The organism is Actinomyces sp. W5033 (assembly GCF_051303165.1).
This window is the reverse complement of record NZ_JBPPGD010000011.1, coordinates 59,372-112,701: the sequence shown is the minus strand read 5'-3', so window position 1 is coordinate 112,701 and position 53,330 is coordinate 59,372. Positions and strand designations below refer to the sequence as shown.

Annotated in this window: 50 protein-coding genes, 1 tRNA gene and 1 pseudogene (1 of these 52 cut by a window edge); 45 read left to right on the top strand and 7 right to left on the bottom strand. The window is 70.1% G+C overall.

What is annotated here, in order from left to right:
* Nucleotides 1-350 precede the first annotated feature (350 nt).
* Nucleotides 351-656 (bottom strand): hypothetical protein, encoded by a 306-nt coding sequence (locus ACSJJR_RS08880; protein ID WP_435943066.1) that lies wholly within the window; start codon nt 654-656, stop codon nt 351-353.
* A gap of 607 nt (nt 657-1,263) precedes the next feature.
* On the opposite strand from ACSJJR_RS08880, the gene ACSJJR_RS08875 reads away from it, so the two are divergent.
* The 8 genes and pseudogenes from ACSJJR_RS08875 (at nt 1,264) to ACSJJR_RS08840 (ending at nt 11,665) form a co-directional block, all read left to right on the top strand.
* Nucleotides 1,264-2,094, top strand: a complete 831-nt coding sequence (locus ACSJJR_RS08875; RefSeq protein WP_435943065.1) for an L-arabinose isomerase family protein — start codon at nt 1,264-1,266, stop codon at nt 2,092-2,094.
* Nucleotides 2,095-2,272: 178 nt separating this feature from the next.
* Entirely contained in the window at nt 2,273-3,226 is a 954-nt protein-coding gene (locus tag ACSJJR_RS08870; RefSeq protein ID WP_435943063.1) for an aldose 1-epimerase family protein, read from the top strand.
* 30 nt (nt 3,227-3,256) lie between these two features.
* Entirely contained in the window at nt 3,257-4,282 is a 1,026-nt protein-coding gene (locus tag ACSJJR_RS08865) for a LacI family DNA-binding transcriptional regulator (protein WP_435943062.1), read from the top strand.
* 232 nt (nt 4,283-4,514) lie between these two features.
* Nucleotides 4,515-5,660: a multiple monosaccharide ABC transporter substrate-binding protein gene (chvE, locus tag ACSJJR_RS08860; RefSeq protein WP_435943061.1), complete on the top strand. Its 1,146-nt coding sequence runs from the start codon at nt 4,515-4,517 to the stop codon at nt 5,658-5,660.
* Nucleotides 5,661-5,703: 43 nt separating this feature from the next.
* Nucleotides 5,704-6,225: pseudogene (locus tag ACSJJR_RS08855) on the top strand (ATP-binding cassette domain-containing protein); the annotation flags it as partial.
* Nucleotides 6,226-6,276: 51 nt separating this feature from the next.
* Nucleotides 6,277-7,257, top strand: coding sequence for an ATP-binding cassette domain-containing protein (locus ACSJJR_RS08850; protein WP_435943064.1), 981 nt, complete (start codon nt 6,277-6,279; stop codon nt 7,255-7,257).
* The gene (mmsB, locus tag ACSJJR_RS08845; RefSeq protein ID WP_435943060.1) at nt 7,257-8,441 is read left to right on the top strand and encodes a multiple monosaccharide ABC transporter permease; all 1,185 of its coding nucleotides are present in this window, start codon (nt 7,257-7,259) and stop codon (nt 8,439-8,441) included. The genes ACSJJR_RS08850 and mmsB overlap by 1 nt, the downstream gene beginning before the upstream one ends.
* Before the next feature lie 158 nt (nt 8,442-8,599).
* A complete protein-coding gene (locus ACSJJR_RS08840; RefSeq protein WP_435943059.1) occupies nt 8,600-11,665 on the top strand; it encodes a glycoside hydrolase family 2 TIM barrel-domain containing protein in 3,066 nt (1,021 codons plus the stop codon).
* A 99-nt stretch (nt 11,666-11,764) separates the two neighbouring features.
* Here ACSJJR_RS08840 and ACSJJR_RS08835 read toward each other — a convergent pair whose 3' ends face one another.
* Both ACSJJR_RS08835 and ACSJJR_RS08830 read right to left on the bottom strand, forming a co-directional pair.
* Entirely contained in the window at nt 11,765-12,430 is a 666-nt protein-coding gene (locus tag ACSJJR_RS08835; protein ID WP_435943058.1) for a potassium channel family protein, read from the bottom strand.
* A 103-nt stretch (nt 12,431-12,533) separates the two neighbouring features.
* Nucleotides 12,534-14,018 (bottom strand): TrkH family potassium uptake protein, encoded by a 1,485-nt coding sequence (locus ACSJJR_RS08830; protein WP_435943057.1) that lies wholly within the window; start codon nt 14,016-14,018, stop codon nt 12,534-12,536.
* A 246-nt stretch (nt 14,019-14,264) separates the two neighbouring features.
* Between ACSJJR_RS08830 and ACSJJR_RS08825 the strand changes: the two genes are divergently transcribed.
* The 3 genes from ACSJJR_RS08825 (at nt 14,265) to ACSJJR_RS08815 (ending at nt 16,149) form a co-directional block, all read left to right on the top strand.
* Entirely contained in the window at nt 14,265-14,507 is a 243-nt protein-coding gene (locus ACSJJR_RS08825) for a helix-turn-helix domain-containing protein (RefSeq protein ID WP_435943056.1), read from the top strand.
* Between the two features lie 147 nt (nt 14,508-14,654).
* The gene (locus ACSJJR_RS08820; RefSeq protein WP_005504750.1) at nt 14,655-14,753 is read left to right on the top strand and encodes a 30S ribosomal protein bS22; all 99 of its coding nucleotides are present in this window, start codon (nt 14,655-14,657) and stop codon (nt 14,751-14,753) included.
* A 121-nt stretch (nt 14,754-14,874) separates the two neighbouring features.
* Entirely contained in the window at nt 14,875-16,149 is a 1,275-nt protein-coding gene (locus ACSJJR_RS08815) for a UDP-N-acetylmuramate dehydrogenase (protein WP_435943055.1), read from the top strand.
* Between the two features lie 48 nt (nt 16,150-16,197).
* Here ACSJJR_RS08815 and ACSJJR_RS08810 read toward each other — a convergent pair whose 3' ends face one another.
* Entirely contained in the window at nt 16,198-17,238 is a 1,041-nt protein-coding gene (locus ACSJJR_RS08810) for an adenosine deaminase (protein WP_435943054.1), read from the bottom strand.
* Between the two features lie 108 nt (nt 17,239-17,346).
* On the opposite strand from ACSJJR_RS08810, the gene ACSJJR_RS08805 reads away from it, so the two are divergent.
* Nucleotides 17,347-18,588, top strand: coding sequence for a phosphotransferase (locus ACSJJR_RS08805; protein WP_435943053.1), 1,242 nt, complete (start codon nt 17,347-17,349; stop codon nt 18,586-18,588).
* A 100-nt stretch (nt 18,589-18,688) separates the two neighbouring features.
* On the opposite strand, the gene ACSJJR_RS08800 is transcribed toward ACSJJR_RS08805, so the two are convergent.
* Nucleotides 18,689-19,903, bottom strand: a complete 1,215-nt coding sequence (locus tag ACSJJR_RS08800; RefSeq protein ID WP_435943052.1) for a pyridoxal phosphate-dependent aminotransferase — start codon at nt 19,901-19,903, stop codon at nt 18,689-18,691.
* 198 nt (nt 19,904-20,101) lie between these two features.
* Nucleotides 20,102-21,049 (bottom strand): DUF4862 family protein, encoded by a 948-nt coding sequence (locus ACSJJR_RS08795; RefSeq protein ID WP_435943051.1) that lies wholly within the window; start codon nt 21,047-21,049, stop codon nt 20,102-20,104.
* A 184-nt stretch (nt 21,050-21,233) separates the two neighbouring features.
* Here ACSJJR_RS08795 and ACSJJR_RS08790 point away from each other — a divergent pair.
* The 5 genes from ACSJJR_RS08790 (at nt 21,234) to rplA (ending at nt 23,896) form a co-directional block, all read left to right on the top strand.
* Nucleotides 21,234-21,306 (top strand) — tRNA-Trp (locus ACSJJR_RS08790).
* Nucleotides 21,307-21,406: 100 nt separating this feature from the next.
* Nucleotides 21,407-21,643 (top strand): preprotein translocase subunit SecE, encoded by a 237-nt coding sequence (gene secE, locus ACSJJR_RS08785; protein WP_435943050.1) that lies wholly within the window; start codon nt 21,407-21,409, stop codon nt 21,641-21,643.
* A gap of 39 nt (nt 21,644-21,682) precedes the next feature.
* The gene (gene nusG, locus ACSJJR_RS08780; protein ID WP_435943049.1) at nt 21,683-22,480 is read left to right on the top strand and encodes a transcription termination/antitermination protein NusG; all 798 of its coding nucleotides are present in this window, start codon (nt 21,683-21,685) and stop codon (nt 22,478-22,480) included.
* A 221-nt stretch (nt 22,481-22,701) separates the two neighbouring features.
* The gene (rplK, locus tag ACSJJR_RS08775; RefSeq protein WP_435943048.1) at nt 22,702-23,130 is read left to right on the top strand and encodes a 50S ribosomal protein L11; all 429 of its coding nucleotides are present in this window, start codon (nt 22,702-22,704) and stop codon (nt 23,128-23,130) included.
* Between the two features lie 76 nt (nt 23,131-23,206).
* Nucleotides 23,207-23,896, top strand: a complete 690-nt coding sequence (gene rplA, locus ACSJJR_RS08770) for a 50S ribosomal protein L1 (RefSeq protein WP_435943047.1) — start codon at nt 23,207-23,209, stop codon at nt 23,894-23,896.
* Between the two features lie 121 nt (nt 23,897-24,017).
* Here rplA and ACSJJR_RS08765 read toward each other — a convergent pair whose 3' ends face one another.
* Nucleotides 24,018-24,761, bottom strand: a complete 744-nt coding sequence (locus tag ACSJJR_RS08765) for a prepilin peptidase (protein WP_435943046.1) — start codon at nt 24,759-24,761, stop codon at nt 24,018-24,020.
* A 444-nt stretch (nt 24,762-25,205) separates the two neighbouring features.
* Between ACSJJR_RS08765 and rplJ the strand changes: the two genes are divergently transcribed.
* From rplJ to rplF, 28 genes are all read left to right on the top strand, one after another.
* Nucleotides 25,206-25,727 carry a 50S ribosomal protein L10 gene (rplJ, locus tag ACSJJR_RS08760; RefSeq protein WP_435943045.1) on the top strand — a complete coding sequence of 174 codons (522 nt, stop codon included), beginning with the start codon at nt 25,206-25,208 and terminating at the stop codon, nt 25,725-25,727.
* Nucleotides 25,728-25,811: 84 nt separating this feature from the next.
* Nucleotides 25,812-26,201: a 50S ribosomal protein L7/L12 gene (rplL, locus tag ACSJJR_RS08755; RefSeq protein ID WP_435943044.1), complete on the top strand. Its 390-nt coding sequence runs from the start codon at nt 25,812-25,814 to the stop codon at nt 26,199-26,201.
* Nucleotides 26,202-26,590: 389 nt separating this feature from the next.
* Nucleotides 26,591-30,112, top strand: coding sequence for a DNA-directed RNA polymerase subunit beta (gene rpoB, locus ACSJJR_RS08750; RefSeq protein WP_435942268.1), 3,522 nt, complete (start codon nt 26,591-26,593; stop codon nt 30,110-30,112).
* Between the two features lie 140 nt (nt 30,113-30,252).
* Nucleotides 30,253-34,209, top strand: a complete 3,957-nt coding sequence (locus ACSJJR_RS08745) for a DNA-directed RNA polymerase subunit beta' (RefSeq protein ID WP_435942269.1) — start codon at nt 30,253-30,255, stop codon at nt 34,207-34,209.
* 538 nt (nt 34,210-34,747) lie between these two features.
* Complete coding sequence (rpsL, locus tag ACSJJR_RS08740; protein WP_435942270.1) at nt 34,748-35,122, top strand: 30S ribosomal protein S12; 375 nt, start codon at nt 34,748-34,750, stop codon at nt 35,120-35,122.
* Nucleotides 35,122-35,592, top strand: coding sequence for a 30S ribosomal protein S7 (gene rpsG / locus ACSJJR_RS08735; protein ID WP_435942271.1), 471 nt, complete (start codon nt 35,122-35,124; stop codon nt 35,590-35,592). Before rpsL ends, rpsG begins: the two co-directional genes overlap by 1 nt.
* Nucleotides 35,593-35,673: 81 nt before the next feature.
* The gene (gene fusA / locus ACSJJR_RS08730) at nt 35,674-37,809 is read left to right on the top strand and encodes an elongation factor G (RefSeq protein ID WP_435942272.1); all 2,136 of its coding nucleotides are present in this window, start codon (nt 35,674-35,676) and stop codon (nt 37,807-37,809) included.
* Nucleotides 37,810-37,999: 190 nt separating this feature from the next.
* Nucleotides 38,000-39,190, top strand: coding sequence for an elongation factor Tu (gene tuf, locus ACSJJR_RS08725; protein ID WP_435942273.1), 1,191 nt, complete (start codon nt 38,000-38,002; stop codon nt 39,188-39,190).
* A gap of 390 nt (nt 39,191-39,580) precedes the next feature.
* Nucleotides 39,581-42,634, top strand: a complete 3,054-nt coding sequence (locus ACSJJR_RS08720; protein ID WP_435942274.1) for a SpaA isopeptide-forming pilin-related protein — start codon at nt 39,581-39,583, stop codon at nt 42,632-42,634.
* Between the two features lie 111 nt (nt 42,635-42,745).
* Nucleotides 42,746-44,209, top strand: a complete 1,464-nt coding sequence (locus ACSJJR_RS08715) for a SpaH/EbpB family LPXTG-anchored major pilin (protein WP_435942275.1) — start codon at nt 42,746-42,748, stop codon at nt 44,207-44,209.
* A 121-nt stretch (nt 44,210-44,330) separates the two neighbouring features.
* Nucleotides 44,331-45,377: a class C sortase gene (locus ACSJJR_RS08710; RefSeq protein ID WP_435942276.1), complete on the top strand. Its 1,047-nt coding sequence runs from the start codon at nt 44,331-44,333 to the stop codon at nt 45,375-45,377.
* A 193-nt stretch (nt 45,378-45,570) separates the two neighbouring features.
* Nucleotides 45,571-45,879, top strand: coding sequence for a 30S ribosomal protein S10 (gene rpsJ / locus ACSJJR_RS08705; RefSeq protein ID WP_005987219.1), 309 nt, complete (start codon nt 45,571-45,573; stop codon nt 45,877-45,879).
* A gap of 11 nt (nt 45,880-45,890) precedes the next feature.
* A complete protein-coding gene (rplC, locus tag ACSJJR_RS08700; RefSeq protein WP_435942277.1) occupies nt 45,891-46,559 on the top strand; it encodes a 50S ribosomal protein L3 in 669 nt (222 codons plus the stop codon).
* 4 nt (nt 46,560-46,563) lie between these two features.
* A complete protein-coding gene (rplD, locus tag ACSJJR_RS08695; RefSeq protein ID WP_435942278.1) occupies nt 46,564-47,208 on the top strand; it encodes a 50S ribosomal protein L4 in 645 nt (214 codons plus the stop codon).
* Complete coding sequence (rplW, locus tag ACSJJR_RS08690) at nt 47,205-47,510, top strand: 50S ribosomal protein L23 (RefSeq protein ID WP_435942279.1); 306 nt, start codon at nt 47,205-47,207, stop codon at nt 47,508-47,510. The genes rplD and rplW overlap by 4 nt, the downstream gene beginning before the upstream one ends.
* A 21-nt stretch (nt 47,511-47,531) precedes the next feature.
* Nucleotides 47,532-48,368 carry a 50S ribosomal protein L2 gene (rplB, locus tag ACSJJR_RS08685; protein WP_249367400.1) on the top strand — a complete coding sequence of 279 codons (837 nt, stop codon included), beginning with the start codon at nt 47,532-47,534 and terminating at the stop codon, nt 48,366-48,368.
* A gap of 12 nt (nt 48,369-48,380) precedes the next feature.
* Entirely contained in the window at nt 48,381-48,659 is a 279-nt protein-coding gene (gene rpsS / locus ACSJJR_RS08680; RefSeq protein ID WP_006548387.1) for a 30S ribosomal protein S19, read from the top strand.
* A gap of 29 nt (nt 48,660-48,688) precedes the next feature.
* Entirely contained in the window at nt 48,689-49,066 is a 378-nt protein-coding gene (rplV, locus tag ACSJJR_RS08675) for a 50S ribosomal protein L22 (protein WP_435942280.1), read from the top strand.
* Nucleotides 49,066-49,878 (top strand): 30S ribosomal protein S3, encoded by an 813-nt coding sequence (gene rpsC, locus ACSJJR_RS08670; RefSeq protein WP_435942281.1) that lies wholly within the window; start codon nt 49,066-49,068, stop codon nt 49,876-49,878. Before rplV ends, rpsC begins: the two co-directional genes overlap by 1 nt.
* 3 nt (nt 49,879-49,881) lie before the next feature.
* A complete protein-coding gene (rplP, locus tag ACSJJR_RS08665) occupies nt 49,882-50,301 on the top strand; it encodes a 50S ribosomal protein L16 (RefSeq protein WP_435942282.1) in 420 nt (139 codons plus the stop codon).
* Complete coding sequence (gene rpmC / locus ACSJJR_RS08660) at nt 50,301-50,546, top strand: 50S ribosomal protein L29 (protein ID WP_435942283.1); 246 nt, start codon at nt 50,301-50,303, stop codon at nt 50,544-50,546. The genes rplP and rpmC overlap by 1 nt, the downstream gene beginning before the upstream one ends.
* Nucleotides 50,543-50,830 (top strand): 30S ribosomal protein S17, encoded by a 288-nt coding sequence (gene rpsQ, locus ACSJJR_RS08655; protein WP_435942284.1) that lies wholly within the window; start codon nt 50,543-50,545, stop codon nt 50,828-50,830. Before rpmC ends, rpsQ begins: the two co-directional genes overlap by 4 nt.
* A 395-nt stretch (nt 50,831-51,225) precedes the next feature.
* Complete coding sequence (gene rplN / locus ACSJJR_RS08650) at nt 51,226-51,597, top strand: 50S ribosomal protein L14 (RefSeq protein ID WP_249367396.1); 372 nt, start codon at nt 51,226-51,228, stop codon at nt 51,595-51,597.
* 2 nt (nt 51,598-51,599) lie between these two features.
* Entirely contained in the window at nt 51,600-51,947 is a 348-nt protein-coding gene (gene rplX / locus ACSJJR_RS08645) for a 50S ribosomal protein L24 (protein WP_435942285.1), read from the top strand.
* A gap of 2 nt (nt 51,948-51,949) precedes the next feature.
* Nucleotides 51,950-52,507, top strand: a complete 558-nt coding sequence (gene rplE, locus ACSJJR_RS08640; protein ID WP_435942286.1) for a 50S ribosomal protein L5 — start codon at nt 51,950-51,952, stop codon at nt 52,505-52,507.
* 1 nt (nt 52,508) lies between these two features.
* Nucleotides 52,509-52,694, top strand: coding sequence for a type Z 30S ribosomal protein S14 (locus ACSJJR_RS08635; RefSeq protein ID WP_166856061.1), 186 nt, complete (start codon nt 52,509-52,511; stop codon nt 52,692-52,694).
* Nucleotides 52,695-52,751: 57 nt separating this feature from the next.
* Nucleotides 52,752-53,150, top strand: coding sequence for a 30S ribosomal protein S8 (gene rpsH / locus ACSJJR_RS08630; RefSeq protein ID WP_435942287.1), 399 nt, complete (start codon nt 52,752-52,754; stop codon nt 53,148-53,150).
* A gap of 22 nt (nt 53,151-53,172) precedes the next feature.
* Nucleotides 53,173-53,330 carry the 5' portion of a 50S ribosomal protein L6 gene (gene rplF / locus ACSJJR_RS08625; protein WP_435942288.1) on the top strand. The gene runs 382 nt beyond the window's last position, so the window shows 158 of its 540 coding nt (coding positions 1-158); its start codon is at nt 53,173-53,175; the stop codon falls past the right edge of the window.

Sequence of the window (53,330 nt, the reverse complement as noted above, 5' to 3'; positions counted from 1 at the left end):
CCCCCCACCCCGCGCCCCGCCCCCCCCACCCCGCCCCCACCCCGCGCGAGGTCGGGGGTTAGGGCGCGAGAACGTCTCCTCGGCGGCCGGTCTCAGCACCTAAGCCCCGACCTCGTGGGGCCTCGGTGTGGCTCGTGCCGACGTGAACGGCACAGGCCTCGACGAGCTCAGCGAGGCGTTCGCCGGCCACCCGGCGCCGCTCGGAGTCGGCGGCGAGGTCACCTGCTTGCCTCACGGGCAGGCGGAGTCGTGCTGCTGATCGGGCAGGCTGAGGTCCCTGGTGACCTGGTGCAGATCCCAGAGCATGACGGGCCGGGCCTCGCCCCACACCGCCCCGTGCGTGGGGGCCTTCAGATGCTGCTGGGGATGACGGGCATGTGCCAGGACGTGGTGGTGTGGACCTCCTGCTCGCTGCTGAGGTCCACGAGCCAGGAGCGGCGTCCCCGTGGGGCTGTAGTGCTGTAGTGGAAGGCGGCCGTTGGTGCGAAGGCTTGGATGTTGCCGGTCCAGCTCAGGTGCTCGTTGCGCTGGGGGCAGTCGGCGGGGATTGAGGCAGAGGTGTCGCGCATGGACCAGCGGGAGCTCTCATGCAGGCGGGTGACCCACTCGTCCGAGGCGCAGAAGGCTCCCCAACCGCTCCGTCTCGGTTGCCGCACGACGGCGCGCACAGCCGCCTCGATGGCGGCCCTGGTGGCCTCACCGCCCCTGGCCGGCCGGTGACGTCCGCGTCGCGCAAGTCGTGGATGGCGAAGACCGGATCCTGCTCCACATCGCCGTCCCGGACGGGACGTAGGCGTCCGCGGAGGCCACCTGGCGCAGGGGCCGCGTGCCCAGGCGGCCGTCCTCAAGAATCCCGGCGTGACGGAAGGTGTCGCTCTGGTCTGGCTGGCCACTCGCCCGGGTGCGCAGGCACTCTCGTGCTGTGTGAGCAGATCGAGCGGCCCCTGTTGCTCGGTGCTCGCTGGTGCCGACGCTCTCGCGGTTGGGCGCAAGGGTGGGTGCTGATGCGCGGATATGGCTTGACTCGCATCGTGTGAACGTTCACACTCCCTGTGTCTCGACGGGCGACGACGTCGTCGTCATCCGTCCTCACCGGTCACCCAGGGCCCCTCCCGGGACCGGGTGAGACGTACCCCCAGATTCTCAAAGGAGAGAACCCCATGAAGCGTCGCGACTTCCTCGCCCTCGCCGCAGCCAGCGGTGCCGTCATCGGCCTGGCCGCCTGCGGCTCGGGCTCCCGTCGACGCCGTCAGCGATGAGGAGATCGACGCCCTCGTCGAGGAGTACCTCGACGTCTACGACGTCGTGCCCGCGCTGAGGCCCGGCGCCGAGCGGCACGCCTCCCTGCGCTACGGCGCCCGCCTCGAGGCCGGCATGCGCCGCTTCCTCGTCGAGCACGACGCCACCGCCTTCACCACCAACTTCGAGGACCTCGGCGGGCTGCGCCAGCTGCCCGGCCTCGCCGTCCAGCGCCTCATGGCCGCCGGCTACGGCTTCGGCGCCGAGGGCGACTGGAAGACCGCCATCCTCGTGCGCGCCGCCAAGGTCATGGGCCACGGGCTGCCCGGCGGCGCCTCCCTCATGGAGGACTACTGCTACGAGATGACCGAGGGCAAGGAGAAGATCCTCGGCGCCCACATGCTCGAGGTCTGCCCCTCCCTCACCACGTCCAGGCCACGCCTGGAGATCCACCCGCTGGGCATCGGCGACCGCGAGGACCCGGTCCGCCTCGTCTTCGACGCCGACAAGGGTCCCGGCATCGTCGTCGCCATGTCCGACATGCGCGAGCGCTTCCGCCTGACCGCCAACGTCGTCGAGGTCGTCGGCCCCGACGCGCCGCTGCCCGCTCTGCCCGTCGCCCGCGCCGTGTGGGAGCCCGCCCCCGACTTCCACACCTCCACCGAGTGCTGGATGCTCTCGGGCGCCGCCCACCACACGGTGATGTCGACGGCGACGACGCTGGAGACCTGGCAGGACCTGGCCGAGATGGCCCAGATGGAGCTCGCCGTCATCGACGAGGGCACGACGACGCGCGGATTCGCCCAGGAGCGGCGCCTGAACCAGGCGTACTACCGCCTCACGCAGGGCGTCTGAGCGGCCTGCCTCGCGGCGGCCACCGCCGGTTGCCCGGCCGCCAGTGCGGTTCCCGAGCGGACGGGCCGTCGGCAAGACACTACTGACGCGCTGTGCCGGGGCTCCTCGTCGAGGACGTCCCGGCACAGCGCGTGTACCTTGTGCCACACACCCGACCCACACGCCCGAGAGGCCGATCATGATCAACGGAGAGCTCATCGACCTGCGAGCCGGAGCCTACGAGGCGCGCATCGCCACCCAGGGTGCCACCCTCGTCCACCTGCGCCACGAGGGCCGCGACGTCGTCGTCCCCTTCGACGCCGAGGCCGCCATGCCTGAGGGCTGGCAGGGGCGAGCCCTCGTGCCCTGGCCCAACCGCATCAAGGACTCCGCCTACACCTACTGCGGGCAGACCTACCCGGTGCCCTGCAACGAGCCCGCCACCGGCTCCGCCCTCCACGGCCTGGTCGGCTGGTCTGACTTCGCCGTCGCCTCCGACACCCCGCAGGAGGGCGAGCTCAGTGAGGTGCCCCTCGAGCTGGCCCTGCCCGCCTCCTACGCCTACCCGTGGGCCCTGGAGATCTCGGTGCGCTTCCACCTCGACGCCGCCGACGGACTGACGGTGACGACGACGAGCACCAACGTGGGGGCCGCCGTCTCCACCCGTGCCACCACCGGTGCCCCCGTGCTCGACGGCGTGAGCGCCCCGGCCCCGTACGGCGTGTCCTGCCACCCCTACCTCACCCGCTCCGTCCCCCTGGACGAGTGCGTGCTCGAGGTGCCCGCTGCCCTCGTGCTCGACGTCGATCCTCACACGATGGCGCCCCTCGGCACCCGCGAGGTCGCCGGGACGGACTGGGACTGGCGTGCCGGCCGCCTCGTGGGTGCCACGCAGACGGACAACGCCTACACCGGCCTGCCCGAGGGACCGTGGTCAGTGACCCTGACCGGCGGCGAGGGCGGCCACAGCGCCGTCATCACCTCCGACGTCCCCTGGTGCCAGCTGTACTCGGCCGACAGGCTGGGACGGCCGGGCGTCGCCGTCGAGCCCATGACCTGTCCTCCCAACGCCTTCAACACGGGCGAGGACCTCATCACCCTCGCCGTCGGCGAGTCCCACGAGTTCGTCTACCGCCTGTCCGAGAAGGCCTGACGCCCACCGGGCGCCGGGAGGTCGGCCGCGATGACTGGGGGTAAGAGACGAAGGCCCAGCATGGTGGACGTCGCCCGCCTGGCTGGCGTGTCCCACCAGACGGTCTCGCGCGTCCTGAACTCCCCGGAGGGGGTGCGCCCCGCGACGCGCGAGAAGGTCCTCAAGGCCATTGAGGAGCTGGGCTACCGCCGCAACATGGCGGCCCGGGCGCTGGTGACCGCGTCGTCGCGCCTCATCGGCGTGGTGACGGCCTCCTCGGAGTTCTTCGGGCCGGCCTCGACGGCGAGCGCCATCGAGGCGGCGGCCCGGGCGGAGGGCTACGGGACCCTCGTGACCTCCCTGCGCACGAGCGACGAGGGGGAGATCGCGGAGGCCTTCACCTTCCTCGTCAACCGGGGCGTGGACGGCATCATCTCGGTGGCACCGAGGACCGGGATCGCGGCCTCGGTGACACGGGCGGCGCAGAGCGTGCCGATGGTCGTCGTGGCGGACGGCTTTGAGCCGCAGGGGCGCATCCACGTCGTGTCGGTGGACCAGGAGCTTGGCGCCCGGATGGTGGTGCGCCACCTCATCGGTGCCGGCCGCCGTCGGATCGCCTACGTGGCAGGCCCGGACGACTGGTTCGACGCCCAGGCGCGAGAGCGGGGCTGGCGCAGCGCCCTGGATGACTCGGGGCTGTGCCCGGCGGGCCGCCTGAGTGGGGACTGGACCGCCGAGTCGGGCTATGAGGCGGGTAGGGCCCTGTGCCTGCAGATCGCGGCGGCGGGACCGGACGAGGCCCCGGACGCCGTGTTCTGCTCGAACGACCTCATGGCGCTGGGCCTGCTGGCGGCGGCCCGTGACCAGGGCGTGCGCGTGCCGCAGGACCTGGCCGTCGTCGGCTATGACGACACGGCGGGCTCGGAGTTCTTCGCCCCGGCGCTGACGACGGTGACCCAGCCCTTCGAGGAGCTGGGACGCCTGTGCATGGAGGTGCTGCTGAGCGCGCTCGCGGGGGAGCCGGGGACGCGGCACTCGGTCTCACCGACGCTCAGGGTGCGGCGCTCCTCTGTGTGAGCAGGGCCCCGGGTGGGAGGACGGCCCATATCGACGTGAACGTTCACTATCTGGGTGCCCCAGCCTTTTCGGCCCCGATTACCTACTGCTCGGTAATCCGCGGAATATTAAGGAAAAATCGAATCCGGCTGATTTGACAGCCTGTCTGTGAGCGCTCAAGCTTCAGCCGTTCAGGAGCGCGAGCGCGCAGTTGTGCACGTGGCTCCGCCCCATCTCGAAGAGGAGATCCCCCATGTCCCGCATGCTCACCCGCCGCTCCGTCCTCGCGGGCTCCCTCGCCCTCGCGGGCGCTGCCACCCTCGCCGCCTGCGGCGGCTCCGGCGCCGGCGGCTCCAGCTCCAACGACACCGCCAACCTCGACGCCTCGCAGATCAAGATCGGCGTCGCCATGCCGACCAAGTCCTCCGAGCGCTGGATCAAGGACGGTGAGAACGTCAAGAAGCAGCTCGAGGAGCTCGGGTACAAGGTGGACCTCCAGTTCGCCGAGGACGACATCCCCACCCAGACCAACCAGATCGACAACATGATCACGCAGGGCGTCAACCTGCTCATCATCGCCCCGATCGACGGCACCGCCCTGTCCAACCAGCTCGACGCCGCCGGTGAGGCCGGCATCCCGGTCATCTCCTACGACCGCCTCATCCGCGACAACAAGAACGTCTCCTACTACACCTCCTTCGACAACTTCGTCGTCGGCGGCCAGATGGGCACCTCGCTGCTCACCGGCATGGGCATCATCGACAAGGACGGCAAGGACACCGGCGTCACCGGCCCCTTCAACATCGAGCTCTTCGGCGGCTCCCCGGACGACAACAACGCCCCCTTCTTCTTCAAGGGCGCCATGGAGAAGCTCCAGCCCTACATCGACAAGGGCGTCCTGAACGTCAAGTCCGGCCAGACCGACTTCGGCACCGTCGCCATCCTGCGCTGGGACGGCGCCACCGCCCAGACGCGCATGGACAACCTCATCACCTCGACCTACACCGACGGCTCGCGCGTGGACGGCGTCCTGAGCCCCTACGACGGCATCTCCATCGGCATCCTCGGTGCGCTCAAGGGCGCCGGCTACGGCACGGGCTCGCTGCCCTACCCGGTCGTCACGGGCCAGGACGCCGAGAAGCCCTCGGTCATCTCCATCCTGCGCGACGAGCAGTACTCCACGATCTTCAAGGACACCCGTAAGCTCGCCGACGCCGCCGTCCAGATGGCCGTCGCGATCCTCAAGGGCGAGGAGCCCGAGGTCAACGACACCAAGACCTACGACAACGGCGTGAAGGTCGTCCCCTCCTTCCTGCTGTCCGCGGAGATCGTCACCAAGGACAACGTCACCTCCGTCCTCGTCGACTCCGGCTACTACACCGCTGACGAGCTCAAGTGAGCAGTGCACGGGTTGGCCCCGGTTGCGGGGCCAGCCCGTGCACATGACAGGAGAGACGATGGAGACAGACACCATCCTTGAGATGCGAGGGATCACCAAGCGCTTCCCCGGCGTCCTCGCCCTTGACGACGTCAACTTCTCGGTGGCGCGCGGGGAGATCCACGCCATCTGCGGCGAGAACGGTGCCGGCAAGTCCACCCTCATGAAGGTGCTCTCCGGTGTGCACCCGCACGGCACCTACGAGGGCCAGATCTTCTTCGACGGCGAGGAGTGCACCTTCTCGGACATCAAGAGCTCGGAGGCCAAAGGCATCGCGATCATCCACCAGGAGCTCGCCCTGAGCCCCTACCTGTCGATCGCCGAGAACATCTTCCTGGGCAACGAGTGCGCCAGGCGGGGTGTCATCGACTGGCACGAGACCAAGTCGCGCGCCCAGAAGATGATGCGCTAGGTCGGCCTCGACGAGGATCCCGAGACCCGTATCCGCGACATCGGAGTCGGCAAGCAACAGCTGGTGGAGATCGCCAAGGCGCTCGTCAAGGACGCCAAGCTCCTCATCCTCGACGAGCCCACCGCGGCGCTCAACGACGAGGACTCCGCACACCTGCTCAACCTCATGCGCCAGCTGCGGGAACGGGGGATCACCTGCATCGTGATCTCCCACAAGCTCAACGAGATCCGCGAGATCGCCGACTCCACCACCATCATCCGTGACGGCCACACCATCACCACCCTTGACATGCACCGCCCGGGCGGCGTCGAGGAGGCGGAGATCATCCGCCACATGGTGGGCCGCAGCCTCGACAACCGCTACCCGGACCACGTCTCGACGGTCGGCGACGAGGCCCTGCGCATCGAAGGCTGGACCGTCCACCACCCCAACGACGCCAGCCGCAAGGTCGTGGACAACGCCAGCATCACCCTGCGTCACGGGGAGGTCGTGGGGCTGGCCGGCCTCATGGGCGCCGGGCGCACCGAGTTCGCCATGAGCGTCTTCGGCCGTTCCTACGGGCGCGACATCACCGGGCGGATCCTCAAGGACGGCAAGGAGATCTCCGTGCCGACGGTGGCCGCCGCCATCGAGCACGGCCTCGCCTACGTCTCGGAGGACCGCAAGCGCTACGGCCTCAACCTCATCGGGACGGTCAACCACAACGTCGTCGCCGCCTCGCCGGGGCGCTTCTCGCGCCGCGGGGTGCTGGACCTGCACCGGGAACGGCAGGCCAGCGCCGAGGCCTGCCGCGACATGAAGGTCAAGGCCCCCTCGATCGAGTCGCGCGTGGGCGGCCTGTCCGGCGGCAACCAGCAGAAGGTCGTCCTCGGCAAGTGGGTGACCACCCAGCCCGACGTCCTCATCCTCGACGAGCCGACCCGAGGCATCGACGTCGGCGCCAAGTACGAGATCTACACCATCATCAACCAGCTCGCCGACGCCGGAAAGGCCGTGCTCGTCATCTCATCGGAGCTGCCCGAGCTGCTCGGCATCTGCGACCGCATCTACACCCTCTCAGCCGGCCGCGTCACCGCAGACGTGCCCCGCGAGGAGGCGGACCAGGAGGTCCTCATGCGCTACATGACCCAGGAGAAGGAAAGCTGATGTCCACCTCGTCCACGTCGCTGCGCAGCAGGCTCAGCGCCAACCTGCGCTCCGGAGGGCTTGCCGTCGCCCTCGTCGCCATCATCGCCCTGTTCGCGGTGCTGACCGGAGGACAGTCACTGTCCCCCCAGAACGTCTCCAACATCATCACGCAGAACGCCTACATCCTCGTCATGGCGATCGGCATGCTCTTCGCCATCCTCATGGCGGACATCGACCTGTCGGTCGGCTCCGTCGTCGCCCTGACGGGTGCGGTCGTGGGTGTCATCACGGTCAACTGGGGCCTGCCCTGGCCGGTGGGCGTCGCCGCCGGCCTCGCGGTCGGCATCCTCGTGGGTGTCTGGCACGGCTTCTGGATCGCCTTCATCGGCATCCCAGCCTTCATCGTCACCCTGGCGGGCATGCTCATCTTCCGTGGACTGACGATGATCGTCCTCAACAACCTGCAGATCTCCCCCTTCCCGGACGGCTTCCGCTCCATCTCCTCGGGCTTCCTCAACGGGCTGCTGGGTGGGTACGGCTACGACCTGTTCACGCTCGTTCTCGCCGGCGCCCTGCTCGTCCTGTTCGTGCTGCGCGACCTGCGCGCGCGCAGGCGCTCCATCGCCAACGAGGTGGCGGTCGTGCCGGTGGGTCTGTGGGTCGTCAAGGTCGTCGGCGTCTGCGGCGCCGGCATGGCCTTCGCCTGGCTGCTGGCCACCTACAAGGGCACGCCCTTCGTGCTGCTCATCCTGGGTGTGCTCATCGTGCTCTACTCCTTCATCTCCAACCGCACGGTCTGGGGCCGCCAGGTCTACGCCATCGGCGGCAACAGGGAGGCGGCCGCCCTGTCCGGTGTCAAGGTCAGGCGGGTGCGCTTCCTCGTGTTCGTCAACTGCTCCCTGCTGGCCTCGGTCGCGGGCATCATCTTCACCTCGCGTCTCAACGTCGCGGGTCCGAAGGCCGGCAGCGGCTTCGAGCTCGACGCCATCGCGGCCTGCTTCATCGGCGGTGCAGCCGTCACCGGTGGTGTGGGCACGGTGATTGGAGCGATGATCGGCGGTCTGGTCATGGCGGTGATGAACAACGGCATGTCCCTCATGGGTGTGGGCATCGACTACCAGCAGGCCATCAAGGGTCTCGTCGTTCTCGGTGCGGTCGCCTTCGACCTCATCAACAAGAAGCGGGCCGGAGCCGCCGCCTGATCCCAGCCTCGAGCCTCTCCGGCGTGCCCGCCCGGCTGCCACGCCGGAGGGGCTCGGGGGGCAGCCGGGCACCTGCCTCTGGCGACGGGGCGCCCGGCTGCCCGCGGTGCGGCCTCGCTCGAGCAGCGGTCCTCCGACGCGACCATAGGATCAGGCGCGTGAACCACGTGAGCCCCGACCTCAGCCGCCTCGCGGATCCGACCTTCTTCGCCGACAACCGACTCCCGGCGCACTCCGACCACCTGTGGTACGCGAGCGCGGCAGAGGCTGCCAGCGGGCGCTCCTCCTTCCAGGTGTGCCTCGACGGCGTGTGGAAGCTCCACTACGCCAAGAACCCCGCTCTCGCCGTCGAGGGCTTCGAGGACCCCGCCTACGACGTCAGTGAGTGGGACGACGTGCCCGTGCCTGCCCACCTGCAGCTCCACGGCTACGACAAGCCCCAGTACGCCAACATCCAGTACCCCTGGGACGGGCACGAGCGGCTCGAGCCCGGCCAGGTCCCCACCTCCTACAACCCCACCGCCTCCTACGTGCGCACCTTCACCCTGCCGCAGCAGCTGCCTGCTGGTGACAGGCTCGTGCTGCGGCTGGAGGGCGCGGAGTCCGCCGTCGTCGTGTGGGTCAACGGCACCTACGTCGGCTACGCCGAGGGCTCCTTCACCCCCAGCGAGTTCGACCTCACCGCCCACGTGTGCGCCGGCACCAACCGCCTGGCGCTGCGGGTGTACAAGTGGTGCTCCGGCTCCTGGCTGGAGGACCAGGACTTCTTCCGCTTCTCCGGCCTGTTCCGCTCGGTCTACCTGCGCCGCCTGCCCGCCACCCACCTGGCGGACCTGCGCGTGGGCGTGAGCCTGAGCGAGGACCTGCGCACCGCCGAGGTGAGCCTGCGCACCACCCTTGAGGGGCCCGGCAGCGTGCACGCCGTCCTCGACGGCGTCGGCCCGCTCACCGCAGGCGACGACGGCGTCGCCCGTGTCACCGTCACCGACCCCCACCTGTGGAGCGGGGAGGACCCCTACCTCTACGACCTGTGCATCGAGGTGCGCGACGCCGACGGCGCCCTCACCGAGATCGTCCCCCAGCGCGTGGGCATCCGCCGTTTCGGCATCGAGGACGGCGTGCTCAGGATCAACGGGCAGCGCATCGTCTTCAAGGGCGTCAACCGGCACGAGTTCGGCGAGCGGGGCCGTGTCGTGAGCCGCGAGCGCACCGAGCTCGACCTCATCGCCCTGCGCCGGGCCAACGTCAACGCCATCCGCACGAGCCACTACCCCAACAACAGCTACCTGTACGAGCTGGCGGACGAGTACGGCTTCTACGTCATCGACGAGGCCAACCTGGAGACGCACGGCACCTGGGACGTCCTCCGCCGCCTCGGCCAGGACGCGACGCCGGCCCTGCCCGGCAACCACCCCGAGTGGCACGACGCCGTCCTCGACCGTGCCCTCGACATGTACGAGCGGGACAAGAACCACCCCTCGGTCATCATGTGGTCCTGCGGCAACGAGTCCTACGGCGGCGACAACATCGCCGACATGGCCGACCTGCTGCGCTCGAAGGACTCACGCCCCGTCCACTACGAGGGCCTGTTCTGGGACAACCGCCGCCCCGACACCTCCGATGTCGCCTCCCAGATGTACACCCCGGCCGCCACGGTTGAGGCCCAGCTCGCCGAGAGGCGCGACAAGCCCTTCATCCTGTGCGAGTACGCGCACGCCATGGGCAACTCCTTCGGCGCCGTGGACCTGTACATGGACCTGACCGAGCGCGAGCCCCTCTTCCAGGGCGGCTTCATCTGGGACTTCGCCGACCAGGCCATCCGCCTCACCGCCCCCGACGGCACCGAGTACTGGGGCTACGGCGGCGACAACGGCGAGTCCCCGCACGACGGCGACTTCTGCGGCAACGGCATCTTCTACGCCGACCACACCGAGTCCCCCAAGATCCAGGAGGTGCGCCACCTCTTCCAGGGCCTGCGCACCGAGGTCACCGCCGAGGCCGTCACGGTCACCAACCGTTTCCTGTTCACGCGCTCCAGCGCCTACGACTGCGTCGTCACCCTTGAGCGCGAGGGCGTGCTCGTGGCCGCGCAGAACCTGGAGACCGACGTGGCCCCGGGTGAGAGCGCCACCTACCCGCTGCCGCTGGCGCTGCCCGACGGCACCGGCGCCAGCGCGGGGGAGTACGTCGTGACGGTCTCCTTCCGTCTGCGTGAGGCCACCGCCTGGGCGGGGGCCGGCGAGGAGGTCGCCTGGGACCAGGGCGTCGTCGTCGTCGAGGCCCCTGCCGACGAGCCGACGGCCTTCGCCGTGGCCGGGGACCCGGCCGCCCGCCCCGTCGTCGTGCGCGGCGGCTACAACATCGGGGTGCACGGAGAGTCCTTCCAGGTCATGTTCTCCGGGCTCACCGGTGCGCTGACCTCCTACCGCTACGGCCGCACCCGGGACGGCGGCGCCGAGCTGTTGAGCGCGCCCGTGCTGCCCTGCTTCTGGCACGCCCCGACCGCCAACGAGCGCGGTTACGGCGGCCCCTACGAGGAGGGCGCCTGGCAGCTGGCCTCGCGCTACCCGCGTCTGGTCGAGGACCACGACTGGCCCGCCACGGTCGTCGAGCACGACGACGGCAGCGTCACGGTGTCCTTCACCTACGCCCTGGCGGGCCTACCGGGCACCCGCTGCCGCATGGACTACCGCGTGCTGGGTGACGGCACGGTGGAGGTCACCCAGGTCCTCGACCCGGCCGGTGAGGTGCCCTCGCTGCCCGAGCTGTCGGTGATGATCCAGGTGCCGGGGTGCGTCAACCGCCTCACCTTCTACGGGGAGGGCCCCGAGGAGACCTACGTCGACCGCCGCGGCGGCGGGCGCCTGGGCGTGTACTCCAGCGAGGTCGACCAGCAGATGGCCGGCTACCTCAACCCGCAGGAGTCCGGCAGCCACACGGGTGTGCGCTGGGCGCGCGTGACGGACCGCACGGGACGAGGCCTGCTCGTCAGCGCCCCGGCGGGCGGCGAGATCGAGCTCAGCGCCCTGCCGTGGACGCCCTTCGAGGTGGAGAACGCCCGGCACGAGTTCGAGCTGCCGGTGACGGGTCGCACCGTCATCCGCCCCGCGCTCATGCGCCGCGGGGTCGCCGGCGACGACTCCTGGGGCGCACGCCCCAAGGAGCAGCACGAGCTGCCCACCGGCCGGCTCGTGAACCGCTTCTCCTTCAAGGGCGTGCTCTGAGCCTCCGGTGCGGGAGGGCGACCTCCCGCACCGGCCGCCACCGTCGACCGCCTGCGTCCGCGCGTGCCGTCTGCCGCGCCGGACGCGGGCGGCGCGCTGTCAGGCCCGGTTGGCGAAGCGCTCCAGCAGCGTGGCGTCGCCGCCGACGACGAGCACGTCCTCGGGGGACACGAGGGTCTCCGGTGAGGCGTACTCGAAGGGCTCGCCCGGGCTCATGAGGCCGAAGACGGTGACGCCGTAGCGCGAGCGGATACGGGCCTCACCGATGGTGAAGCCGTGCAGCTCCGACGGCGGTCGCATCTTGACGATGGTGAAGCCGCCCTTCTCCATCTCGATGTAGTCGAGCATGCGGCCCGACACCAGGTGCGCGGCACGCTGGCCGGCGTCGAACTCCGGGTAGACGACGTGGTGGGCGCCGATGCGGCGCAGGATGCGCCCGTGGGCGCGGGAGATGGCCTTGGCCCAGATCTGCGGGGTCTGCAGGTCCACGAGGTTGCCGGCGATGAGGACGGAGGCCTCCAGGGAGGAGGCCACACCCACCACCGCGGTGCCGAACTCTGTGGCCCCCAGCTGCTCGAGGGCCTCCATGTCGGTGGCGTCGGCCTCCACCAGCGGGACCCGGCCGGTCCACTGGCGCACCAGCACCGGGTCCTTCTCGACGGCGAGGACCTCACGGCCCAGGCGGTCGAGGGTCGCGGCGACGGCGGAGCCGAAACGGCCCAGCCCGATGACGAGGGTCGAGTCGGTGCGGTCGACGGCGGCCATAAGCGCTCCTGAGGACGAGGTCGCGGGCCCGCTGGGCTCGCACGTGCTGGCGACAGGGTAACCGTCCGCCCGCCCGGTCGCTCAGAGGGGGCGGGCTGGGGCCTCAGCCGATGAGCGGGCGCTCGGCGGGCATGCGGATGACCCGGCGCCGCTCGCGCAGGGCCAGCGCGGAGGCCAGGGTCATCGTGCCCACGCGCCCGACGAACATGAGGACGATGATCGTGTACTTGCCCGAGTCCGGCAGTATCGAGGTGATGCCCGTGCTCAGCCCCACGGTCGCGAAGGCGGAGACCGTCTCGTAGAGGATCGTGTCCAGGGGCAGGTTCGTGATGTGCAGCAGCAGGAGGGTCGACACGCCCACCGCGGTGGCCCCGATGAAGACGACGGCGACGCTCAGGCGCACGGTGGACAGGGTGATGCGTCGGCCGAAGGCCTCGATGTCCTCGTCACCGCGCGCCTCGGCCATGATCGCCAGCACGAGGACGGCGAAGGTCGAGACCTTGATGCCCCCGGCCGTGGAGGCCGAGCCGCCGCCGATGAACATGAGCAGGTCCTGGAGGAACCAGGTCGTCTCGTGCATGGAGGAGGTGTCGACGGTCGCCAGCCCCGAGGAGCGCGCGTTGACGCCCGACACCAGCGCGGTGAGGACCCGCCCGTGCGTCGGCAGCCCGCCCAGGGTCACCGAGTTGCGCCACTCGAAGAGCCCGATGAGCAGGGAGGACACGAGGGCGAGGGCCGTGTAGGTCGTCAGCGTCAGCTTGGTGTGCAGGGTCCACTGGCGCGGGCGCGTGCGGTGGCGGGTGACGTCGAGGATGACGGGGAAGCCGATGGCGCCCACGGCCGTGCCGACGACGATCGGCAGGCACATCCACCAGTCGCTCGCGTAGGGCGCCAGCCCCTCGGGCATGATGACGAAGCCGGCGTTGTTGAAGATCGACAGCGACATGAACACCGCGTACCACAGGGCGTGGGGCAGGTCCTGGCCGAGGCTGAGGAACCGCGGGAAGAGGACGAGCGCGAGGGCTGCCTCGACGCCGACCGCCGTGTAGATGACCGCCCGCAGCAGGGAGGCGACGTCGCCCAACCGTGACTGGTTCTCGCTGGCGGCCAGGATCCGCTGAGTCAGGCCCACGTGCCGCGAGACGGCGAAGGACAGCAGGGAGGCGAGCGTCATGATGCCAAGTCCCCCGACGAAGGCGCCGGCGATGATGACGGCCTGCCCGAAGGGGGACCATGCGGTGGCGGTGTCCACGGTGGTCAGGCCGGTGACGCACACGGCGCTGGTCGCGGTGAACAGGGCATCGACGAAGCGGATGGTGGGGTGGCCGTCCGGGGTGGCCACGGGCAGGTACAGCAGTGCGGTGACGACGGCGATGATGCCCGTGAAGACGGCGACGGCGAGACGGGCGGGGGCGAAGCGGGCGGCGCGCTCGACCCGTGATCGCAGCCCCGTGCGCTCGAGCAGGCGGCGCAGCAGATCGCTGTGGCCGGTGTCCTCCGGGGCGCCCGGGCGCAGGGGGAGCGGGCGCGGGGTGGTGTGGGCGCGGTGCTCGGGGTGGGGCGAGTGTGCGCGGGAGGGCTTGGGCACGGTGCCATTGTTCCCTTAACGGGCCGACGGCGGGGCGCACGCCCCGCTGGGGCCTGTGACGGCGGTGGGCCGGGTGGGGCGCGTGGTGTGGGTGCTGGGGCTCATGAGGCCCCCGACTGCCTGTGCGTCTGCTGGGACTCGGGATATAGTGACGCGGTCGGCCGGGGGCGAGCCTGGGGCCTGACCAGGCTCCGGTGTCCAGCCGACGCCTCCCACTGTCCGTACTCCTCAGACGGGACCACACGCATGGCACCGGGTCTGCGCACCCCCTCCGGCGCTTCGGGCGCCCCCTCGTTCCTCACCGTGGCCGAGGTCGCCGACATGCTGCGGGTGTCGAAGATGACTGTGTACCGCATGGTCCACGCCGGGGAGCTGCCTGCGATGCAGGTCGGCCGCTCCTTCCGTGTTCCCGAGCGTGCCGTCGAGCAGTACCTCGCCGCCGGTCTGGGTGACTGGGGCCACGAGGAGACGGAGTCTACGGGCTCCTGATACCCGTTAGAATCGCCCGGTCACCTGTGTGGGCGCGGCGGACCGTCTCCGTCCGACCACCTCCTGCTCGCCCGGCGCCCGCGTCGGTGTGCCGGCTCAACCGCCGGCACCGCGAGCGCCCGGCACGCACGACTATGAGGAGTCCCCATGGGATCTGTCATCAAGAAGCGCCGCAAGCGCATGTCCAAGAAGAAGCACCGCAAGCTCCTGCGCAAGACGCGTCACCAGCGTCGCAACAAGAAGTGACGGGATGTGCCCGGGGCCGTGCGCCCCGGGCACACGCGTACCTCCCCCGCGGTGAGCCGGCGTGAGCCCCCCCGCCCGCCCCCTATCCTGGCCCCGCAGCCCAGAACCGAGCGGAGCAGACATGAGCGACCACGACGTCCCCTCGCCGAGGACCTCCACGGCCCCGGACACCGCCCGGCAGGGGGACGAGGCCTGCCTGCGGCCCCTGTCGGCAGGGCCCTCGCCCTGGCCCGGGGCGGTCAGCGCCCTCGCCCGCCCCCTCGACGGCCCGGCCCCGACGACCTTGGCCGAGCTCACCACCCTGCGCGTGGGCGGCCCCATCGGCTCCTACGAGCAGACCACCACCGAGGACGAGCTCATCGAGGCCGTGCGCGAGGCCGACGACGCGGGCACCCCGCTGCTCGTCGTCGGCGGGGGCTCCAACATCCTCGCCTCCGACGCCGGCTTCGACGGTCTTGTCCTGCGCGACGCCCGCCAGGAGGTCACCCTCGTGTCGGACTGTGCCTGCGGCGGCGTCGAGGTCACCGCCACCGCAGGCACGACCTGGGACGACCTCGTGCGCCAGGCCGTGGCCTCCGACTGGGCCGGCTTCGCGCCCCTGTCCGGCATTCCCGGCACCGTCGGGGCCGTGCCCGTGCAGAACGTCGGCGCCTACGGCACGGAGGTCGCCGAGCTGCTGGGCTCCGTGCAGGCCTGGGACCGCCTGCGCCGACGCCGCGTCCACCTGGCGCTGGCCGACCTGCACCTGGCCTACCGCGACTCCGCCCTCAAGCGCTCGCTCACCGACGCCACGGTCGGTGGAGGACGCACCTGGGGCCCGACCGGCCGCTGGGTGGTCCTGTCCGTCACGTTCCACGTGCGCCAGGCCTGCCTGTCAGCCCCCATCGCTTACGCCCAGCTGGCCGCGGCCCTGGGGGTGGGCACCGGGGACCGGGTCAGTGCCAGGGCGGTGCGCGAGGCTGTCCTCGCGCTGCGTGCCTCCAAGGGCATGGTGCTCGACCCCGCCGACCATGACACCTGGTCCGCCGGCTCCTTCTTCACCAACCCGGTCCTCACCACTGAGCAGGCGTCGGCCCTGCCCGAGGACGCGCCGCGGTACCCGGTGACTCACCACGCGCACAAGGTCGCCACCCGCCAGGCGCCCGTCGTCGAGGGCCTGGTCAAGACCTCGGCCGCCTGGCTCATCGACCACGCCGGCTTCCCCAAGGGATACGCGCTCGCGGCGGGTGGCCGCAGGCCACCGGCCTCGCTGTCCACCAAGCACGTGCTGGCCCTGACCAACAGGGGCTCGGCCACGGCCGCCGACCTCGCGGCCCTGCGCGACGAGGTCGTCGCTGGGGTCGAGGAGGCCTTCGGTGTCACGCTCGTGCCCGAGCCGGTCCACGTCGGCTGGTGAGCGGGCCCGGCTGGTGAGCAGCCGACGCCGGTGAGCGGGCGCCGCCGCTCAGGCTGCTGGGCCGGTCGCCGGGTCCGGGGTCTTGAGCCAGGCATCGACCTCGGCCAGCCACCGGGCCTTTGAGGCTGCTGAGGCGAGGCTGGCGCGCACCGAGCCCCGCGCGAGCTCCGCCAGGGCGGCGTCGTCCAGGCCCAGGGACCGGGCGATCTCGTACTGCGCCGTCAGGCGTGAGCGGAACAGCAACGGGTCGTCGGCACCCAGCGCGACCTGCGCGCCGTGCGCCAGCAGCGTGCCCAGCGGCACGTCCCCGCTCTCGCGGTACACCCCCAGGCTCACGTTCGAGGCCGGGCACACCTCCAGGCTGATGCCGGCGGCCACCACGGCGTCGAGCAGGGCCGGGTCCTCGCTCGTGCGCACGCCGTGCCCCAGGCGGGTCGGGCCGAGCGCGTTGACGACGTCGCGCACGTGCTCAGGCCCCAGCAGCTCGCCGCCGTGCGGCAGGGAGGCCAGCCCCGCCCGGCGCGCGATGCGGAAGGCCGGCCCCCAGGAGGCCGTGTCCCCGGCCCTCTCGTCGTTGGACAGGCCAAAGCCGACGACGCTGCCCGGCTCGTCGCCCGCGTAGCGCACCGCCAGCCGGGCCAGGGTACGGGCGTCCAGCGGGTGGCGGATGCGAGAGGCGGCGACGACGACGGCGACCTCCACCCCGGTGAGGACGGTGGCCTGGCGCGCCGCGTCGAGGATGATCTCGAGCGCCGGGGTGATGCCGCCCACGAAGGGGGCGTAAGAGGTCGGGTCCACCTGGATCTCCAGGCGCCGGGACCCCTCGGCGGCGTCGTCCAGGGCGGCCTCGAGGACGATGCGGCGCATGACCTCCTCACTGGTGACCAGGTGGCGGGCGGTGTCGTAGGCCCGCTGGAAGCGGAACCACCCCCGGTGGTCGGCCGGGACGCGCAGGGGGTCGCCGTCGATGAAGGAGGAGGGCAGGCGCGTGCGCGAGGCCTGGGCGAGATCCACCAGCGTGTCCAGGCGCATGGACCCAGTGAAGTGCAGGTGCAGGTGCGCCTTCGGCAGGGTGGCGAGGTCACGCATGGGCGGATTGTCCCACGTGCGCGCGTCCTGCCGGGGTGCGGCGGCCCTCGGCCTGCGCGCGCCCCGCGGGCTGTCCCGCTGCGCCGGTGCGTGAGGCAGACTGTGCCCATGAGCAACGTCCGCCAGGAGCCGGAGGAGCTCGCCCTCCTCACCGGTCCCCGCGCTGCCTCCGTGCTCGCAGCAGCCCTGGCCCCTGCGCACGAGCGGCTGCTCTCCTGGGAGGTCCACTCCGTCCACCACCGCCCCGGCGCGGGCGTGAGCGTAGGCTACACCGCCGTCGTCGGCCGGCCTGACGGCAGCCAGAGCACCGAGTACCTGTGCGCGACGACGGCCCGCCTGAGCAACCCGCACGCCCCTGGCGTCAACCGCGTCGCCCCCACGGCCGGCGACGGCCCGCCCGTGCACGTGTGGCGCCACCCCGCCGACCCCGAGCTGCCGGCCCTGGCGGTGGCCTGCACCCCCTCGCTCCTGTCACACCGCCTCGGCTCACCGGTGAGGACGGCGATGGTCGCCTACCGCCCCACCCGCCGTGCCGTCGTGCGCGTGACCCACCGTGACGGGTCCACCTCCTACGCCAAGGTCCTCAGACCCGCTGTCTGCGGCTCCTTCGCCCTGCGCCACCACATGCTGCGCGCCGCAGGGGTGCCGGCACCCGAGGTCCTGCGCGCCGACCCCGACGGCCTCGTCCTGCTGTCGGCCGGGCAGGGTGTGGCCCTGTCAGGTCTGCTCTCACGCGGGATGGGCGCCGCCCAGTCCCAGCGGGTGCTCGGTGCGCTCACGGCCCTGCTCGACTCCCTGCCGCGCGCCGCCCTGACCCTGGAACGTCACCCGGCCTGGTCCGAGCGCGCACGGCACTACGCCCACGCCGCCGCCACCGTCCTGCCCGAGCACGCTGCCCGCGCCCGGGCCGTCGCCGAGGGGGTCGAGCAGCTCATGGCCGTGAGCGACCCCGGCCCCGTCGTGCCGGTGCACGGCGACTTCTACGAGGCCAACGTCCTCATGGACGGCGAGAGCGTCGCCTCGCTGCTCGACGTGGACTCCCTGGGCCCCGGCCACCGGGTGGACGACCTGGCCTGCCTGCTCGGGCACGTGAGCATCCTCGACCACCTCGCCCCGGCCTCCTACCCGCACCTGCGGCCGGCCCTGGAGACCTGGACCCGGTTGGCTGAGGCCCAGACGGACCCCGTCGCGCTGCACGCACGCTGCGCGGGCGTCGTGCTCTCGCTCGTGGCCGGTGCGCGCCGTGACGACGGCGGGCCCTGGCGCCCGGACGCGGAGGGGCGCCTGGCGAGGGCGGAGCTGTGGCTCGCCCAGGCGCGCGAGCTCCACGCGCGTCGCGGGGCCCGCTGAGCCCCGAGGCCCGCTGGGGCCGGCGGACGGTGGGACCCGCGGGCCGCCGGCAGAGGCCGGGCTGCCGCCGGCAGCCGCCGGCTCCAGCGGGCGCGACGCGTCAGCGGGCCTCGGCGAGCAGCTGCTGGAGACGGCCGACGCCCTCGGTGATCGCGGCGTCGCTCGTGGCGTAGGACAGGCGCAGGTAGCCGGAGCGGCCGAAGGCCTCGCCGGGGACCACGGCGACCTCGGCGTGCTCGAGGGCGAGGTTTGCCAGCGTCATGGACGAGTCGATGACCGTGCCGCGCAGGCTCCGGCCCAGCAGGCCCTCGACGCTCGGGTAGGCGTAGAAGGCTCCCTGCGGCACAGGCACGACGAGCCCGTCGATGGCGCGCAGCATGTCCACCATGAGCAGACGGCGCCGGTCGAAGGCCTCGCGCATCTCGTGAACCGCTGACAGGTCACCGTTGAGGGCGGCCAGGGCGGCGACCTGGGACACGTTGGCGACGTTCGAGCTCAGGTGCGACTGGAGGTTGGTGGCGGCCTTGGTGACGTCCGAGGGGCTGATCATCCAGCCCACGCGCCAGCCGGTCATCGCGTAGGTCTTGGCGACTCCGTTGAGGACGATGGCCTGGTCCGCCAGCTCGGGGACGAGGGCGACGATGTGGGCGCTCTCGGCGCCGTCGTAGAGCAGGTGCTCGTAGATCTCGTCGGTGACGACCCAGATGCCGTGCTCAAGGGCCCAGTGGCCGATGGCGGTGAGCTCCTCGGGCGTGTAGACGGCACCGGTCGGGTTGGAGGGCGAGCACACGAGCAGGGCCTTGGTGCGCTCGGTGCGGGCGGCCTCGAGCTGGGCGACGGTGACCTTGTAGCCCTGATCGGCCCCGGCGAAGACCTCGACGGGGCTGCCGCCGGCGAGCCGGATGCACTCGGGGTAGGTGACCCAGTAGGGAGCGGGCAGGATGACCTCGTCACCCGGGTCCACGATGGCGGCGAAGGCCTCGTAGACGGCCTGCTTGCCGCCGTTGGTGATGACGACGTCGTCGGGGCTGACCTCGTAGCCGGAGTCGCGCAGCGTCTTGGCGGCGACGGCCTCGCGCAGGGCGGGCATGCCCTTGGCAGGGGTGTACTTGTGGTTGGCCGGGTCCTTCGCGGCGGCGACGGCGGCATCGACGATGTAGCCGGGTGTGGCGAAGTCGGGCTCGCCGGCGCCGAAACCGATGACGGGGTGGCCGGCGGCCTTGAGGGCCTTGGCCTTGGCGTCAACGACCAGCGTCGCGGAGGGGGCAATGGCGGACAGGCGTGCGGAGACACGGGACCTAGGTGCAGTAGTCACGGCGCTTATGCTCGCACGCGCCGTGGCAACGTGCCTGACACGTCCCGCCTGCGCAGGCCCGTCGCACACGGCGTCAGGGGCCCCGCACAGCCGTCGGGGGGGGCCCCCCACCGTAAGGGCCCCCCCACCGGTGGGGGGGCCCTTACGGTGGGGGGCCCCCCCCGACGGGCTCTTCCCGCCGCCCGAGGGCGGCGAGGGTCACAGGGCGACGCCGGTGGCGTCGAGGATGCGCCGCAGCATCGCGGCGCGCTGGTGGAGGCCGGCCTCGGCGGGGACCTGGCACTTGACGCCGAGGTAGCGGGCCGCGGGGGCGGAGGACTCCTCGGGGGACAGGGCCGCCAGGGTGCAGTCGCGCACGTCCTCGGCGCTCATGACCGAGCCCGGCTCGTCGATGTCGAGCGGCAGGTGCCCGTCCATCCAGGCCTTGGCGTAGCGGGTGTCCACCGGGCCGGCGCCGGAGAAGGTCACGCCCTCCAGGACCCCGGCGGCCCGGGCCAGGCGCACGTGCTCCAGGGCCAGGGCGCCGTCGTGGCCCTCCAGGGCGCTGCGCCCCCAGTTGATCGTCATGCGCACGTCGGGACGGTGCAGGGCGGTGACGACCTCGAGCTCGGCCTCGATGGTGAGCATGCGCTTCTCGCCGCGGTCGGGGGAGACGAAGGCGTCGCAGTGCTCGACGAGCAGGGTGGCGCCGCCCCAGTCCCAGTCCGCCAGCTCGGCCAGGGACTCGCCGAAGGCGCGGGCGTCGTGGGCGGTGCCGGGGGCGCCGGAGGGTGCGGAGTGCATCTCGACGCCGGCGACGACGTCACGGCCGGCGGCCTCGCGCAGCGCCTCGACGCCGTCGCGCACCTGCCGGGTGAAGGCGAGGGCGGCGGCGCGCCCCTGGGCGTCGGTGGAGGCCAGGCCGAAGGTGCCGGTGGCCCACACCCGGACCATGGTGCCCGGGATGGCGGTGATGACGTTGTGGTCCCAGGCGGGGGCGAGCTGCGAGGCGAGCCAGCCAAGGTCCCCGAGGTCGTCACGGAAGGGCAGCTCGAGGCCGCGCACGCCGGGCACAGTGGCCAGGAGGCGGTAGTACTGCTCGGTCTCCTCACGGGTGGCGGGCAGGGAGGCGTAGGCGCCGAGGACGGCGTAGGGGGTGGTGGGCATGGGCTCTCCTCGTTGAGACGGCTGGGGGTCGCTGCGGCGGCGCAGGCGCCGGCAGGAGACGGCACGACGGAGCGTGTCAGACGTCAGATGACTTGATGCTACCTCGGGAGAGGGACGTGGTGCAGCCCACGGCGGTGGCGATTTCCCGATCCGCGGTACGTGTGGCAGGATGAGACACCGCTGAAGGGCAGTGGCGCAATTGGTAGCGCACCGGTCTCCAAAACCGGCGGTTGTGGGTTCGAGTCCCGCCTGCCCTGCTGAGAACGGCGGATCTGTCGGGAGATCCCGTCGGCTCCGTCCTCTCGCCCGCAGCTCCGGGCGCTGACCGAGACCGACGACCCCCGAGGAGTCACACGCATGAGCGAGGGTAACGCCGTCGCCAAGGGCAAGAAGGCCAGGAGGACCAGCCTCCTGGGCAGTGTCCCCCGCTTCCTGCGCGAGGTCGTTGACGAGCTCCGCAAGGTCGTCTGGCCGACCTCGAAGGAGCTGCAGACCTACTTCACCGTCGTCGTCGTCTTCATCGTCGCCATCATGGCGTTCACCGGCGTGCTCGACCTGGTCTTCGACCGCCTTGTCATGTGGCTGTTCGCCTGACCCGCACCGCACGCCCCGTACAGAGGAAAGCAGGTAACCGTGTCCGAGGAGATCCTCCCCGAGGAGAGCGTCGAGGCCGCCCAGGCCGAGGCGGACGCCGCCGTCGTCGAGGACGTCGAGGTCCAGGGCGAGGCCCCCGAGGCCGGCGCCGTCGAGGAGCCCCAGGACGAGCCGGCCCGTGAGGCCGACCCGCTCGAGGAGTTCCGCAGGCACATGTCCTCGCTGCCCGGCGAGTGGTACGTCCTGCACACCTACTCCGGCTATGAGCGCCGCGTGGCCGCCGACGTCATGGCCCGTGCCGAGAACTTCGAGGTCGAGGACTACGTCTTCGACGCCGTCGTGCCCATGGAGACGGTTGTCGAGGTCAAGAACGCGGGCAAGAAGAAGGAGGTGTCGCGTGTGCGCATTCCCGGCTACGTGTTCGTCCGCATGGACCTCGACGACCCGCAGACCTCCGACCGTGTGTGGCGCACCATCAAGGACACCCCGGCCGTCACCGGCTTCGTCGGCGACCGCTACAACCCGGTCCCGCTGACCTTCGATGAGGCCGTATCCCAGCTCGGCCCCACGCCGGAGGAGCTCGCCGCCAAGCAGGCCGCCAGCGCGAACGAGCACCCGGACGAGGGTGCCCTCACCCAGGTGGTCGAGGGGGGCACCGTCTACGAGGTCGCCTTCAGTGTCGGCGAGTCCGTCATCGTCACCGACGGCCCCTTCGAGTCGCTGCCGGCGACCATCTCGGAGATCCACCCCGAGACCCAGAAGGTCCAGGTCCTCATCTCGATCTTCGGCCGCGACACCCCGGCCGAGCTGTCCTTCGCCCAGGTCGCCAAGATCTGAGGCGCCCCACGTCCTCACGCGGCGCCCGGTGCCTGCCCCCGCTCGGGGTGGGCACCGGGCGCCGCGTGTCACAGCCGCCAGCCCTGTGATACCGCCCACCGGAGGTGCTGGGCTCTCCCGCCAGGGGCTAGGATCAGTTCTCGTGCGTGCGCGCCCCTCCAGGCGCGCGAGCGCCACTGCACGGCAGGCGTGCAGTGCTCCGGACAAGAAGGACCCCCTACATGGCTCCCAAGAAGAAGGTCTCTGGGCTCATCAAGCTCCAGATCCAGGCCGGCCAGGCCAACCCCGCCCCGCCGATCGGCCCTGCGCTCGGTCAGCACGGCGTCAACATCATGGAGTTCTGCAAGGCGTACAACGCCGCGACCGAGTCGCAGCGCGGCAACGTCATCCCGGTGGAGATCACGGTCTACGAGGACCGCTCCTTCACCTTCGTGACCAAGACCCCGCCGGCCGCCGAGCTCATCAAGAAGGCTGCGGGCGTCTCCAAGGGCTCTGCCACGCCCCACTCCGCGAAGGTCGGCACGCTGACGATGGACCAGGTCAAGGAGATCGCCTCCACCAAGATGGCTGACCTCAACGCCAACGACCTCGACGCCGCCGCCGCCATCATCGCCGGCACCGCCCGCTCGATGGGCATCACGGTCGCCTGAGGCGCGGCCACCCCCACCAAGACCACCGTGGAAGGGCCATGCGCGGCCCGCACACCACGACTGCAAGGAGAAGCAGATGACCAAGCGCAGCAAGGCCTACCGCGCCGCCGCTGAGAAGATCCAGTCCGGGATCCTCTACACCCCGGCCGAGGCCGTCAAGCTCGCCAAGGCGACGTCCATCACGACCTTCGACTCCACCGTGGACGTCGTCCTGCGACTGGGCGTTGACCCCCGCAAGGCTGACCAGATGGTGCGAGGCACCGTGTCCCTGCCGCACGGTACTGGTAAGACCGCCCGCGTCATCGTCTTCGCCCAGGGCGAGAGGGCCGAGCAGGCCCTCGCAGCGGGCGCTGACGAGGTCGGCGGCGACGAGCTCATCGAGAAGGTGGCCGGCGGCTGGACCGACTTCGACGCCGCCGTCGCCACCCCGGACCTCATGGGCAAGGTCGGCCGCCTGGGCCGCGTGCTCGGTCCCCGTGGCCTCATGCCCAACCCGAAGACCGGCACCGTGACGATGGACGTGGCCAAGGCCGTCACCGACATCAAGGGCGGCCGCATCGAGTTCCGTGTGGACCGTGCTGCCAACCTCAACTTCGTCATCGGCAAGTCCTCCTTCACCGAGGAGCAGCTGGTGGAGAACTTCCAGGCCGCCCTGGACGAGGTCCTGCGCCTCAAGCCCTCCACCTCGAAGGGCCGCTACGTCCTCAAGGCGACGATGACGACGACCATGGGCCCGGGCATCCCGCTCGACATCACCAAGGCCTGACGCGTCGCTCCCTGAGACCGCTGACGCCGGCCGCCCCCTTGTGGGGCGGCCGGCGCCGTCGTTCCCGCGCTTGACCGCCGAAGCCGACGCCGCGGCGTCCCCGCCTGCCTGAGATCCGCGCTCAGGCGAGGGCGAGGAGCCAGGCGATGTAGGCACCGGCCATGAGGTACGGGCCCAGGGCGATGGGCGTGTCGCGCCGGACCCGGCCCAGGACCATGAGCGCGAGGGCCGCGCTCCCGGCCAGGAGCAGGCCGGCGACGACGCCGACGACGGGCACGGCCCAGCCGAGGCGGCCGAGCCACAGGCCCGTGAGGGCGCACAGCTTGACGTCTCCCATGCCCAGCCCCGAGGGCGCCAGGGCGAGCAGCAGGCACACGCCCCCGAGGACGGCGGCAGCGCCGACGGAGCCGATGAGCGCGGACAGCGCGAGCCCGGGCGCGCTCCCCAGGGCCAGGAGCACGGCCTCGCCGCCCGAGCAGGCGGCCGCCCAACCGGCCGCCGGGCCCAGCAACCGGTTGGGCAGCCGGTGGCAGACGGCGTCCGTGCTCCCGGCCACCGTGAGGGCGGCGAGCACCGGCAGGGCGAGCGCAGCCTCCCACCAGCACCCGGCGTCGAGCGCTGCGGCGCAGGCCGGCAGCGCGGCCGCGAGGAACAGGGCCGTTAGCCGGCGGGGGAGCAGGAGACGGCGGCGACCAGCAGCGGCGCGCAGCACGGGGGCGGGCATCCCGGCGCCCGTGCCCGGGGCGTGGGCGCCACCGTCGAGAAGGTCCTCGACATAGGCGCGGGCGAAGCGGGAAACGGGCCCGTGGACGGCCGCGCCGCAGGCCGCGAGGACCAGGGTGAGGGCGAGCAGGGCGAGGGGCACGCCCGCCACTGTCTCACGAGGCCTTCCCGCCTGGCGCGGCACCTGCCACGGCCTGTGGACAGCTGGGCGTGTGGAGGGGCCGGGCGCGTGCGCACGCCGGTCCACAGGCGGGTGGGGCCGGGCCGTGGGGCCGGCGCACGCGGGTGCGCACGGGCGCGCGGCGGCGCCGAGCCCGGCCCACGTGACCGATCGCACCGCGCAGGAGCGCCCCAGCGCTTGCGGTGCGGTGCGCCAGGACCGGTAGTGTGTCACCTGCCAAAGACCGCAGGTCTCCCGGTCCGTGAGGACCAGGACCAAGCTCGGCGCCCGTGGGCGACGAGGCCAGCGCAGGTGAGAACGAGACCCCTCCGCCCCGTGCGGTGTGAGAGCCCCGTGCCTTGCCGGCGCGGGGCTTTGTCCGTTCCCGGGCCCGGGCGCCTGCGGCAGACCACGGAAGGAGGGCCCATGGCAAGGCCTGACAAGGAGGCGGCTGTCGCCGAGCTCGCGGGCAAGTTCCACGACTGCGGTGCTGTGCTGCTGACTGAGTACCGCGGGCTGACCGTCGCCGAGCTCAGGGAGCTGCGTCGTTCGCTCGCCGGTCACGCCGAGTACACCGTGGTGAAGAACACGCTTGCCGCCATCGCCGCCCGCGAGGCCGGCCTGGAGGCCTTCGCCGACGACCTCAAGGGCCCCACCGCCCTGACCTTCGTCACCGGTGAGCCGGTCGAGGCCGCCAAGGCCCTGCGTGACTTCGCCAAGGACAACGCCAAGCTCGTCGTCAAGGGTGGTGTCATGGACGGCAACGTCCTCGACTCCGCCGAGGTCGAGAAGCTGGCTTCGCTCGAGTCCCGCGAGGTGCTGCTCGCCAAGGCTGCCGGTGCCATCAAGGCGTCGCTGTCCAAGGCTGCGTACCTCTTCGTCGCGCCCGCCTCCAAGGCGGTCCGCACTGTCGACGCCCTGCGCGAGAAGCAGGAGACCGCGGCCTGAGCCGCGTGCGCCGCCCCCACACCACACAGACCCTGTGCTGACCACATACGGCGCAGGACCCTTTTTCAGGAAGGAACGCCCATCATGGCGAAGCTGACCACTGACGAGCTCATCGAGGCCTTCAAGGAGCTCACCCTCATCGAGCTGTCCGAGTTCGTCAAGGCCTTCGAGGAGACCTTCGACGTCACCGCTGCCGCTCCGGCCGCCGTTGCCGTCGCCGCTGCCCCCGGCGCGGCCGCCGAGGGCGCCGCCGAGGAGGAGAAGACGGAGTTCGACGTCATCCTCGAGGCCGCTGGCGACAAGAAGATCGGCGTCATCAAGGAGGTGCGCGCCCTGACCTCCCTCGGCCTGAAGGAGGCCAAGGAGCTCGTTGACTCCGCCCCCAAGGCCGTCCTCGAGGGCGTCAACAAGGAGACGGCCGACAAGGCCAAGGAGCAGCTCGAGGGCGCCGGCGCCACCGTCACCCTCAAGTGACCTCCTCCCCGAGCCGGTGACCCGGGCCCGCGCGGCCTGAGCCGGCCGGGGGACCACGTCATCGTCGGGCCCCGCCCACCACCTGGTGGGCGGGGCCCGACGCGTGCGCCCGCACCTCCTGCCGTCTCACCGGGCCCGGCAGGCCGCCGTCGGAAACGGGGCCGGGTAGTATCCACGAATGTGTTCGGGATCGCAAGAACCTGGGGGTCCGGATCATAGTGGAGGGTGGAGGCGGCGTGTACGCTAGCGCTTTGCGTCCATTGTGTGTACTGGCACGAGTGTGATCGCCCGACGAGGGACAGGCCGTGGCCTGGACCCGCGGCGACGGACCCGGCCGGCGCCGCGCAGTGCACGCAGAGTGATCCCCGAGATGAGGGAAGGATCCCCCTTTGGCTGCCTCGCGCACCTCTGCACCTACCGCCGCTGACATCGCCGCGCGCACCGCGTCGCGTCGCATCAACTTCGCGAAGATCCCGGAGCCCATGCAGGCCCCGAACCTTCTCGCCCTGCAGACCGAGTCCTTCGACTGGCTCGTCGGCAACGAGAAGTGGCGCCAGCGCGTCAACGCCGCGAACGCCGAGCGACCCGGCTCCCTGCCTGACACCTCCGGTCTTGAGGAGATCTTCGACGAGATCTCCCCGATCGAGGACTTCGGCGAGACGATGGCCCTGTCCTTCCATGACCACCGCTTCGAGGATCCCAAGTACACGGCCGAGGAGTGCCAGGAGAAGGACCTCACCTACTCCGCGCCCCTGTACGTCGTCGCGGACTTCGAGAACTTCCAGACCGGTGAGATCAAGTCGCAGACGGTCTTCATGGGTGACTTCCCGCTCATGACTGACAAGGGCACCTTCATCGTCAACGGCTCCGAGCGCGTCGTCGTCTCCCAGCTGGTGCGCTCCCCGGGCGTCTACTTCGAGCGCGCCACCGAGAAGGCCACGGACAAGTACGTCTACAACGCCAAGTTCATCCCCTCGCGCGGCGCCTGGCTCGAGTTCGAGATCGACAAGAACGACCACGTCGCTGTGCGCGTGGACCGCAAGCGCAAGCAGGACATCACCGTCTTCCTCCTCGCCCTGGGCATGGACGAGGCGGAGATCCGCGAGGAGTTCAAGGCCTACCCCGTCCTGACCTCGGTGCTCGACGAGGACCGCAAGGTCACCACGCAGGACGAGGCCCTGCTCGACATCTACAAGAAGATCCGTCCCGGTGAGCCGCCGAGTGTCGAGGCCGGCCGCACCCTGCTGGAGAACTTCTACTTCAACCCCAAGCGCTACGACCTGGCCAAGGTGGGTCGCTACAAGATCAACAAGAAGCTCGGCCTGGCCGCCGAGCTGGCCGACTCCGTCCTGCGCATCGAGGACATCACCGCCGCCATCAAGTACCTCCTGGCGCTGCACGCCGGCGAGGCGGGCGTCGAGGGCGTCCAGGACGGGGAGGTCGTCGAGGTCGCCGTTGACTTCGACGACATCGACCACCTGGGCAACCGCCGTATCCGCGCCGTCGGCGAGCTCATCCAGTCGCAGGTGCGCACCGGCATGAGCCGTATGGAGCGTCAGGTGCGCGAGCGCATGACCACCCAGGACGTCGAGGCCATCACGCCCAACACCCTTATCAACATCCGCCCCGTGACCGCGGCCATCAAGGAGTTCTTCGGGACCTCCCAGCTGAGCCAGTTCATGGACCAGAACAACCCGCTGGCGGGCATGACGCACAAGCGCCGCCTGTCCGCGCTGGGCCCCGGCGGCCTGTCGCGTGAGCGTGCCTCCATGGACGTGCGCGACGTGCACACCTCCCACTACGGGCGCATGTGCCCCATCGAGTCCCCCGAGGGCCCCAACATCGGCCTCATCGGCTCGCTGGCCACCTTCGCCCGCATCAACCCCTTCGGCTTCGTCGAGACCCCCTACCGCGTGGTGCGCGACGGCGAGATCACCGACGAGACCCACTACCTGACGGCCGACGACGAGGACCGCCACGTCATCGCCCAGGCCAACGTCGAGCTCACCGAGGACGGGCGCCACTTTGCCGAGGACCGGGTCCTGTGCCGCGTCACCGGTGGTGAGCCCGCCCTGGTCGCCGCCGACGAGGTGGACCTCATGGACGTCTCCCCGCGCCAGATGGTGTCGGTGGGAACCTCCCTCATCCCCTTCCTCGAGCACGACGACGCCAACCGCGCCCTCATGGGTGCGAACATGCAGCGCCAGGCCGTGCCGCTCATCCGTCCCGACGCCCCGCTCGTGGGCACGGGCATGGAGCGGCGCACCGCCGTGGACGCCGGCGACGTCCTCGTGGCCACCAAGCCCGGTGTCGTCACCGAGGTCTGCGCGGACTTCGTGCGCGTGGCCAACGACGACGGCTCTGAGACGGTCTACAAGGTCGCCAAGTTCCGCCGCTCCAACCAGGGCAACTGCTACAACCAGCTCGTCGTGGCCAACGAGGGCGAGCACGTCGAGGCCGGCAGCGTCCTGGCCGACGGCCCCGCCACCGAGGGCGGCGACCTGGCGCTGGGCCAGAACCTCCTGGTCGCCTTCATGACCTGGGAGGGCCTGAACTACGAGGACGCCATCATCATCTCCCAGCGCGTCGTCGCCGAGGACCTGCTGACCTCGATCCACATCGAGGAGCACGAGGTGGACGCCCGCGACACCAAGCTCGGTGCCGAGGAGATCACCCGCGACATCCCCAACGTCGCCGAGGAGACCCTGGCCAACCTCGACGAGCGCGGCATCATCCGCATCGGCGCCGAGGTCCGCAGCGGCGACATCCTCGTCGGCAAGGTCACCCCCAAGGGGGAGACCGAGCTCACCAGCGAGGAGCGCCTGCTGCGCGCGATCTTCGGTGAGAAGGCCCGCGAGGTGCGCGACACCTCCCTGCGCGTGCCGCACGGCGAGTACGGCATCGTCACCGGCGTGCGCGAGTTCGACGCCTCCAGCGAGGACGCCGAGCTGCCCGCCGGCGTCAACCGGATGGTGCGCGTCTACATCGCCCAGCGCCGCAAGATCACCGTCGGTGACAAGCTCTCCGGCCGCCACGGCAACAAGGGCGTCATCTCCAAGATCAACCCGGTCGAGGACATGCCCTTCCTGGCTGACGGCACCCCGGTGGACGTCATCCTCAACCCGCTGGGCGTGCCCAGCCGCATGAACGTCGGCCAGGTCCTCGAGCTGCACCTGGGCTGGGTGGCCTCGCGCGGCTGGGACGCCACCGCCGCCCGCGAGGCCGGTGAGGTCTGGGCCCTGCGCCTGCCCGACAACGGCGTGAGCGCCGAGCCGCGCACGCCGGTCGCCACCCCCGTCTTCGACGGTGTGCGTGACGACGAGCTCATGGGCCTGCTGTCCTCCACGCTGCCCAGCCCCGAGGGCCTGCAGCTCGTCCAGGCCGACGGCAAGGCGCGCCTGTTCGACGGCCGCTCCGGCGAGCCCTTCCCGTACCCGATCTCGGTCGGCTACATGTACATCCTCAAGCTCCACCACCTGGTGGATGACAAGATCCACGCCCGCTCCACCGGCCCGTACTCCATGATCACCCAGCAGCCGCTGGGCGGTAAGGCGCAGTTCGGTGGCCAGCGCTTCGGTGAGATGGAGGTGTGGGCGATGGAGGCCTACGGCGCCGCCCACGCCCTCCAGGAGCTGCTCACCGTCAAGTCCGATGACGTCAACGGCCGCGTCAAGGTCTACGAGGCCATCGTCAAGGGCGAGGACATCCCCGAGCCCGGCATCCCCGAGTCCTTCAAGGTGCTCATGAAGGAGATGCAGTCGCTGTGCCTGAACGTCGAGGCGCTCGACCACGAGGGCAACGTCATCGCCCTGGACGACGCCGACGACGACGGCCGTCGCGCCTCTGAGGAGCTGGGCTTCGACCTGGGCCGCCGCCCGGGCGCCGCGGTCTCCACGGTTGACGAGATCTGAGCCCCACGGGACCCGGTGGAGGGGGCCGGCGCAGGCCGCCCCCTCCCGGGCCCCACGGGCCGCCGGCGACGTCGTGGAACAACGCCCCGGCCGCCCCACCAAGACACACACGATGAGCTGACACATCGGAATGAGGAACTGTGCTCGACGCTAACGTCTTCGATCGCATCCAGCTCGGTCTCGCCACCTCTGAGGACATCCGGTCCTGGTCCCACGGCGAGGTCAAGAAGCCCGAGACCATCAACTACCGCACCCTCAAGCCGGAGAAGGACGGGCTCTTCTGCGAGAAGATCTTCGGTCCCACCCGCGACTGGGAGTGCGCCTGCGGCAAGTACAAGCGCGTGCGCTACAAGGGCATCGTCTGCGAGCGCTGCGGCGTCGAGGTCACCCGCTCCAAGGTGCGCCGTGAGCGCATGGCCCACATCAAGCTGGCCGCGCCGGTCACCCACATCTGGTACTTCAAGGGCGTGCCCTCCCGCCTGGGCTACCTGCTCAACCTGGCGCCCAAGGACCTGGAGAAGGTCATCTACTTCGCCGCCTACATGGTGACCGAGGTGGACGAGGAGGGCCGCCGTGACGACCTTCCCTCGCTGCGCAACGAGCTGGAGGTCAAGAAGAAGAACGTCGAGCAGGCCGGACAGGCCGACGTCGAGGCGCGCCAGCGCCGCCTCGAGGAGGAGCTGGCCCAGCTCGAGGCCGAGGGCGCGGAGCAGGCCCAGCGTGACCGCCTGCGCAAGGTGGCCGAGCGTGAGATGGGTGCCCTGCGCCGCAAGAACGCCCGCACCCTGGAGCACATGGACCGCGTGTGGGACCGCTTCGTCGGGCTCAAGGTCGGTGACCTCGAGGGCGACGAGGTTCTGTACCGCGACATGGTCGCCGACTACGGCATCTACTTCAAGGGCGCCATGGGCGCCGAGGCGATCCAGGCGCGCCTGCGCACCTTCGACCTCGAGGCCGAGGCCGAGAGCCTGGCCGAGGTGGTCGCCAACGGCACCGGCCAGCGCAAGACCCGCGCCATCAAGCGCCTGAAGGTCATCAACGCCTTCCGCATCACGGGCACGGCCCCGGAGTCGATGGTCCTGGACAACATCCCGGTCATCCCGCCGGACCTGCGTCCCATGGTCCAGCTCGACGGTGGCCGCTTCGCCACGAGCGACCTCAACGACCTCTACCGCCGCGTCATCAACCGCAACAACCGCCTCAAGCGGCTCATGGACCTGGGCGCGCCGACGATCATCGTCAACAACGAGAAGCGCATGCTGCAGGACGCCGTGGACGCCCTGTTCGACAACGGCCGCCGCGGCCGGCCGGTGACCGGGGTCGGCAACCGCCCGCTCAAGTCCCTGTCCGACATGCTCAAGGGCAAGCAGGGTCGCTTCCGTCAGAACCTGCTGGGCAAGCGCGTGGACTACTCGGGCCGCTCGGTCATCGTCGTCGGCCCCCAGCTCAAGCTGCACCAGTGCGGCCTGCCCAGCCAGATGGCTCTGGAGCTGTTCAAGCCCTTCGTCATGAAGCGCCTGGTCGAGCTCAAGGAGGCCCAGAACGTCAAGGCCGCCAAGCGCATGGTCGAGCGCGCCAACCCTAAGGTCTGGGACGTCCTGGCCGAGGTCATCCGCGAGCACCCGGTGCTGCTCAACCGCGCCCCCACGCTGCACCGCCTGGGCATCCAGGCCTTTGAGCCCCAGCTCATCGAGGGCAAGGCCATCCAGCTGCACCCCCTCGTGTGCGGCGCCTTCAACGCCGACTTCGACGGCGACCAGATGGCCGTCCACCTGCCGCTGGGCGCCGAGGCGCAGGCCGAGGCCCGCATCCTCATGCTCTCGAGCAACAACATCCTCAAGCCCTCGGACGGGCGCCCGGTGACCATGCCCAGCCAGGACATGATCATCGGCACCTACTACCTCACCCAGACGCCGGACCCGGCGGTGGCCGTCGAGGTGGACTCCGAGGGTCGTGAGGTCGTGCCGTCCTTCTCCTCCTTCGCGGAGGCGGTCATGGCGCACGACTTCGGCAAGCTGCACGTCAACGCCACCGTGGACATCCGCTTCGAGGAGGGCATCACCGCCCCCGAGGACTGGCAGGCCCCGGAGGGCTGGAGCGAGGGCGACCCCATCACCCTGCGCACCTCGCTGGGACGTGCCCTGTTCAACACGGCGCTGCCGGAGACCTTCCCCTACGTCAACTACGTCGTGGACAAGAAGAAGCTGGGCAACATCGTCAACACGCTGGCGGAGGGCTACCCGCGCGTGGACGTCGCGGCCTCCCTGGACGCCCTCAAGGCCAACGGCTTCTACTGGTCCACCTGGTCCGGTATCACGGTCGCCTACGCCGACGTCGTCTCCCCGCAGAGCAAGCCGGCCATCCTCGCCCGCTACGAGGCCGAGGCCCAGGAGATCGAGGACCAGTTCGAGCTCGGTGCCCTCACCGAGGAGGACCGCTACAAGTCCCTCATCGACATCTGGTCCAAGGCGACCAGTGAGGTCGCCGAGGCCATGCGCGAGAACTTCCCCGCACGCAACACCGTCTACCAGATGGTGGTCTCCGGCGCCCGCGGGAACTGGGACCAGATCCGCCAGCTGGCCGGCATGCGCGGCCTGGTGGCCGACCCCAAGCAGCGCCTCATCGAGCGGCCGATCAAGTCCAACTACCGCGAGGGCCTGAGCGTCCTGGAGTACTTCATCGCCACCCACGGCGCCCGCAAGGGCCTGGCGGACACGGCGCTGCGCACGGCGGACTCGGGCTACCTCACGCGTCGTCTGGTGGACGTCTCCCAGGACGTCATCGTCCGCGAGGAGGACTGTGGCACCCGCAAGGGCCTGACCAAGCGCATCTTCACCGCCAGGGTGGTTGACGGCGTCACCGTCAAGGAGCCCAGCGAGATCCTGGGCACGACGGTCTACGGCACGACGCTCGCGCGCGACGTGGTCGATGCCGAGGGCAACGTCGTCATCGCGGCGGGCACGGACCTCGGTGACGCCGAGATCACGGCCGCCATCGAGGCGGGTGTCGAGGAGATCACGGTGCGCTCTGTGCTCACCTGCGACTCCGCCGTGGGCACCTGCGCCGCCTGCTACGGCCGCTCGCTGGCCACCGGCAAGCGGGTGGACATCGGTGAGGCCGTGGGCATCATCGCGGCCCAGTCCATCGGTGAGCCGGGCACGCAGCTGACGATGCGTACCTTCCACACGGGTGGTGCGGCCGGCGCGGCGGACATCACCCAGGGTCTGCCGCGTGTGCAGGAGCTCTTCGAGGCCCGCACCCCCAAGGGCGAGGCCGCTGTGGCCGAGGCCGCGGGCCGGCTCAAGACCGAGGACGACGCCGACGGCAAGCGCCTGGTCATCACCCGTGACGACGGCGAGGAGGACCTGGTGGTCCCGGTCTCGCGGCGCCAGCGCCTGCTGGTGACCGACGGCGACCACGTGGAGCCGGGCGACGCCCTCACCGAGGGCCCGATCGACCCCAAGAAGGTCCTGCGCCTGCGTAGCGTGGGCGCCACCCAGCGCCACCTGGTGGAGGAGGTGCAGGAGGTCTACCGCTCCCAGGGCGTGGACATCCACTCCAAGCACATTGAGGTCATCGTGCGCCAGATGCTGCGCCGCGTCACCGTGCTGGAGTCGGGCGACACGATGCTGCTGCAGGGCGACCTCGTGGACGTCATGACCTTCCGTGCGGAGAACCGCCGGGTCATGGCCGAGGGCGGTAAGACGGCCTCGGGCCGCACCGAGCTCATGGGCATCACCAAGGCCTCGCTGGCCACCGACTCGTGGCTGAGCGCCGCCTCCTTCCAGGAGACGACGCGCGTGCTCACCGAGGCCGCGATGAACGGCAAGTCGGACCCGCTGCTGGGCCTGAAGGAGAACGTCATCCTCGGCAAGCTCATCCCTGCCGGCACGGGCCTGGCCCGCTACTCGGACATCGAGGTGGAGCCGACCGAGGAGGTCAAGCAGGAGGTCTTCTCCCGCACGGGCTTCTCCGGCGACGCGTACGGCGCGGGCGAGTCGGTCGCGCTGGACGACTACAACTTCGGCGGGGACTTCCGCACGAGCTTCTCCGACGACTTCCGTACCGGCTTCTCCAGCGAGGGCTACCAGTTCTGAGCAAGGCCCCACGAGGCTCTGCGAGGAGCCGCGAGGACGTCGAAGGCGGCCCGCCACCTAGCAGGTGGCGGGCCGCCTGCCGTGCACGGCACCGAGCCGCCGTCTCGCACCCCCTCCTCCAACTCATCGGTTTGCGCGCGAGCGTACGGCGTATTGCCGTACGCTCGCGCGCAAACCGATGAGTTCGACGGATGCAGGGTGGGGCGGCGGGGACGGGCGGCGGCATGTGACCCGACGTGTCGCATGACACGAGGGCGGTGGCCGTCTGCGCCTGGCGGGGGAGGGGGCCGCTCGGTATGTTTGTCCCCGGTGCCCGCGTGCGGGCCACCGTTCTCCATTCCGTTCCCAGCGGGAGGCGCCGCAGCGCCACCGTGACGCGGGTCTGCCGCGGTGGGAACCGACGGGCCCCACTCCGCGGGGCTCCGGGCGCAGCCCCTCGGGCGCGCACCGGCCTGGTCCCCGCGGCGCCGTGCGCGAGGACGAGGGCCGGCCGCAGGCAGCAGACCTGTCCGACGCACTTCTAGATGGAGAATCCGTAGTGCCTACCATTCAGCAGCTGGTCCGCAAGGGCCGCTCCTCGAAGCGCTCGTCGTCCAAGACGCCGGCGCTCAAGGCCAGCCCGCAGCGTCGTGGCGTGTGCACCCGCGTGTACACCACGACCCCGAAGAAGCCGAACTCTGCCCTGCGTAAGGTCGCCCGTGTGCGCCTGTCGTCCGGCATCGAGGTCACCGCCTACATCCCCGGCGAGGGCCACAACCTTCAGGAGCACTCGATCGTGCTCGTCCGCGGTGGTCGTGTGAAGGACCTCCCCGGTGTCCGCTACCACATCGTGCGCGGCGCCCTCGACACCCAGGGTGTCAAGGGCCGCCAGCAGGCACGCTCGAAGTACGGCGCCAAGAAGGAGAAGAAGTAATGCCTCGTAAGGGTCCCGCGCCCAAGCGCCCCCTGGCCGTTGACCCCGTCTACGGCTCGCCGGTCGTCACCCAGCTCGTCAACCGCGTCCTCCTGGACGGCAAGAAGTCCACCGCCGAGCGCATCGTCTACGGTGCCCTCGAGGGTGTGCGCTCCAAGACGGACCAGGACCCGGTCACCGTCCTCAAGCGCGCCCTGGACAACATCCGCCCCGCCCTCGAGGTCCGCTCCCGCCGCGTCGGCGGCGCGACCTACCAGGTCCCGGTCGAGGTCCGTCCCAACCGCGCCACCACGCTGGCCCTGCGCTGGCTCGTGGACTTCTCCCGCCAGCGCCGCGAGAACACGATGACCGAGCGTCTCATGAACGAGATCCTCGACGCCTCCAACGGTCTGGGCGCCGCTGTCAAGCGCCGCGAGGACATGCACCGCATGGCTGAGTCCAACAAGGCCTTCGCCCACTACCGCTGGTAACAGCAACACGTCGGTCGGGCTCCGCCCCCTGGCGGGCCCGGCCGACGCTGACTCTCCCCCCACTGAACGAAGGACTCTCACGTGGCACTTGACGTGCTGACTGACCTCAAGAAGGTCCGCAACATCGGCATCATGGCGCACATCGATGCCGGTAAGACCACTGTCTCCGAGCGCATCCTGTTCTACACCGGTATCAACTACAAGATCGGTGAGACCCACGACGGCGCCTCCACGATGGACTGGATGGAGCAGGAGCAGGAGCGTGGCATCACGATCACCTCCGCTGCGACCACCACCTTCTGGAAGGGCACGCAGATCAACCTCATCGACACCCCCGGCCACGTGGACTTCACGGTCGAGGTCGAGCGCTCCCTGCGTGTGCTCGACGGCGCCGTGGCGGTCTTCGACGGCAAGGAGGGCGTCGAGCCCCAGTCCGAGACCGTGTGGCGCCAGGCGGACAAGTACAACGTCCCGCGCATCTGCTACATCAACAAGATGGACAAGCTGGGCGCCAACTTCGACTTCTCCGTCCAGACGATCCGTGACCGCCTCCACGCCACGCCGATGGTCGTCAACTTCCCCATCGGGGCGGAGAGCGAGTTCTCCGGCGTGGTTGACGTCATCGAGATGCGCGCCGTGCGCTTCCCGGAGAAGGACGCCGACGGCAACGAGACCCGCGGCTCCGTCGTCGTGTACGAGGAGATCCCCGCCGAGCTCCAGGACCGCGCCGAGCAGCTGCGCGCCGAGCTCATGGAGACGGTCGCCGAGGCCGACGACGAGCTCATGGAGAAGTACCTCGAGGAGGGCGAGCTCACCGTCGAGGAGATCAAGCGCGGTGTCCGTGCGCTGACGATCTCCGGCTCCGCCTTCCCCGTCCTGGCCGGCTCCGCCTTCAAGAACAAGGGCATCCAGCCCGTTCTCGACGCGGTGATCGACTACCTGCCGTCCCCGCTGGACGTGCCGGCGGTCGAGGGCCACGCCCCCGGCGACGAGGAGACCGTCGTCGTGCGCGAGTCCGACGAGAACGGCCCCTTCTCCGGCCTGGCCTTCAAGGTGGCCACCCACCCGTTCTACGGCAAGCTCGTCTACGTGCGCGTCTACTCGGGCAAGGTGTCCTCCGGCGAGCAGGTCCTCAACGCCACCAAGGGCAAGAAGGAGCGCATCGGGAAGATGTTCCAGATGCACTCCAACAAGGAGAACCCGGTTGACGTGGCCCACGCCGGCCACATCTACGCCTTCATCGGCCTCAAGGACGTCACCACCGGTGACACCCTGTGCGCGCAGTCGGCGCCGGTCATCCTGGAGTCCATGACCTTCCCGGACCCGGTGATCCACGTGGCCATCGAGCCCAAGACCAAGGGCGACCAGGAGAAGCTGGGCGTCGCCATCCAGAAGCTCTCCGAGGAGGACCCGACCTTCACGGTCGAGCTCGACGAGGAGACCGGCCAGACCGTCATCGGCGGGATGGGCGAGCTGCACCTGGACGTCTTCGTGGACCGCATGCGCCGCGAGTTCAAGGTCGAGGCCAACGTCGGTAACCCGATGGTCGCCTACCGCGAGACCATCAAGCGCAAGGTCGACAAGGTTGACTACACGCACAAGAAGCAGACGGGTGGCTCCGGCCAGTTCGCCAAGGTGCAGATGTCCTTCGAGCCCCTCGAGGTCCAGGAGGCCGAGGAGGGCGAGGAGAAGAAGCACTACGAGTTCGTCAACGCCGTCACCGGCGGCCGCGTGCCGCGCGAGTACATCCCCAGCGTTGACGCCGGTGTCCAGGAGGCCATGCTCACGGGTGTCCTCGCGGGCTACCCGATGGTGGACGTCAAGGCGACGCTTATCGATGGCGGCTACCACGAGGTCGATTCCTCCGAGATGGCCTTCAAGATCGCCGGCTCCATGGCCTTCAAGGAGGGCGCGAAGAAGGCCAACCCGGTCCTCCTTGAGCCCGTCATGGCCGTCGAGGTGCGCACGCCCGAGGAGTACATGGGTGACGTCATCGGTGACCTCAACTCCCGCCGTGGCATGATCCAGTCGATGGAGGACGCCGTGGGCGTCAAGGTCATCAAGGCGGCCGTCCCGCTGTCGGAGATGTTCGGCTACGTCGGTGACCTGCGCTCCAAGACCCAGGGCCGCGCGGTCTACTCGATGTCCTTCGACTCCTACGCGGAGGTCCCGAAGAACGTGGCCGACGAGATCATCGCCAAGGCCAAGGGCGAGTGACCCCGTCAGTCTCCGGGGGCCGGACGCAGCCCGTCCGGTCCCCGGGAAGGTCGGCCGCAGAGCCTGTGCGCCGGCGCAACCAGTAATCTTTCCAACAACCCATCAGTAGAGATTCTCGACCCGGGCCCGGCTAGCATGTCGCTAGTCGATTCACGACGAAGAGAACTCCCCGAGTCCCAGGAGGACACAAGTGGCCAAGGCCAAGTTCGAGCGGACCAAGCCGCACGTCAACATCGGAACGATCGGTCACGTCGACCACGGCAAGACGACGCTGACCGCCGCGATCTCCAAGACGCTGCACGACCTGTACCCGGACCTCAACCCCTTCACGCCCTTCGACGAGATCGACAAGGCTCCTGAGGAGCGTCAGCGCGGTATCACGATCAACATCGCGCACGTCGAGTACGAGACCGAGAAGCGTCACTACGCGCACGTGGACGCCCCCGGCCACGCCGACTACATCAAGAACATGATCACCGGTGCCGCCCAGATGGATGGCGCCATCCTCGTGGTCGCCGCCACCGACGGCCCGATGGCCCAGACCCGCGAGCACGTCCTGCTCGCCCGCCAGGTCGGCGTCCCCACCCTGCTCGTCGCCCTCAACAAGTGCGACATGGTGGATGACGAGGAGCTGCTCGAGCTCGTGGAGATGGAGGTGCGCGAGCTGCTGTCCTCCCAGGAGTACGACGGCGACAACGCCCCCGTCATCCGCGTCTCCGCCTTCCAGGCCCTTGAGGGCGACCCCGAGTGGGCCGGCAAGATCAAGGAGCTCATGGACGCGGTCGACGAGTACATCCCGACCCCCGAGCGCGACATGGACAAGCCCTTCCTCATGCCCGTGGAGGACGTCTTCACGATCACCGGTCGTGGCACCGTCGTCACCGGTCGTGTCGAGCGCGGCAAGCTCCCGATCAACTCCGAGGTCGAGATCCTCGGTATCCGCGAGCCCCAGAAGACCACGGTCACGGGCATCGAGATGTTCCACAAGCAGATGGACGAGGCGTGGGCCGGCGAGAACTGTGGTCTGCTCCTGCGTGGCACCAAGCGTGAGGACGTCGAGCGCGGCCAGGTCGTCGTCAAGCCCGGCTCCATCACCCCGCACACGGACTTCGAGGGCCACGTCTACATCCTCACGAAGGACGAGGGCGGCCGCCACAACCCGTTCTACTCGAACTACCGTCCGCAGTTCTACTTCCGCACGACGGACGTCACCGGCGTCATCACCCTGCCTGAGGGCACCGAGATGGTGATGCCCGGTGACACCACCGAGATGACCGTCGAGCTCATCCAGCCCATCGCCATGGAGGAGGGCCTCGGCTTCGCCATCCGTGAGGGTGGCCGCACCGTGGGCTCCGGCCGCGTCACCAAGATCCTCAAGTGATCTGACGCAGCCGCTGCTGTGAGCGCAGGCTGCTGACCAAGGACGATCCCCCCGGCTCCTGACGGAGCCGGGGGGATCGTCCTGCCTGGTGCGGGCCCAGGGCGCCGGACCTGGGCCCGCACCAGGCACGTGTGGGACCGGCCGTGCCGCGGGCCGGTGTGGCGAGGGTGCCCGGTGTGGCGAGGGTGCCCGGTGTGGCGAGGGTGCCCGGTGTGGCGAGGGTGCCCGGTGTGGCGAGGGTACACAGCCCCATGAGATAAGGGTCACCTCAGACATTGGTGTTATCAAATCGTGTCATAGTTTTGGTCTGTGCCATGTCAGAAGACGTGTGACACTGGCGAGGTCATGCGCCGTCCCCGCCCTGAGCACCGTGTTCCCTGGAGGTCTCCCATGAGACGCCCGTCCCTCATGATGTCTGCCTGCCGAGAGGTGTCGGGCCGCAGGCGCCACGCGGCTGAGCGCCGCCCGCGCGCCGGCAGGGCCGTTCACGGGCTCGCGGCCTCACTCGCCCTGCTCATGACCTTGGGCACCGGTGGCTTCGCCCTGGCCGCAGCGCCCTTCGCCGCCGATCCCGTCGGCACTGACGCCGCGGCCGAGGCTGGCACCTGGGACGACGTGTCCGCGCCCGCGGCCGACGACGCCGCCACGGCGGGCGGCGGGGCGGCGGCTCCCGAGGCCGGCGCCGCGCTGACAGAGCCGGCGTCAGCCGGTGACGGCGAGGAGGCGCTCCCGGCCGAGGATGACGCCGCCACCTCAGTGGAGCCGTCCACGGACGCTGCCGAGACGCTTGACGCGGCCGAGCCCGGTGAGGCTGCCGAGCCCGGTGACGGGGCAGAGGCGACTGGCGAGGACGGGGTGGAGACGGTGTCGGCGCTGCGGGCGGCCCCGGAGCCTACCTCGTCGACGTCGGTCGTCGTCGTGCGCGTCGTCGGCACGAGGGGCGCGGACCGCAAGAAGCAGCCGCTGGCCGGCGTCCGGCTGACGGGCAGTCTCTCGTCCTCCTCCACCACCATGACCTGCACCTCGGACGCCGAGGGCCTGTGCTCCTTCACCGTGGACAAGACCGCCCTGTTCCAGGGCAACAGGAACAAACGCCTCACCATCACCTACACCGCGGGCGACGTCCCCGCGGGCTGGTACGCCAACACCGAGCTGGGGCTGCTCGACTCTGGCTCCAGCGCGACGCTCAGCACCTACAGTATGGTCTCTCCCAAGCTGCACGGCGGTCACACCTACACGAGCGACGCCGACCTCGGGTTCTTCGGCAGCGGCCTGGAGTGGACGACGGGAGGCTGGCAGGCCTCCGTGGTCAACCCGTCCATGCCGCAGAAGTGCGGGATCAAGGTTGCCCTCCTCATGGACCTGTCGAGCTCGGTGACGGCCGCTGACGTCACACAGGCCCAGGCCGCTGCCAACGGCTTCGTGGACGCGCTCAAGGGCACGCCCTCCTCCATCGGGGTCTACACCTTCGGCACCGTGGCACCCGCCACCGGCGTGACGAGCCTGGCGGCGACCTCCGTCTCCACCGAGGCCGGCGCCCAGACCGTCAAGAGCTCGATCGCGGCCTGGCGGCACCTGGATAATGAGGGCACGAACTGGGAGCAGGGCCTGTGGCAGCTGCAAGGCGAGGGCTACGACGTCGTCATGCTCCTGACCGACGGCAGCCCCACCTTCTACGGCCCCCGGTCCTCGAGTGGCGCCACCCCGTCGGGCCCGGGCGACGCCACCACCTTCGCGGTCATGGAGGAGGCCATCGCCTCTGCCAACACGCTCAAGACGCAGGGCACGACGCTCATCGCATTCGGCGTCGGCAGCGGCGTCAGCGGCACCGGCGCGGCTGCCAACCTCCGGGCGGTCTCCGGCCAGACCCCAGGATCGGACTACTTCCAGACCACCGACTACGCCGCCGCGGCGACACGGCTGACGAACCTCGCCTCGGGCGCCTGCCACCAGACGGTGACAGTCATCAAGCAGACCGTGCCCTACGACGGGTCCACGACCCCGACTGCGGCGGACGGCTGGACCTTCACGGCCGAGGCAGCGGGGAGTGTGACCTTCGCGGGTGGGGCCACCACCCTCACGGGTACCACCGGCCAGGGGACGCAGGCCGGCACCGGGGCCACCGAGTTCGCCTTCGACCTGCCCTCGGCCAGCGCCACCGGGACGATGACGATCACCGAGACCCAGAAGCCGGGCTACACCCTCGTCCAGCAAGGCGATGCCAACGCAGCCTGCTACCGCGTGTCCGACGACGGCACGCAGGAGGCCCTCACGGTGACCAACACCTCGGGTGGTGGCTTCACGATCCCCGTCTCCGCCCAGAACCGGGTCTCCTGCTATGTCATCAACCGCGAGCCGGCGCCCGAGGCCACGGTGACGGTGAGCAAGGTGTGGAAGGTGGACGGTCAGACGTACGAGGGCGGTGCCCCGGGCGGGCTCGGCATGTCCGCCGACCTGATGATCAACAGCGCCGCGGCCACCTGGGATGAGGCTGTCACAGGCCACCACGTGCAGGACACGCTCACCATCGGTGAGACGACGACGATCACCGACATGCCCGGCTGCCGGGTCACGGGCTCGACGCTCACCGGCACGGGCCTTGGCCAGCCCGTCACCCTCGACCCCACCACGCCGAAGGCGAGCGTGACACTGACGGCCGCGTCCAACAGCTACACGCTCACCAACACCGTCACCTGCACCCAGACGCTCAGCCTCGACAAGAAGGTGGACAACAGCGCCTCCACCTATGACTGGGCCACCCAGGCCACCGCCCAGGACTGGACGCTCAGCGCGGTGAGCGGCTCGACCACCCTGAGCGGCGCGGGGGCGGTTGCCGCGACCGAGGTCCCGGCGGGGGAGTACACCCTCAGCGAGTCGGCCGGGGCGGCGCTCGCCCTGCCGGCCGAGGCGTACCGGGCGGGGACGTGGCAGTGCGCCTACACCAACAACGCCAGAGGCACGGTCCCCGTGGTCAATGGCAAGGTCACGGTGCCGCGAGGGCGCTCGGTCCACTGCGAGGTGACGAACACGCTGGCGGCCTTCCCCATCAGCTGGACGAAGGTCGATGAGGGGGGAGCGGCCCTCGCCGGCGCCGAGTGGCAGATCAGCCGGGACGGCATGTCTGGCGCCACCGTCAACGTGCCCGCCTCCACCGACGGCCAGGCGCGCGTGGAGGGCCTGCCCATGGGCACCTACACCCTCACCGAGACCAAGGCCCCGGCCGGCTACACGCGCGCAGCCCCCATCACCTTCACCGTGGCCGAGGACGGCACCATCACGGGCCTGCCTCAGACGGTGACGAACACGAAGCGACCTGTCCCGTCCCTGCCCCTGACCGGTGGGCTCGGCACCGACATGCTGCTCGTGGGCGGCGGCCTCCTGGCCGTCGCGGCCCTCGCAGCCGAGGTCATGAGGAGGCGCCACCAGCAGATGACGTCTCAGTGACCGGCCGCCGCGGGACCGGGCCACGGCCCAGCGGCCCGTCTCACCAGTGCCATCCCCACCCTGTTCCATCACGACGCCCTCAGGGGCGACGCATATGAGAGGAATCCCGATATGACGACCAGCACACGGACCCTCGTGGGCCGCCTTGCCCTCGTGGCGGGCGCGCTCGCGCTCGGAGTCCTCGGGCTCGGCGCCCCAGCAGGGGCGATCACCGGCGGTCCCACAGGCAACATCGACGACTTCCATGACGGTGTGATCAACGTCCACAAGTACTCCAACCCCGGGGGCGCGCTCACGCCTGGAGACGGCACCGCGCAGACCGTGCCCGCGGGGGCCGTGCCGCTGAAGGGCGTCCCCTTCAACCTGTACCGCGTGACGGATGTTGACCTCGTCAACGGCAACGCGGGCTGGGACGTGGTGGAGGCCGTCTCCGGCGCTGCCCCCGTCGAGCCGCAGCTCGACAACGCCACCACCCCCAGTCAGGTGACCATCAACGGAACGGCGCACGACCTTGCGACGGCAGTCACTAAGGTGACGGACACCAACGGCCTCGCCGCCTTCGGCGGCCTGCACCCGGGTCTGTACGTCGTCACCGAGGGCGCTGACACCGGCGACAACCACATCGTGGCCAAGGCGAAGCCCTTCTTCGTCGTCCTGCCCATCAAGGACAAGGACCCCGACGGCAAGGTCGTGTGGGGCCACGCCGCCGACGTCTACCCCAAGAACGTCGTCTCCACACGGCCGGTCAAGACCGTGGACACGCCGCAGGCCACCGGCGGCGTCCTCACCTGGACCGTGACGCAGGCGGTCCCCACCTACGACGCCACCGCACCGCTGACGAGCTTCGTCCTCAAGGACGACCTGAGCAAGGCCGGCGAGGACAAGACCGGCACTGTCGCGAGCCTCACCCTCACCGTGAACGGCACGACCCTGGCCAAGGGCACCGACTACACCGTCGCCCTTGACGCAGTGGCGAAGGTCCTCACGGTCACCGTGACGGACCTGAGCAAGCTGCCCTCCGGCGCCACCGTGGTCGCCCAGTACACGACGGTCGGCCAGGTCGGTCCCTACAAGAACGAGGTCAAGACCTACATCAACGACCCGACGCACGAGGTCGGCACCGCCACCACGACGGGCTACCTCGGCCGGCTGGAGGTGAAGAAGGAGGACAAGGACACGGGCGACGCCCTGGACGGCGCCACCTTCAAGGTCTGTGACAACACCAATGGTGACGCCACCAAGGACTGCGCGGCGATCGCCACCCTGACCACGCAGTATGGCAGCGGGGCTCGCCTCGACGGTCTGCGCGTGCCCGGCAAGTACGCCCTCGTCGAGACCGCGGCGCCCGCCGGCTACGTCCTGGACGAGCAGGTGCGCACCTTCGAGTTCACCGGCGCCCAGAACACCGTGAGCGCCCTCACTGTCACCCTCAAGGTTGACAACACCAAGCGCAAGGTCCCGACCCTGCCAGTCACCGGCGCCGCCGGCCAGGTGCTCATGCTCGCCGGGGGCGCAGCCCTTGTCGCGGGCGGCGCCCTGCTCGTCGTCCGCAACCGCCGTCAGCCCAAGGACTGACGACCCACCCTTCCGGTACACCGGGACGTCGGCGGGGGAGGTCACCACCTCCCCCGCCGACCTCTGCCCAGACCATGACACGCGCTGACACCCAGCGCCCTCAGCCCCACAGGATCCCCGCGTGCGACCCCGCCCCCGACACCATGCGCGAGCCCACCTCCACCGCTGGCGCCCCAGCCTGGCCTCCCTCCTGCCCGCCCTGCTCGCCACCACCGGGATGCTCCTGCTCACCTACCCGGCGGCCGCCTCCTGGCTCAGCCAGTACAACCAGTCCCAGGTCATCGTCGGCTACGCGCAGGCCGTCACTGAGGCCAGCCCCGACGCCGCCACCCAGCTCGCCCAGGCCCACGCCTACAACGACGCCCTCGCCTCCGGCGCCGTGCTTGAGGCGGGCACCCACGTCCCCACCGGCAACGGCACCAGCACCGCCACGAGCCTCGGCTACCACGCCCTCCTCGACGTCAACGGCTCCGGCCTCATGGCGCGCCTGCGGATCCCCTCCATCGACCTCGACCTGCCCGTCTACCACGGCACCACCGACGCCACCCTCCTGCAGGGGCTCGGCCACCTGGAGGGCACCTCCCTGCCCGTCGGCGGCGAGGGCACCCGCGCCGTCATCACCGGCCACCGCGGCCTGGCCAGCGCCACCATGTTCACCCACCTCGACCAGGTCGAGCCCGGCGACACCTTCACCCTCGAGGTCCTCGGCGAGGTCCTCACCTACCGGGTCACCGGCACCAAGGTGGTCGAGCCCGAGCAGACCGAGGCCCTGCGGGCCGTCGAGGGCAAGGACCTCGTCACCCTCGTCACCTGCACCCCGCTGGGGATCAACAGCCACCGCATCCTCGTCACCGGCGAGCGGGTCCTGCCCACGCCCGCGCAGGACGTGGCCACGGCGGGCGCCGCACCCGACGTGCCCGGACGTCCCTGGTGGCTGCTGTGGCTCGCCGTCGGCCTGGGCCTCGTGGCCCTGTACGTCTGGCAGGCCGGGCGCGGCCCCGCCGAGCGCGGCCCGGCACCGCGACCGGGTGGCCCAGGCACCGCAGCGCGGCGGACGGCCACCGGACCGGGCGACACGCCCGAGCGCGTGGACCGGGTGGGCGGTCTCACAGGCGCAGAAGCCGACTCGGCCTCCCGCACCGGAGGCGGCGCTGATAGCGTTGCCTAGCCGGTGCGCGCCAGCGCTCCGGCCACCTCCCGGGGTAGCCCCGGGAACCAGTCTGACGGACCCGGTGACCACCGGGTTTCCGTGTGTCCAGACCGGTCCCTCATCCTCAACAGTGAGTGCGTGTGAGCAGGTCGCGTGAGCGACACGCCCGAGCGCGTGGACCGGTCGCCGAAAGCAAGAGAGGTTAGGCGCCATGGCGGGACAGAAGATCCGCATCCGGCTCAAGTCCTACGACCACGAGGTCATCGACAGCTCGGCGCGCAAGATCGTCGACGTCGTGACCCGCGCAGGTGCGACGGTCGTGGGCCCGGTGCCGCTGCCGACCGAGAAGAACGTGTTCTGCGTCATCCGGTCGCCCCACAAGTACAAGGACAGCCGTGAGCACTTCGAGATGCGCACGCACAAGCGGCTGATCGACATCATCGACCCGACCCCCAAGGCCGTCGACTCGCTTATGCGCCTCGACCTGCCCGCGGACGTCAACATCGAGATCAAGCTCTGAGGACTGAAGCCATGACTACGCTTAACCAGCCGGCTCCGGCCGCGCCTGCCAAGGCGCTGCTCGGCACCAAGCTCGGCATGACGCAGATCTGGGACGAGAACGGCATCATGCGTCCCGTCACCGTGGTCCGCGTCGACACCAACGTCGTGACCCAGGTCCGCAACGTCGAGACCGACGGCTACGAGGCCGTCCAGCTCGCCTTCGGTGAGATCGACGAGCGCAAGGTCACCAAGCCCCTCCAGGGCCACTTCGCCAAGGCCGGTGTCGCCCCGCGCCGCCACGTCGCCGAGATCCGCACCTCCCTCGCCTGCGAGTTCACCCCGGGCCAGGAGCTCACCGCCGACGTCTTCGAGGTCGGCCAGCTCGTGGACGTCCAGGGCACCTCCAAGGGCAAGGGCTTCGCGGGTGTGATGAAGCGCCACGGCTTCAAGGGCGTCTCTGCCTCGCACGGTGCGCACCGCAACCACCGCAAGCCCGGCTCCGTCGGCGCCTGCGCCACCCCGGGCCGCATCTTCAAGGGTCTGCGCATGGCCGGCCGCATGGGCCACGCGACCACCACCGTCCAGAACCTCAAGGTTCGCGGCGTGGACGCCGACAAGGGTGTCATCCTCGTCAACGGCGCCATCCCCGGCCCCAAGGGCTCGGTCGTCGTCGTCCGCACCGCGGTGAAGGGAGCCTGACACCATGGCTGACGTTCTCTCCGTTGACATCGTTGACTCCACGGGTCAGAAGACCGGCACGGCCGAGCTGCCCGCCGAGGTCTTCGACGTCGAGCTCAACATCCCCCTCATGCACCAGGTGGTCGTGGCCCAGCTCGCCGCGGCCCGCCAGGGCACCCACGCCACCAAGAACCGCGGTGCCGTCCGCGGCGGTGGCCGCAAGCCCTACCGCCAGAAGGGAACCGGCCGCGCCCGCCAGGGCTCGACCCGCGCCCCGCAGTTCGTCGGCGGTGGCGTCGTGCACGGCCCGCAGCCGCGCGACTACTCCCAGCGCACCCCCAAGAAGATGAAGGCCGCCGCCCTGCGCAGCGCCCTGTCTGACCGCGCCCGCAACGGCCGCCTCCACGTCATCACCGAGTTCCTGGCCTCCGAGACGCCCTCTACCAAGGGCGCCCTGTCCGGCCTGCGCAACCTCACGGACCGCAAGGCCCTCGTGGTGGTCGAGCGCACGGACACCCTGTCCGTCCTGAGCCTGCGCAACCTGCCCGACGTCCTCGTGACCTGGGCCGACCAGCTCAACACCTACGACGTTCTCGTCAACGACGACGTCGTCTTCACTGCCGCCGCCCTGGACACCTTCCTCGGCAAGGGCGAGGAGGAGTCCAAGTGAGCCTCGAGAAGAGCAAGAACCCCCGCGACGTCATCGTCGCGCCGGTCGTCTCCGAGAAGTCCTACGCCTGCATGGACCGTGGCCAGTACACGTTCCTCGTCGCGCCGGGCTCGAACAAGACCGAGATCAAGATGGCCGTCGAGTCCATCTTCGGCGTCAAGGTCGAGTCCGTGAACACCCAGAACCGCCCGGGCAAGGTCCGCCGGACCCGCACCGGCCTGGGCAGGACGAAGGCCACCAAGCGCGCGATCGTCACGCTGCGTGAGGGGACCATCGACATCTTTGGCGACGTGGCTGAGTGACACGGAAGGTAAAGAAACGACATGGGAATCCGTAAGTACAAGCCGACGACGCCGGGACGTCGTGGCTCCTCCGTGGCCGACTTCGTCGAGATCACGCGCAGCGAGCCCGAGAAGTCCCTCGTGCGCCCGCTGAGCAAGTCCGGCGGCCGCAACAACAGTGGCCGTGTCACCACCCGCCACAAGGGCGGCGGCCACAAGCGCGCCTACCGCGTCATCGACTTCCGCCGCCACGACAAGGACGGCGTGCCGGCCAAGGTCGCTCACATCGAGTACGACCCCAACCGCACCGCCCGCATCGCCCTGCTGCACTACGCCGACGGCGAGAAGCGCTACATCATCGCCCCGAACAAGCTCGCCCAGGGCGACGTCGTCGAGGCCGGCCCGAACGCCGACATCAAGCCCGGCAACAACCTGCCGCTGCGCCACATCCCCACCGGCACGGTGGTGCACGCCGTCGAGCTGCGCCCCGGTGGCGGCGCCAAGATCGCCCGCAGCGCCGGCACCTCGGTGCAGCTCGTCGCCAAGGAGGGCAAGTACGCGCAGCTGCGCATGCCCTCCGGCGAGATCCGCAACGTCGAGGCCGCCTGCCGCGCCACGGTCGGTGAGGTCGGCAACGCCGAGCAGTCCAACATCAACTGGGGCAAGGCCGGCCGCATGCGCTGGAAGGGCGTGCGCCCGACCGTCCGCGGTGTCGTCATGAACCCGGTTGACCACCCGCACGGTGGTGGTGAGGGCCGCACCTCCGGTGGCCGTCACCCTGTCTCCCCGTGGGGCAAGCCCGAGGGCCGTACCCGCCGTCCCAACAAGTCCAGCGACCGCCTCATCGTGCGTCGTCGTCGGACCGGCAAGAAGCGCTGATAGGAGCCTGATATGCCGCGCAGCCTGAAGAAGGGTCCCTTCGTCGACGACCACCTCATGAAGAAGGTGGACGCCCAGAACGAGAAGGGCACCAAGAACGTCATCAAGACCTGGTCCCGTCGTTCGGTCATCACGCCGGACTTCCTCGGACACACCTTCGCCGTCCACGACGGTCGCAAGCACGTCCCGGTCTTCGTCACCGAGTCCATGGTGGGCCACAAGCTCGGCGAGTTCGCTCCGACCCGTACCTTCCGCGGGCACGTCAAGGACGACCGCAAGTCGCGTCGCTGACGCCGACGGAAGTCAGAGAGGCAGAGAACATGGAAGCCAAGGCGCAGGCCAAGTACGTGCGCTGCACGCCGATGAAGGCCCGTCGCGTCGTGGACGTCGTCCGCGGCAAGAACGCCCTCGAGGCCATCAACGTGCTCCGTTTCGCCCCGCAGGCCGCTGCGGTGCCGGTGCGCAAGGTCATCGAGTCCGCCATCGCCAACGCCCGGGTCAAGGCCGAGCGTGCCGGCGAGCGGTTCGACGAGAGCTCGCTGTACATCACCGAGGTGTTCGCTGACGAGGGCCCGACCCTCAAGCGTTTCCGTCCCCGCGCCCAGGGGCGCGCCGGCCGGATCCTCAAGCGCACCAGCCACATCACCGTCATCGTCGGCGACAGGGCCGACTCCGCGAAGAAGGAAGGAGCCCGGTAATGGGGCACAAGGTCAACCCGACCGGGTTCCGCCTGGGCATCACGACGGACCACCGCTCGCGCTGGTTCGCCGACTCCACGAAGCCCGGTCAGCGCTACCGCGACTTCGTTGAGGAGGATGTCAAGATCCGCCGCCTCATGGCCGACGGCATGGAGCGCGCGGGCATCTCCAAGGTGGACATCGAGCGCACGCGTGACCGCGTGCGCGTCGATCTGCACACCGCCCGCCCGGGCATCGTCATCGGCCGCCGCGGCGCCGAGGCCGAGCGCCTGCGCGGCCAGCTCGAGAAGCTGACCGGCAAGCAGGTCCAGCTCAACATCCTCGAGGTCAAGAACCCCGACCTCGACGCGCAGCTCGTCGCCCAGGGCATCGCGGAGCAGCTCGCCAGCCGAGTCTCCTTCCGCCGTGCCATGCGCAAGGGCATGCAGTCTGCCATGCGCGCCGGCGCCAAGGGCATCCGTGTCCAGTGCTCCGGCCGCCTCGGCGGCGCCGAGATGAGCCGCAGCGAGTTCTACCGTGAGGGCCGTGTGCCGCTGCACACCCTGCGCGCGAACATCGACTACGGCTTCTACGAGGCCAAGACCACCTTCGGACGTCTCGGCGTCAAGGTCTGGATCTACAAGGGCGACATGACGGAGCGCGAGTTCGCCCGTCAGCAGGCCGAGGCCGGCCAGCGCCGTGGCGGGCGCAACGACCGCCGCGGCGGCCGTGGCGAGCGCCGAGGCGAGCGCGCCCCGCGTCACAACGAGCAGCAGGCCGAGCAGGCGCCGGCCGCCGAGAACGCTGCCGCAGACCAGGGAACGGAGGCCTGAGCCGTGCTCATCCCTCGCCGGACCAAGTTCCGCAAGCAGCACCGCCCGCACCGCTCGGGCATGTCCAAGGGCGGCAACCGCGTCGCCTTCGGTGACTACGGCATCCAGGCCCTCGAGCCCGCCTACATCACCAACCGCCAGATCGAGGCGGCCCGTATCGCCATGACCCGCCACATCAAGCGTGGCGGCAAGGTGTGGATCAACATCTTCCCGGACCGCCCGCTGACCAAGAAGCCGGCCGAGACCCGCATGGGTTCCGGTAAGGGTGCTCCCGAGTGGTGGATCGCCAACGTCAAGCCCGGACGCATCCTGTTCGAGCTGGGCGGCGTGGACGAGGCCCTCGCCCGCGAGGCCATGCGTCGCGCACAGCACAAGCTTCCGATGAAGACCCGTTTCGTGACACGTGAGGGTGGTGACGTCTGATGGCTATCGGTTCCCAGGGGCTGACCCCCACCGACCTCGACGCCATGGATAACGAGCGACTGACCGAGGAGCTCTCCAAGGCCAAGGCCGAGCTCTTCAGCCTCCGGTTCGCCTCGGCGACCGGCCAGCTCGAGGACCACGGCCGTCTCAAGGCCGTGCGCCGCGACATCGCCCGCATCCACACCATCGTGCGCGAGCGTGAGCTCGGCATCCGTACCGCTCCGAGCACGGAGGAGTCCAAGTGAGCGAGCAGAACACCACCCCCGTCGTCGAGGACGCGCGTCCTCAGCGCAAGGTCCGTCGCGGCTACGTCGTGTCGGACAAGATGGACAAGACCATCGTCGTCGAGCTCGAGGAGCGCTACAAGCACTCCCTCTACGGCAAGGTCCTCCGTCGCTCGAAGAAGGTCAAGGTCCACGACGAGCACAACGAGGCGCACCCCGGTGACCTCGTCGTCATCATGGAGACCCGGCCGCTGAGCGCCACCAAGCACTGGCGCCTGGTCGAGATCGCCGAGCGGGCCAAGTGACCTGCCGCTGACCTCAGCCATCGCGACGCCGTCGCCGTCCCCCGTGGGCGGCGACGGCGTCGTCGTGCTGGCGGCGTCGTGGACGCAGCGACGCCGCGGCCTGGCACCTGCCCGCCGCGGGAGCGTGGCTGCCCGGTGAGCAAGGGCACAGGCGGTGGCCACCGCCCCAGGTTCCGCGCCCTGACGGCCTCGACTAGGCTGTGGGAGTTGCGTGCGCCGAAGGTGCGCCCGCCAGAGACCTCGTGCTCCCTGCGCCTGTGTCTGGTGGGACCCGCGTACCAAGGCCCCCTCGCCCCCGGGCGGGGGAGGAGCACGCAAGACCGAAAGAACGTTCGGCCAGGCTCGTGCCCCACACCGGGACGGCGAGAACCGGCTCGACGACAGGAGAACACTCAATGATCCAGCAGGAGTCGCGACTCAAGGTCGCCGACAACACCGGTGCCAAGGAGATCCTTTGCATCCGTGTTCTCGGCGGCTCCGGTCGTCGCTATGCGGGTATCGGCGACACGATCGTCGCTACCGTCAAGGACGCCATCCCCGGCGGCAACGTCAAGAAGGGCGACGTCGTCAAGGCGGTCGTCGTGCGCACCCGCAAGGAGCGCCGCCGCCCGGACGGCTCGTACATCCGCTTCGACGAGAACGCCGCCGTCATCCTCAAGAACGCCGACGGTGAGCCCCGCGGCACGCGCATCTTCGGCCCCGTGGGCCGTGAGCTTCGCGAGAAGAAGTTCATGCGCATCGTCTCTCTCGCCCCGGAGGTGATCTGAACATGGCACGCATCAAGAAGGGCGACCAGGTCATCGTCATCGCCGGCAAGGACAAGGGCAAGGTCGGGCGCGTCCTCGAGGTCCGCCCCACCCAGGACCGCGTCATCGTCGAGGGCGTCCAGCGCGTCACCAAGCACACCAAGGTGGGCCAGTCCGCTCAGGGCGCCCGCACCGGTGGCATCGAGACCGTCGAGGCCCCGATCCACGTGTCCAACGTCATGATCTACGACGCCAAGGCCAAGGGTAAGCGCACCCGCGTGGGCTTCCGCGTCGAGGAGGGCACCCGCCCCAACGGCGCCGCGCGGACCGTTCGCGTGCGCTACGCGAAGAAGTCCGGGGAGGACCTGTGACCATGTCTGAGAACACCACCCCCCGCCTCAAGGTGAAGTACACCGAGCAGGTGCAGCCCGCCCTGCGCACCGAGTTCCAGCACGGCAACGTGATGGAGGTCGCCCGCGTCGTCAAGGTCGTCGTCAACATGGGCGTCGGCGAGGCGGCCCACGACTCCAAGATGATCGAGGGCGCCGTGCGCGACCTGGCCGCCATCACCGGCCAGAAGCCGCAGGTCACCAAGGCCCGCAAGTCCATCGCGCAGTTCAAGCTGCGTGAGGGCATGCCCATCGGCGCGCACGTGACGCTGCGCGGCGACCGCATGTGGGAGTTCCTCGACCGCCTCATCTCGATCTCGCTGCCGCGCATCCGCGACTTCCGCGGCCTGAGCCCCAAGCAGTTCGACGGCAACGGCAACTACACCTTCGGTCTGACCGAGCAGTCCGTGTTCCACGAGATCGACGCCGACTCCATCGACCGCGTGCGCGGCATGGACATCACCGTGGTGACCACCGCCAAGACCGACGAGGAGGCCCGCTCGCTGCTCAAGCAGCTCGGCTTCCCCTTCAAGGAGAAGTGACATGGCCAAGACCGCTCTCATCGAGAAGGCGAACCGCAAGCCGAAGTTCGGCGTCCGCGCCTACACGCGCTGCCAGCGCTGCGGCCGCCCGCACTCCGTGTACCGCAAGTTCGGCCTGTGCCGTATCTGCCTGCGTGAGATGGCCCTGACCGGCCAGCTCCCGGGCGTGAGCAAGTCCAGCTGGTAAGAACTTACGTCGCAGGTCCGCGAGGAAACCACGACGAGGAAGGGCTGAGGCCCACTCATGACTATGACAGACCCGATCGCAGACATGCTGACCCGTCTGCGCAACGCCAACAACGCCTACCACGACGCCGTGTCCATGCCGTCGAGCAAGCTCAAGGTCAACATCGCTTCGATGCTCAAGTCCGAGGGCTACATCGCCGGGTACGAGGTGACCGACGCCGAGGTCGGCAAGACGCTCACGCTGAGCCTCAAGTACGGAGCCAACCGCCAGAGGGCCATCCAGGGCCTCAAACGCGTCTCCAAGCCCGGCCTGCGCGTCTACGCCAAGTCCAACAACCTGCCGAAGGTCCTTGGTGGCCTCGGGGTGGCGATCCTGTCCACCTCCTCCGGTCTTCTGACCGACCGGCAGGCAGAGTCCAAGGGCGTGGGCGGCGAAGTCCTCGCCTACGTCTGGTGAGCACAGGAACGGAGGAATAGCAATGTCTCGTATTGGACGTCTCCCCGTTCCGGTTCCCGCCGGAGTGGACGTCATCATCGACGGCAACGACGTGACCGTCACGGGCCCCAAGGGCACCCTGACGCGCACCATCGCCGCGCCCCTGAGCGTCAGCCGCCAGGAGGATGGCTCCATCCTCGT

Coding starts and splice junctions, on each gene's coding strand:
- ACSJJR_RS08850 (WP_435943064.1), top strand. CDS start 6,277: ATGCGCCAGCTGCGGGAACGGGGGATCACCTGCATCGTGATCTCCCAC.
- secE (WP_435943050.1), top strand. CDS start 21,407: ATGAGCGAGGGTAACGCCGTCGCCAAGGGCAAGAAGGCCAGGAGGACC.
- ACSJJR_RS08815 (WP_435943055.1), top strand. CDS start 14,875: ATGAGCGACCACGACGTCCCCTCGCCGAGGACCTCCACGGCCCCGGAC.
- rplD (WP_435942278.1), top strand. CDS start 46,564: ATGGCTGACGTTCTCTCCGTTGACATCGTTGACTCCACGGGTCAGAAG.
- ACSJJR_RS08805 (WP_435943053.1), top strand. CDS start 17,347: ATGAGCAACGTCCGCCAGGAGCCGGAGGAGCTCGCCCTCCTCACCGGT.
- rplL (WP_435943044.1), top strand. CDS start 25,812: ATGGCGAAGCTGACCACTGACGAGCTCATCGAGGCCTTCAAGGAGCTC.
- rplJ (WP_435943045.1), top strand. CDS start 25,206: ATGGCAAGGCCTGACAAGGAGGCGGCTGTCGCCGAGCTCGCGGGCAAG.
- rplC (WP_435942277.1), top strand. CDS start 45,891: ATGACTACGCTTAACCAGCCGGCTCCGGCCGCGCCTGCCAAGGCGCTG.
- chvE (WP_435943061.1), top strand. CDS start 4,515: ATGTCCCGCATGCTCACCCGCCGCTCCGTCCTCGCGGGCTCCCTCGCC.
- ACSJJR_RS08865 (WP_435943062.1), top strand. CDS start 3,257: ATGACTGGGGGTAAGAGACGAAGGCCCAGCATGGTGGACGTCGCCCGC.
- ACSJJR_RS08810 (WP_435943054.1), bottom strand. CDS start 17,238: ATGCGTGACCTCGCCACCCTGCCGAAGGCGCACCTGCACCTGCACTTC.
- rpsJ (WP_005987219.1), top strand. CDS start 45,571: ATGGCGGGACAGAAGATCCGCATCCGGCTCAAGTCCTACGACCACGAG.
- ACSJJR_RS08635 (WP_166856061.1), top strand. CDS start 52,509: ATGGCCAAGACCGCTCTCATCGAGAAGGCGAACCGCAAGCCGAAGTTC.
- rpsH (WP_435942287.1), top strand. CDS start 52,752: ATGACTATGACAGACCCGATCGCAGACATGCTGACCCGTCTGCGCAAC.
- rpmC (WP_435942283.1), top strand. CDS start 50,301: ATGGCTATCGGTTCCCAGGGGCTGACCCCCACCGACCTCGACGCCATG.
- mmsB (WP_435943060.1), top strand. CDS start 7,257: ATGTCCACCTCGTCCACGTCGCTGCGCAGCAGGCTCAGCGCCAACCTG.
- ACSJJR_RS08825 (WP_435943056.1), top strand. CDS start 14,265: ATGGCACCGGGTCTGCGCACCCCCTCCGGCGCTTCGGGCGCCCCCTCG.
- ACSJJR_RS08795 (WP_435943051.1), bottom strand. CDS start 21,049: ATGCCCACCACCCCCTACGCCGTCCTCGGCGCCTACGCCTCCCTGCCC.
- rpsS (WP_006548387.1), top strand. CDS start 48,381: ATGCCGCGCAGCCTGAAGAAGGGTCCCTTCGTCGACGACCACCTCATG.
- rplB (WP_249367400.1), top strand. CDS start 47,532: ATGGGAATCCGTAAGTACAAGCCGACGACGCCGGGACGTCGTGGCTCC.
- rplE (WP_435942286.1), top strand. CDS start 51,950: ATGTCTGAGAACACCACCCCCCGCCTCAAGGTGAAGTACACCGAGCAG.
- ACSJJR_RS08835 (WP_435943058.1), bottom strand. CDS start 12,430: ATGGCCGCCGTCGACCGCACCGACTCGACCCTCGTCATCGGGCTGGGC.
- rplA (WP_435943047.1), top strand. CDS start 23,207: ATGACCAAGCGCAGCAAGGCCTACCGCGCCGCCGCTGAGAAGATCCAG.
- rplV (WP_435942280.1), top strand. CDS start 48,689: ATGGAAGCCAAGGCGCAGGCCAAGTACGTGCGCTGCACGCCGATGAAG.
- rplN (WP_249367396.1), top strand. CDS start 51,226: ATGATCCAGCAGGAGTCGCGACTCAAGGTCGCCGACAACACCGGTGCC.
- rpsG (WP_435942271.1), top strand. CDS start 35,122: ATGCCTCGTAAGGGTCCCGCGCCCAAGCGCCCCCTGGCCGTTGACCCC.
- rplX (WP_435942285.1), top strand. CDS start 51,600: ATGGCACGCATCAAGAAGGGCGACCAGGTCATCGTCATCGCCGGCAAG.
- ACSJJR_RS08720 (WP_435942274.1), top strand. CDS start 39,581: ATGAGACGCCCGTCCCTCATGATGTCTGCCTGCCGAGAGGTGTCGGGC.
- ACSJJR_RS08870 (WP_435943063.1), top strand. CDS start 2,273: ATGATCAACGGAGAGCTCATCGACCTGCGAGCCGGAGCCTACGAGGCG.
- rpsC (WP_435942281.1), top strand. CDS start 49,066: ATGGGGCACAAGGTCAACCCGACCGGGTTCCGCCTGGGCATCACGACG.
- ACSJJR_RS08715 (WP_435942275.1), top strand. CDS start 42,746: ATGACGACCAGCACACGGACCCTCGTGGGCCGCCTTGCCCTCGTGGCG.
- ACSJJR_RS08820 (WP_005504750.1), top strand. CDS start 14,655: ATGGGATCTGTCATCAAGAAGCGCCGCAAGCGCATGTCCAAGAAGAAG.
- rplK (WP_435943048.1), top strand. CDS start 22,702: ATGGCTCCCAAGAAGAAGGTCTCTGGGCTCATCAAGCTCCAGATCCAG.